Annotated in this window: 56 protein-coding genes and 2 tRNA genes (1 of these 58 running past the window's edge); 40 read left to right on the top strand and 18 right to left on the bottom strand. The window is 44.3% G+C overall.

What is annotated here, in order from left to right:
• From tsf to Q0241_RS08930, 16 genes are all read left to right on the top strand, one after another.
• A protein-coding gene (gene tsf / locus Q0241_RS09005; protein WP_085904735.1) for a translation elongation factor Ts crosses the window boundary here: on the top strand, positions 1–127 show its 3' portion. The gene continues 800 nt to the left of window position 1, outside the view; 127 of the gene's 927 nt are visible here — the last part of the coding sequence; its start codon lies beyond the left edge, outside the window; its stop codon occupies positions 125–127.
• A gap of 177 nt (positions 128–304) precedes the next feature.
• On the top strand, positions 305–1,021 hold the full coding sequence (gene pyrH / locus Q0241_RS09000) for a UMP kinase (protein ID WP_299376291.1): 717 nt from the start codon (positions 305–307) through the stop codon (positions 1,019–1,021).
• A gap of 53 nt (positions 1,022–1,074) precedes the next feature.
• The gene (frr, locus tag Q0241_RS08995; protein WP_299376316.1) at positions 1,075–1,596 is read left to right on the top strand and encodes a ribosome recycling factor; all 522 of its coding nucleotides are present in this window, start codon (positions 1,075–1,077) and stop codon (positions 1,594–1,596) included.
• Positions 1,597–1,622: 26 nt separating this feature from the next.
• Positions 1,623–2,339 (top strand): isoprenyl transferase, encoded by a 717-nt coding sequence (locus Q0241_RS08990; RefSeq protein WP_299376288.1) that lies wholly within the window; start codon positions 1,623–1,625, stop codon positions 2,337–2,339.
• Entirely contained in the window at positions 2,302–3,126 is an 825-nt protein-coding gene (locus tag Q0241_RS08985) for a phosphatidate cytidylyltransferase (protein ID WP_299376286.1), read from the top strand. The genes Q0241_RS08990 and Q0241_RS08985 overlap by 38 nt, the downstream gene beginning before the upstream one ends.
• Before the next feature lie 59 nt (positions 3,127–3,185).
• Positions 3,186–4,328 carry a 1-deoxy-D-xylulose-5-phosphate reductoisomerase gene (locus tag Q0241_RS08980; RefSeq protein WP_299376283.1) on the top strand — a complete coding sequence of 381 codons (1,143 nt, stop codon included), beginning with the start codon at positions 3,186–3,188 and terminating at the stop codon, positions 4,326–4,328.
• Between the two features lie 113 nt (positions 4,329–4,441).
• Positions 4,442–5,530 (top strand): RIP metalloprotease RseP, encoded by a 1,089-nt coding sequence (gene rseP, locus Q0241_RS08975; RefSeq protein WP_299376280.1) that lies wholly within the window; start codon positions 4,442–4,444, stop codon positions 5,528–5,530.
• Positions 5,531–5,585: 55 nt separating this feature from the next.
• Positions 5,586–7,874 carry an outer membrane protein assembly factor BamA gene (gene bamA, locus Q0241_RS08970; RefSeq protein ID WP_299376277.1) on the top strand — a complete coding sequence of 763 codons (2,289 nt, stop codon included), beginning with the start codon at positions 5,586–5,588 and terminating at the stop codon, positions 7,872–7,874.
• Between the two features lie 12 nt (positions 7,875–7,886).
• Positions 7,887–8,432 (top strand): OmpH family outer membrane protein, encoded by a 546-nt coding sequence (locus Q0241_RS08965; protein ID WP_299376275.1) that lies wholly within the window; start codon positions 7,887–7,889, stop codon positions 8,430–8,432.
• 19 nt (positions 8,433–8,451) lie between these two features.
• Positions 8,452–9,480: a UDP-3-O-(3-hydroxymyristoyl)glucosamine N-acyltransferase gene (gene lpxD, locus Q0241_RS08960; RefSeq protein WP_299376272.1), complete on the top strand. Its 1,029-nt coding sequence runs from the start codon at positions 8,452–8,454 to the stop codon at positions 9,478–9,480.
• The gene (fabZ, locus tag Q0241_RS08955) at positions 9,481–9,951 is read left to right on the top strand and encodes a 3-hydroxyacyl-ACP dehydratase FabZ (RefSeq protein ID WP_085900269.1); all 471 of its coding nucleotides are present in this window, start codon (positions 9,481–9,483) and stop codon (positions 9,949–9,951) included.
• A complete protein-coding gene (gene lpxA, locus Q0241_RS08950) occupies positions 9,948–10,736 on the top strand; it encodes an acyl-ACP--UDP-N-acetylglucosamine O-acyltransferase (protein WP_299376313.1) in 789 nt (262 codons plus the stop codon). The genes fabZ and lpxA overlap by 4 nt, the downstream gene beginning before the upstream one ends.
• Positions 10,737–11,564 carry a UDP-2,3-diacylglucosamine diphosphatase LpxI gene (gene lpxI / locus Q0241_RS08945; RefSeq protein ID WP_299376267.1) on the top strand — a complete coding sequence of 276 codons (828 nt, stop codon included), beginning with the start codon at positions 10,737–10,739 and terminating at the stop codon, positions 11,562–11,564.
• Positions 11,557–12,735 carry a lipid-A-disaccharide synthase gene (gene lpxB, locus Q0241_RS08940; RefSeq protein WP_299376264.1) on the top strand — a complete coding sequence of 393 codons (1,179 nt, stop codon included), beginning with the start codon at positions 11,557–11,559 and terminating at the stop codon, positions 12,733–12,735. The genes lpxI and lpxB overlap by 8 nt, the downstream gene beginning before the upstream one ends.
• A 37-nt stretch (positions 12,736–12,772) precedes the next feature.
• Positions 12,773–13,177, top strand: a complete 405-nt coding sequence (gene gloA / locus Q0241_RS08935) for a lactoylglutathione lyase (protein WP_299376262.1) — start codon at positions 12,773–12,775, stop codon at positions 13,175–13,177.
• 60 nt (positions 13,178–13,237) lie between these two features.
• A complete protein-coding gene (locus Q0241_RS08930) occupies positions 13,238–14,236 on the top strand; it encodes a hypothetical protein (protein WP_299376260.1) in 999 nt (332 codons plus the stop codon).
• Positions 14,237–14,242: 6 nt separating this feature from the next.
• Here the strand turns inward: Q0241_RS08930 and Q0241_RS08925 are convergent, their stop codons facing one another.
• The 7 genes from Q0241_RS08925 to Q0241_RS08895 all read right to left on the bottom strand — a co-directional run bounded on the left by Q0241_RS08925 (position 14,243) and on the right by Q0241_RS08895 (position 21,370).
• Positions 14,243–14,788 carry a GNAT family N-acetyltransferase gene (locus Q0241_RS08925; protein WP_299376257.1) on the bottom strand — a complete coding sequence of 182 codons (546 nt, stop codon included), beginning with the start codon at positions 14,786–14,788 and terminating at the stop codon, positions 14,243–14,245.
• Positions 14,789–14,845: 57 nt separating this feature from the next.
• A complete protein-coding gene (locus tag Q0241_RS08920) occupies positions 14,846–16,348 on the bottom strand; it encodes an MATE family efflux transporter (protein WP_299376254.1) in 1,503 nt (500 codons plus the stop codon).
• A 116-nt stretch (positions 16,349–16,464) separates the two neighbouring features.
• Positions 16,465–17,313, bottom strand: a complete 849-nt coding sequence (gene sseA / locus Q0241_RS08915) for a 3-mercaptopyruvate sulfurtransferase (protein ID WP_299376252.1) — start codon at positions 17,311–17,313, stop codon at positions 16,465–16,467.
• A gap of 33 nt (positions 17,314–17,346) precedes the next feature.
• Positions 17,347–18,057 carry an alanyl-tRNA editing protein gene (locus Q0241_RS08910; RefSeq protein ID WP_299376250.1) on the bottom strand — a complete coding sequence of 237 codons (711 nt, stop codon included), beginning with the start codon at positions 18,055–18,057 and terminating at the stop codon, positions 17,347–17,349.
• A 174-nt stretch (positions 18,058–18,231) separates the two neighbouring features.
• Positions 18,232–19,233, bottom strand: a complete 1,002-nt coding sequence (locus Q0241_RS08905; protein ID WP_299376247.1) for a cysteine synthase A — start codon at positions 19,231–19,233, stop codon at positions 18,232–18,234.
• Positions 19,234–19,307: 74 nt separating this feature from the next.
• Positions 19,308–19,958 carry an NUDIX domain-containing protein gene (locus tag Q0241_RS08900; protein ID WP_299376245.1) on the bottom strand — a complete coding sequence of 217 codons (651 nt, stop codon included), beginning with the start codon at positions 19,956–19,958 and terminating at the stop codon, positions 19,308–19,310.
• 77 nt (positions 19,959–20,035) lie between these two features.
• The gene (locus tag Q0241_RS08895) at positions 20,036–21,370 is read right to left on the bottom strand and encodes a pentapeptide repeat-containing protein (protein WP_299376242.1); all 1,335 of its coding nucleotides are present in this window, start codon (positions 21,368–21,370) and stop codon (positions 20,036–20,038) included.
• A gap of 192 nt (positions 21,371–21,562) precedes the next feature.
• On the opposite strand from Q0241_RS08895, the gene Q0241_RS08890 reads away from it, so the two are divergent.
• Entirely contained in the window at positions 21,563–22,162 is a 600-nt protein-coding gene (locus Q0241_RS08890; RefSeq protein ID WP_299376239.1) for a hypothetical protein, read from the top strand.
• A 57-nt stretch (positions 22,163–22,219) separates the two neighbouring features.
• Here the strand turns inward: Q0241_RS08890 and Q0241_RS08885 are convergent, their stop codons facing one another.
• Positions 22,220–23,173 carry a tetratricopeptide repeat protein gene (locus tag Q0241_RS08885; protein ID WP_299376236.1) on the bottom strand — a complete coding sequence of 318 codons (954 nt, stop codon included), beginning with the start codon at positions 23,171–23,173 and terminating at the stop codon, positions 22,220–22,222.
• Between the two features lie 273 nt (positions 23,174–23,446).
• Here Q0241_RS08885 and Q0241_RS08880 point away from each other — a divergent pair, with 273 nt between their 5' ends.
• The gene (locus Q0241_RS08880) at positions 23,447–24,067 is read left to right on the top strand and encodes a hypothetical protein (protein ID WP_299376233.1); all 621 of its coding nucleotides are present in this window, start codon (positions 23,447–23,449) and stop codon (positions 24,065–24,067) included.
• A gap of 159 nt (positions 24,068–24,226) precedes the next feature.
• Here the strand turns inward: Q0241_RS08880 and Q0241_RS22555 are convergent, their stop codons facing one another.
• From Q0241_RS22555 to Q0241_RS08870, 3 genes are all read right to left on the bottom strand, one after another.
• On the bottom strand, positions 24,227–24,529 hold the full coding sequence (locus tag Q0241_RS22555) for a Rap1a/Tai family immunity protein (protein ID WP_366941161.1): 303 nt from the start codon (positions 24,527–24,529) through the stop codon (positions 24,227–24,229).
• Positions 24,530–24,748: 219 nt separating this feature from the next.
• A tRNA-Asn gene (locus tag Q0241_RS08875) sits at positions 24,749–24,824 on the bottom strand.
• A 486-nt stretch (positions 24,825–25,310) separates the two neighbouring features.
• Positions 25,311–25,384 (bottom strand) — tRNA-Cys (locus Q0241_RS08870).
• Positions 25,385–25,672: 288 nt separating this feature from the next.
• Between Q0241_RS08870 and Q0241_RS08865 the strand changes: the two genes are divergently transcribed.
• From Q0241_RS08865 to Q0241_RS08845, 5 genes are all read left to right on the top strand, one after another.
• Positions 25,673–26,344 carry a protein-L-isoaspartate O-methyltransferase gene (locus Q0241_RS08865; protein ID WP_299376230.1) on the top strand — a complete coding sequence of 224 codons (672 nt, stop codon included), beginning with the start codon at positions 25,673–25,675 and terminating at the stop codon, positions 26,342–26,344.
• Positions 26,345–26,589: 245 nt separating this feature from the next.
• A complete protein-coding gene (locus Q0241_RS08860) occupies positions 26,590–28,050 on the top strand; it encodes a TolC family outer membrane protein (RefSeq protein ID WP_299376227.1) in 1,461 nt (486 codons plus the stop codon).
• A gap of 105 nt (positions 28,051–28,155) precedes the next feature.
• Positions 28,156–28,929, top strand: coding sequence for a DUF2497 domain-containing protein (locus tag Q0241_RS08855; RefSeq protein ID WP_299376224.1), 774 nt, complete (start codon positions 28,156–28,158; stop codon positions 28,927–28,929).
• 86 nt (positions 28,930–29,015) lie between these two features.
• Positions 29,016–31,667 carry a valine--tRNA ligase gene (locus Q0241_RS08850; RefSeq protein ID WP_299376221.1) on the top strand — a complete coding sequence of 884 codons (2,652 nt, stop codon included), beginning with the start codon at positions 29,016–29,018 and terminating at the stop codon, positions 31,665–31,667.
• A 176-nt stretch (positions 31,668–31,843) separates the two neighbouring features.
• Positions 31,844–32,467 carry a TetR/AcrR family transcriptional regulator gene (locus Q0241_RS08845; RefSeq protein ID WP_299376219.1) on the top strand — a complete coding sequence of 208 codons (624 nt, stop codon included), beginning with the start codon at positions 31,844–31,846 and terminating at the stop codon, positions 32,465–32,467.
• 91 nt (positions 32,468–32,558) lie between these two features.
• Here Q0241_RS08845 and ilvD read toward each other — a convergent pair whose 3' ends face one another.
• From ilvD to Q0241_RS08820, 5 genes are all read right to left on the bottom strand, one after another.
• Entirely contained in the window at positions 32,559–34,409 is a 1,851-nt protein-coding gene (gene ilvD / locus Q0241_RS08840; RefSeq protein ID WP_299376216.1) for a dihydroxy-acid dehydratase, read from the bottom strand.
• A 174-nt stretch (positions 34,410–34,583) separates the two neighbouring features.
• Positions 34,584–35,192 carry a rhomboid family intramembrane serine protease gene (locus Q0241_RS08835; protein ID WP_299376213.1) on the bottom strand — a complete coding sequence of 203 codons (609 nt, stop codon included), beginning with the start codon at positions 35,190–35,192 and terminating at the stop codon, positions 34,584–34,586.
• A 151-nt stretch (positions 35,193–35,343) separates the two neighbouring features.
• Positions 35,344–36,129: an exodeoxyribonuclease III gene (gene xth / locus Q0241_RS08830; RefSeq protein ID WP_299376210.1), complete on the bottom strand. Its 786-nt coding sequence runs from the start codon at positions 36,127–36,129 to the stop codon at positions 35,344–35,346.
• A 76-nt stretch (positions 36,130–36,205) separates the two neighbouring features.
• Positions 36,206–36,553: an iron-sulfur cluster insertion protein ErpA gene (gene erpA / locus Q0241_RS08825; protein ID WP_299376208.1), complete on the bottom strand. Its 348-nt coding sequence runs from the start codon at positions 36,551–36,553 to the stop codon at positions 36,206–36,208.
• Between the two features lie 146 nt (positions 36,554–36,699).
• Positions 36,700–39,564, bottom strand: coding sequence for an MFS transporter (locus Q0241_RS08820; protein ID WP_299376206.1), 2,865 nt, complete (start codon positions 39,562–39,564; stop codon positions 36,700–36,702).
• A gap of 215 nt (positions 39,565–39,779) precedes the next feature.
• Between Q0241_RS08820 and Q0241_RS08815 the strand changes: the two genes are divergently transcribed.
• From Q0241_RS08815 to Q0241_RS08745, 15 genes are all read left to right on the top strand, one after another.
• Complete coding sequence (locus tag Q0241_RS08815; protein ID WP_299376204.1) at positions 39,780–40,967, top strand: deoxyguanosinetriphosphate triphosphohydrolase; 1,188 nt, start codon at positions 39,780–39,782, stop codon at positions 40,965–40,967.
• Complete coding sequence (gene argS, locus Q0241_RS08810) at positions 40,964–42,718, top strand: arginine--tRNA ligase (RefSeq protein ID WP_299376200.1); 1,755 nt, start codon at positions 40,964–40,966, stop codon at positions 42,716–42,718. The genes Q0241_RS08815 and argS overlap by 4 nt, the downstream gene beginning before the upstream one ends.
• On the top strand, positions 42,718–43,788 hold the full coding sequence (locus tag Q0241_RS08805; RefSeq protein WP_299376197.1) for an SPOR domain-containing protein: 1,071 nt from the start codon (positions 42,718–42,720) through the stop codon (positions 43,786–43,788). The genes argS and Q0241_RS08805 overlap by 1 nt, the downstream gene beginning before the upstream one ends.
• A gap of 17 nt (positions 43,789–43,805) precedes the next feature.
• A complete protein-coding gene (gene nagZ / locus Q0241_RS08800) occupies positions 43,806–44,822 on the top strand; it encodes a beta-N-acetylhexosaminidase (protein ID WP_299376194.1) in 1,017 nt (338 codons plus the stop codon).
• A 74-nt stretch (positions 44,823–44,896) separates the two neighbouring features.
• Positions 44,897–45,589: a site-2 protease family protein gene (locus Q0241_RS08795; protein ID WP_299376191.1), complete on the top strand. Its 693-nt coding sequence runs from the start codon at positions 44,897–44,899 to the stop codon at positions 45,587–45,589.
• A 16-nt stretch (positions 45,590–45,605) separates the two neighbouring features.
• Entirely contained in the window at positions 45,606–46,412 is an 807-nt protein-coding gene (locus Q0241_RS08790) for a ScpA family protein (protein WP_299376188.1), read from the top strand.
• Positions 46,413–46,454: 42 nt separating this feature from the next.
• Complete coding sequence (gene scpB, locus Q0241_RS08785; protein ID WP_299376185.1) at positions 46,455–47,162, top strand: SMC-Scp complex subunit ScpB; 708 nt, start codon at positions 46,455–46,457, stop codon at positions 47,160–47,162.
• Between the two features lie 133 nt (positions 47,163–47,295).
• Positions 47,296–48,357: an ABC transporter ATP-binding protein gene (locus tag Q0241_RS08780; RefSeq protein ID WP_299376182.1), complete on the top strand. Its 1,062-nt coding sequence runs from the start codon at positions 47,296–47,298 to the stop codon at positions 48,355–48,357.
• 115 nt (positions 48,358–48,472) lie between these two features.
• Entirely contained in the window at positions 48,473–48,682 is a 210-nt protein-coding gene (locus Q0241_RS08775; protein WP_046505231.1) for a twin-arginine translocase TatA/TatE family subunit, read from the top strand.
• A gap of 78 nt (positions 48,683–48,760) precedes the next feature.
• The gene (tatB, locus tag Q0241_RS08770; protein ID WP_299376178.1) at positions 48,761–49,222 is read left to right on the top strand and encodes a Sec-independent protein translocase protein TatB; all 462 of its coding nucleotides are present in this window, start codon (positions 48,761–48,763) and stop codon (positions 49,220–49,222) included.
• Positions 49,223–49,225: 3 nt separating this feature from the next.
• A complete protein-coding gene (gene tatC, locus Q0241_RS08765; protein ID WP_299376175.1) occupies positions 49,226–50,035 on the top strand; it encodes a twin-arginine translocase subunit TatC in 810 nt (269 codons plus the stop codon).
• A gap of 147 nt (positions 50,036–50,182) precedes the next feature.
• Positions 50,183–51,460, top strand: a complete 1,278-nt coding sequence (serS, locus tag Q0241_RS08760; RefSeq protein ID WP_299376172.1) for a serine--tRNA ligase — start codon at positions 50,183–50,185, stop codon at positions 51,458–51,460.
• On the top strand, positions 51,453–52,241 hold the full coding sequence (surE, locus tag Q0241_RS08755) for a 5'/3'-nucleotidase SurE (RefSeq protein ID WP_299376169.1): 789 nt from the start codon (positions 51,453–51,455) through the stop codon (positions 52,239–52,241). The genes serS and surE overlap by 8 nt, the downstream gene beginning before the upstream one ends.
• Positions 52,238–52,879: a protein-L-isoaspartate(D-aspartate) O-methyltransferase gene (locus Q0241_RS08750; RefSeq protein ID WP_299376166.1), complete on the top strand. Its 642-nt coding sequence runs from the start codon at positions 52,238–52,240 to the stop codon at positions 52,877–52,879. Before surE ends, Q0241_RS08750 begins: the two co-directional genes overlap by 4 nt.
• Positions 52,880–52,925: 46 nt before the next feature.
• Positions 52,926–54,131: a peptidoglycan DD-metalloendopeptidase family protein gene (locus Q0241_RS08745; RefSeq protein WP_299376163.1), complete on the top strand. Its 1,206-nt coding sequence runs from the start codon at positions 52,926–52,928 to the stop codon at positions 54,129–54,131.
• Positions 54,132–54,216: 85 nt separating this feature from the next.
• Here the strand turns inward: Q0241_RS08745 and Q0241_RS08740 are convergent, their stop codons facing one another.
• The gene (locus Q0241_RS08740; RefSeq protein WP_299376160.1) at positions 54,217–55,089 is read right to left on the bottom strand and encodes an ATP-binding protein; all 873 of its coding nucleotides are present in this window, start codon (positions 55,087–55,089) and stop codon (positions 54,217–54,219) included.
• A 211-nt stretch (positions 55,090–55,300) separates the two neighbouring features.
• Here Q0241_RS08740 and yajC point away from each other — a divergent pair, with 211 nt between their 5' ends.
• A complete protein-coding gene (gene yajC, locus Q0241_RS08735) occupies positions 55,301–55,684 on the top strand; it encodes a preprotein translocase subunit YajC (RefSeq protein WP_299376157.1) in 384 nt (127 codons plus the stop codon).
• A 127-nt stretch (positions 55,685–55,811) separates the two neighbouring features.
• A complete protein-coding gene (secD, locus tag Q0241_RS08730; RefSeq protein WP_299376154.1) occupies positions 55,812–57,287 on the top strand; it encodes a protein translocase subunit SecD in 1,476 nt (491 codons plus the stop codon).
• A gap of 1 nt (position 57,288) precedes the next feature.
• Here the strand turns inward: secD and Q0241_RS08725 are convergent.
• A partial coding sequence (locus tag Q0241_RS08725; RefSeq protein WP_299376152.1) for a transglutaminase-like cysteine peptidase occupies positions 57,289–57,671 on the bottom strand: 383 nt, incomplete at its 5' end.

Genomic DNA, 57,671 nt, shown 5'->3' with positions numbered 1-57,671 from the left:
GCTTTTTGCTAAAGAACTTGGTGCTCCTGTAAAACTAACTGGTTTCGTTCGTTTCCAGCTTGGTGAAGGCATTGAGAAAAAAGAAGAAGACTTTGCTGCTGAAGTTGCTGCGACACTCGGTAACTAAGTAAATCACGAATTTGGCCGCGATCTGTTCTTCCTGTAGGGAGAGAGGTCGGGGCCATTTTTGTATTCAAAATCACTCGCTTCGACTAGGATTGTCTTTTTTCGAGCACATTTTTACGCTAGAAGAGTGTTCGGATAATAGGATGATTTGGTATCGCAGTGGACAAAGGAGATCTCTGTGACAGACGCACCCAAATATAAACGTGTTCTTTTAAAGCTTTCTGGTGAAGCGCTTATGGGGAATGGCCAGTTCGGGCTGGATCCTGAGACAGTAAACCAGATTGCGCTAGATATTAAAGAAGTCGTCGGGATGGGCGTAGAGGTCTGTGTTGTCGTTGGTGGTGGTAATATCTTCCGCGGGCTTTCCGGTGCAGCTGCTGGTATGGAGCGTTCAACTGCTGATTATATGGGCATGCTTGCAACCGTGATGAATTCGCTGGCAATGCAGAATGCTTTGGAACAAGTTGGGGTTGAAACCCGTGTTCAAACTGCGATCCCTATGGATACTGTTGCCGAGCCTTATATTCGTAGACGCGCAGAACGCCATCTGGACAAAGGGCGGGTCGTTATTTTTGGTGCTGGTACGGGTAATCCTTATTTCACAACCGATACGGCTGCTGCTTTGCGCGCCTCGGAAATGGGATGTGAAGTATTGCTGAAAGGTACAAAAGTTGATGGCGTCTATTCTGCTGATCCTGTAAAAGATCCAACTGCAGAACGCTTTGAAAGTCTTTCTTATAAGCGTGTCTTTACGGATGATTTAGGTGTTATGGATCATTCTGCTATTGCACTGACGCGGGAAAATAATATACCGATTATTGTGTTTTCTATTTATGAAACAGGTTCTTTCGCCAAAGCTGTTGGTGGCGAAGGTTGTTTTACTATTATTAAATAAGAAGGGGATAGGCTGTGTCGCAAGATGCCCTCATTAAAGATTTATCACGTCGTATGGATGGTGCGCTTGAATCACTGAATAAGGAATTTACCGGGTTACGGACAGGACGTGCATCTATTGCGCTACTTGATCCTATCATGGTTGATGCCTATGGCGCTTCTATGCCTCTTACTCAGGTTGGGACTGTGACCGTGCCCGAATCTCGGATGCTTGCTGTTCAGGTGTGGGACAAATCAATGGTTGGTGCTGTTGAAAAGGCGATTAGAGAATCTGGACTTGGTTTGAATCCATCCCCAGATGGCCAATTGGTTCGTGTTCCAATCCCACCACTTTCTGAAGAGCGCCGTAAAGAGCTGACTAAAATTGCCGGGAAGTATTCCGAGCAGGGGAAGGTCGCTGTACGGAATGTTCGCCGTGATGGTATGGAAGCCCTGAAGAAGATGGAAAAAGACGGTGAAATCTCTCAGGATGAAATGCATAGCTGGGGTGATGAAATCCAGAAAATAACAGATGCTCATATCAAGAAGATTGATGACGCAACTGCGCAAAAAGAAGAGGAAATCATGCAGGTTTAAGACTGCATGATTGTTCTGATTTAGCGATGACCACAGGAATACCAAAGCATATTGCCGTCATAATGGATGGGAATGGTCGGTGGGCAAATGCGAGACATTTGCCCCGGGCATTTGGGCATCGTAAAGGTGCCGAAGCTTTGCGCGAGTTGCTTAAGTCTGCAATAAAAATTGGTATTCCTTACATGACCTTTTACAGCTTCTCGTCAGAGAACTGGAATCGTCCTGAAAGTGAAATCAATGATATTATGGGGTTGTTGCGCAGATACCTGCAAAGTGAGCTGGCAACATTCCATAAAGCTGGTATTCGCCTAAAAGTCATTGGAGACCGTTCTAAACTTGCAGCAGATATTGTTCGTCTGATTGAAGATGCAGAACAACAAACGCGTGATAATGCAAAGATGACGGTTGTTATGGCTTTGAGCTATGGCGGTCGACAAGAGATTGTTGAAGCAACTAAAAATATTGCTCTAAAAGTTAAACGTGGTGATCTGAAAAGTGACGAAATAACAGAGTCTTGTTTTGAGCAAGAGCTTTATACTTCGGATATTCCGGATCCAGATCTTCTTATACGTACCAGTGGGGAAATGCGTATAAGTAACTTCCTGCTTTGGCAACTTGCCTATAGCGAGATGGTTTTTATTGAAAAATATTGGCCCGACTTTTCTGAACAAGATTTGATTTCGGCTATTGAGGAGTACCAAAAACGTGAGCGACGTTATGGATCCGCAGCCGAAACAGCCTAAAAAGAGCGACCTTTTAATTCGGTCGCTTTCTTCAATTGTTCTTGGCCCGCCAGTTCTTGCCGCTGTTTATTTCGGCTCTCCTTATAGCGATGGATTGATTGTTCTCTGCGCACTCATTCTTTCTTGGGAATGGGCAATGTTGACTGGACGTCGTCACATCAGAGTTCCTGGGTGGCTGCTTGTCGCCAGTGTAACAACGTTGCTGGTGTTGGGTGCATTGGGATTTGAAGAGCTTTTCATTCCAGTGTTGTTACTATGCACTGTTTTAATTTTTGCCTATACAAAGTTTATTGAACGGGATGTTCCTCAGGCTTTTTGGTTAACTTTAGGGTTGGGATACGTTTCTGTTACAACCTATTCCTTATTGTGGCTTCGCAATGGCTCTGATAATGGATTTGAAATTGTTCTTTGGATATTGCTAGTTGTTTGGTCAACAGATATCGGGGCTTATTTTTCAGGAAAATCGATCGGCGGCCCAAAGATAGCGCCAAGTATTAGTCCGAAAAAAACATGGGCGGGTTTAATTGGTGGGATGATTGCTGCCGCCGCTATCAGTTTTGGTTTTGCTATATCGACAGAGCTTTTTAGCCCGATCCTTCTGGGTTTTTTTGGGGCTTGTTTGGCTGTTGTTTCTCAAATGGGTGATTTTTTTGAGTCGCACATTAAGCGTAAATTCGATGCAAAAGATTCCAGTAATCTTATTCCCGGTCATGGCGGTCTGTTTGATCGAGTGGACGGACTTTTGGCTTGTTCTTTATTGGTTTTTCTTATTCATCTTGTGTATTAATACAGCCGTATTTATGGGCGTACATCAAACTCAAATCGTTGTAAGGTAAAGGTGCTGTAGTGAAAAAATCTATAACTGTCATGGGCTCTACGGGGTCAGTTGGCACAAGCACCGTTGATTTGTTAAAGCGATCCCCGGAATTGTTTGATGTTGAGGCTTTAACCGCAAATAAGAATGTTGATCTGCTGGCACAGCAGGCTATTGAACTTAATGCCAAAATGGCTGTTGTCGCAGATAAGAAGGCATACAATGATCTGAAAAATGCCTTATCAGGAAAAGACATAGAAGTTGCTGCGGGTGAAGAAGCTTTATTGGAAGCAGCTGCTCGTCCTGCGGATCAGGTGATGGCCGCGATTGTTGGCTTTGCCGGACTGGCGCCGACTTTAACTGCTATTAAGCGCGGTGCAACCATTCTTCTGGCAAACAAAGAAGCGCTTGTTTGTGCTGGGGATCTAATGGTTGAGGAGGTCCGTAAAAATAACGCAACCCTCCTCCCTGTGGATTCAGAGCATAACGCGATCTTTCAAGTATTCGACTTTGATAATAAATTTGGTATCGATCATATTACTTTGACCGCATCCGGCGGGCCATTTCGATGTTTTACAAAACAGGAAATGGAGACGGTTACGCCTCAACAAGCACTTGCTCATCCCAATTGGGATATGGGGGCGAAGATTTCGATTGATTCAGCGACAATGATGAACAAAGGACTAGAGCTAATCGAGGCGGCCTATTTGTTTGGCCTACCTGAGGATCGGATAAAGGTTTTGATCCATCCGCAATCAATTATTCATTCAACCGTGAGCTATATTGATGGGTCCGTACTTGCTCAGTTGGGGGACCCTGATATGAGAACCCCCATAGCTTGTGCACTTGCTTGGCCTGAAAGAATGAAAACCCCTGTTAAGCAACTTGATTTAGCGGAAATTTCCAAACTGACTTTTGAAACACCGGATCACGATAAATTTCCTGCCCTCGAAATTGCCAGAGAAGCCCTTCGGAATCATAAAACGATTGTGTTTAATGCTGCGAACGAGATTGCGGTCGAAGCTTTTTTGCAGAAAAGGATGTCCTTTTTGGGAATATCTGAACTTGTCGAAAAAGCAGTTTGTACTTTTGACGAGATAGACATTAATTCGCTTGAAACGGTAAAAATGGTGGACGCGGAAGTTCGGAATTGGAGTAGGGCGCAGATAAATTGATATTTTAACTTATTTGTTCTGCAAAAAAGCTTTTGAATAGGAGAGCAAAGGGCTAATATGCCGTCCTTCTTGAGTAATATGATTATAATAACAATGGTTATAAGATTTATCTAATGGGATTTATTACACCACTTCTCGCATTTTTAGTGCTTCTAACCATTCTGGTTTTCTTTCATGAACTCGGACATTACTGGGTTGCGCGAAAGAATGGTGTAAAGGTTGATGTTTTTTCCGTTGGCTTTGGTCCTGAGTTATTTGGGTTTTACGATAAGAATCAAACGCGATGGAAATTCAGCATTATTCCGCTGGGCGGTTATGTGAAGATGTTTGGAGATGCTGATGTTAGCAGCTCAACATCTGCTGGAAATTCAGATTTATCCCCGGAAGAACTTGCAACAACTTTCAAAGCGAAGTCATTAGGCCAGCGCGCTGCTATTGTCGCTGCTGGACCGATTGCTAATTTTATTCTGGCTATTGTTCTTTTAACTGGACTGTACAGTTTTGTCGGACAGCCTTATTCAGCAGCTGTTGTCGCTCAGGTTATGGAGAACAGTGCGGCAGAGGCTGCCGGTTTTCAAACGAATGACAAGATTATAGAAGCTGCTGGTACAGAAATAGATCGTTTTGAGCAACTTCAACGTCTTGTGCAATTAGGGTCCGGAGATCCGATTGATGTTGTTGTCGAGAGAGATAGTGAACTTGTTTATCTGACTGTTCAGCCAAAGGTTGATCTCTATACAGATCATAATGGCCGTGAAGCCAAACGATGGTTAATTGGTATCCAGAGCGATCAATCATCGGTAAAAACGCATGGCTTTATATCTGCAGTTAGCGCAGCTGTCGTTGAGACTTATGACGTCTCTATCGGCACCTTCAAAGCTATTGGGCAAATGTTTAGTGGGCACCGTTCTGTGGAAGAACTTGGTGGTCCTATTCAAATAGCCAAGATGTCTGGTATGGCTGCCGAAGCTGGGTTAGAGTATTATATTGGTTTGATGGCAATGCTGTCTATCAATCTGGGGCTTTTAAATCTATTGCCTGTCCCTATGCTTGATGGTGGGCATTTGCTTTTTTATATGATTGAGGCAGTTTCTGGTAAGCCGTTAAATGAACGAGCTCAAGAATATTGTTTCAGAATTGGACTGGCTCTGGTATTGAGCTTAATGTTATTTGTGACCTGGAACGATTTATGGATTATATAAATCGTTCTGAATCTGCTTGTGAAATCAAGTTCATGCGGGTTACCCGGGGGTAAATGTGTTTCGTAAGACGCTTTTTTCGCTATTAATTGGGGGGCTATTTCTAGTTTTAGAAGCTGGAAATAGTCAGAAAGTTTTTGCTCAGGCTCTTATGTCTGGCGGTACCATTGACAATATTGTTGTCGAGGGAACACAACGAATTGAGCCTGAATCTGTTCGCTCCTATATGGAAGTGAACCCAGGTGATACCTTTGACCCCGTTCTTTTAAACCGATCCTTGAAAAGTATCTTTGCAACAGGTCTTTTTGCAGATGTTTCCTTGAAACGTCAGGGCGGTGATCTGATTGTTGTTGTTGTCGAAAATCCGATTATTAACAGAATTGCCTTTGAGGGTAATCAACGTCTTGATGATGAGATCCTTTCTGCAGAAACAACCTTGAGAGAAAGAGTTGTTTTTACCCGTACAAAAGCACAAGCCGATGCGCAAAAAATATTAGAACTCTATCGCCGCTCAGGACGCTTTGCTGCTACGGTTGAGCCAAAAGTCATACAATTACCGCAGAACAGAGTTGATTTGGTATTTGAGGTTGCCGAAGGTGACCGAAGTTATGTTACGACGGTTAATTTTATCGGAAACAGAGAGTTTTCTGATGGCAAATTGCAAGGCATTGTCTCTACATCTGAAACTGTTTTTTGGAACTTCCTGACGGATAGCGATACTTACGACCCCGATCGTTTGACCTTTGACAGAGAGTTGTTGAGACGGTTTTACCTTAAAGAAGGCTATGCCGACTTTGAGGTTCAGTCAGTCATTGCTGAGCTAACATCGAACAGAGAGTCTTTTGTCGTCACCTTCACGATTAACGAAGGTGACCGTTATAAGTTCGGAGTTATTGATGTTGAGAGTGCCTTAAAGGATTTTGATCCGGCAACTGTTGAAGATCAAATTCTTCCGGAAGAAAATGAATGGTATAATGCGGATCTGATCGATAAGACCGTTGATAACCTCACCGATGCAGTCGGGGATTTGGGGTATGCTTTTGTCGATGTGAGACCTTTGCCAGAAAAAGATACTGAAAATAAAGTCATTGATCTTGTCTTTAGTATTTCTGAAGGCTCCAAAGTATATGTCGAACGTATCGATATCGAAGGAAACAGCCGTACGCTGGATAAGGTAATTCGTAGAGAGTTCCGCCTTGTAGAAGGGGACGCTTTTAATAGCTCGAAACTTAGAAGGTCCAGATCTCGGATACAACGGCTTGGCTTCTTCCAATCTGTGGAAGTAAATAATGAGCCTGGAAGTACGCCAGATCGAACAGTTATTAAAGTTGATGTCGAGGAACAATCGACCGGTGAATTGACTTTTGGTGCTGGTTTCTCATCTTCCTCTGGCCCGCTTGGATCGATTGGTATTCGGGAACGAAACCTCTTAGGAAAAGGACAGGATTTAAGGTTTAATATTGCTTTGGCTGGCTCGGGCTCAGAGGCCGACATCAGTTTCACAGAACCTTATTTCTTGGATAAAGAAATTGCAGCAGGCTTTGATATCTTCAGAATTACACGAGAAGAAGATAGTCTTGCATTTGATGAGAAGAAGACTGGTGCCGCACTTAGAATAGGTTATGATTTATCTGAAGAATTGCGCCAAGTCTTGCGGTACCGTTTTGAGCATATTGAGATTGAGAATATTGATTCTGATGCTGCTCAACTTGTTAAAGAACAAGAAGGTACTTCGATTAAATCAGCGATATCTTCAACTTTGACCTATGACAAACTAGACTCTCGGATTTCGCCGACAGATGGTTATCTTCTTACCTTTGAAAATGAGCTTGCTGGCCTTGGTGGTGATGTACAGCACTTGAAGGTCACATTAGGTGGAACCAACTATTATTCATTCTCGGAAGATTTGATTTTAAAATCTCGTGCAGAGGTTGGTAATATTATCGGCTTAGACGAAGATACGCGTATCGTTGATAGGTTCTTCCTTGGTGGTGATAAACTTCGTGGCTTTAAATCTGGTGGCGTTGGGCCTCGAGATAAAGGCAGTGATGATGCCCTTGGTGGGAAACATTTCTATAACGGAAGTGTTGAGTTAACTTTCCCGCTTGGCTTACCTGAAGAGTTTGGTGTCAAGGGGCGTGTTTTCTCTGACTTTGGCGCAACATGGAACATTGATGGGAATGATTCAGGTGTTGATGACTCTTCAAACCCGAGGGTTAGCTTTGGTACTGGCCTGACGTGGTCTTCACCTTTTGGACCTTTGGCAATGGATCTTGGTTTTGCCGCATTAAAAGAAGATTATGATGAGACTGAAATATTTAGCTTTAGCTTTGGGACTAGTTTTTAAGTAATGATTTATATGAAAAAAATTGCCACTCTTTTTGTTGTTGTCGCTGTCTTTGGTGGAATATTTGCGGTGAAATCTGGTGCGAATGCCCAAGATTTAGCTCTTAAAATTGCGGTTGTTGATACTAAAAAAGTATTTCAATCTTCAAAGGCTATGCAGCAAGTTAATCAAACTGTTGTGGGACGCAAGAATCAGTTCCAACAAGAGTTTCGTCAAAAAGAACAAGGTTTATTGAGCAAACATCAGGAGTTGGTTAGGCAAAAATCTATTCTTGCGCCTGAAGTATTTGCACAACAGAAAGCCGATTTGGATAAGCAAGCTGCAATGATTCGTAGTGAAGCTAAAGAACGGAACAAGAGCCTTACTCAATTAAGAAACTCTGGATTGAATGAAATCAAAAAACACCTTGATGTCGTTATTAATCAGATCGTCGATGCGAGAAAATTAGATTTGATTTTGGCAAAGACGTCTTTGGTTTATTCCCAGAGTAGCCTTGATGTAACAGATGAAGTTATACAAAAGCTGAATGCTTCGTTACCTGCGTTGACATTAAAATAGTATTTGAGCACCTGATATCATGGCTGATTCTCGTTTTTTTCATAATGCGGGTCCTTTTTCTCTACAAGAACTCTGTGACTATGTCGGGGGAGAGCTTTCTGAAGGTTCAGACCCGAGTTTTCTTGTTACAGACGTCGGTGCTTTAGAAGACGCGGGTAAAACAGAAATTAGTTTTTTGGATAACAAGAAATACGTTTCTGCCTTGGCTGATACGTCGGCAGGTGTTTGCATTCTGGAAAAAAAGTTTGCGGGAAAAGCTCCGACGGGAACATCGCTGATACTGACTGATAAGCCGTATAAATCGTATGCTCTGATTGCCCAGAAATTTTATTCCGATAATAAAAATGTATCTGGTGCTATTCATTCGACAGCCGTCATCGCAAAGACAGCTTCTGTAGGCGATAACTGTGTTATTTCTGCTGGTGTGGCTATTGGAGAAAATGTCGAGATTAAAAGTGGGTGTTATCTCGCACCTAACGTCGTTATCCACGACGGTTGCAAAATTGGCGAAAATACGAGTGTTGGCGCAAATGCGACTGTTGAATATGCTTTTATCGGGAACAATTGTCAGATTCATTCTGGGGTCCGTATAGGCAACCGTGGATTTGGGTTTGCAATGGAACCTGATGGGTATGTTGATGTTCCTCAATTAGGACGGGTTATTGTCGGTAATAATGTAGAGATTGGTGCGAACTCTACGATTGATAGAGGCGCCGGTCCTGATACTATTATTGGGGACGGTACCAAGATCGATAACCTTGTACAAATTGGTCACAACGTTCAAATGGGTAAGCAGTGTGTCGTTGTTGCTCAGTCGGGCATTGCTGGTAGTAGTGTTCTTGGTGATTATGTGGTGATGGGGGCGCAATCGGGTGTTAGCGGCCATATTACGATGGGAACAGGTGTTCAAATTGCTGGACGTGCTGCTGTTATCAAAGATGTAGAAGCTGGACAGGCCGTTGCCGGTACTCCTGCTATGCCGATTAAAGATTTTTTCCGTTTGGTTGCAATGTGGAAAAAACAGTTGAATACGAAGAAAGGTAGTTAAATGAGTGAAGAAGCTGTAACAACGGGAGAGGGACGCTCTGTAGGCATCCTTGAAATCAAGGAAATGATTCCCCATCGTTACCCTTTCCTACTCATTGATCGTGTTGATAATATTATCAAAGACGAAGGTGCTGTAGGCCTAAAGAATGTAACTATTAATGAGCCTTTCTTCGAGGGACATTTCCCTAGACAACCGATTATGCCTGGGGTCTTGATAGTTGAAGCCATGGCGCAAACGGCGGCAGTACTTGTTGTTGAAACCCTAGATGGCGAAGCGGCGGGTAAATTGGTCTATTTCATGACGGTTGACGAAGCCCGTTTCCGTAAGCCAGTTACACCTGGGGACCAACTTAAAATTCATGTTACGAAAACACGTAGCCGTGGCGCGGTTTGGAAATTTGAGGGTAAAGCTATGGTTGATGGAAAGCTTGTCGCAGAAGCCAAATTTGCCGCAATGATTATGGACGACTGATTGTGACTATTCATTCCACCGCTATCGTTGAAGATGGTGCGACAGTTCATGAAACAGCTGAAATCGGACCCTATTGTATTGTTGGTTCAAACGTAAAACTGGATGCAAATGTTGTTTTACATAGCCATGTTGTTATTGCGGGAAATACGTCTATTGGCGAGGGAACCGTTATTTTCCCCTTTGCTTCGATTGGGCATCAACCACAAGATTTAAAGTTTGATGGTGAAAAGTCAGAGCTTGTTATAGGCAAGAATAATCGTATTCGTGAACACGTAACAATTAACCCCGGAACAACGGGTGGCGGACTAGTTACGAGAGTAGGTGATAACTGCCTTCTGATGATGTCTGCTCACATAGCTCATGATTGTATTCTTGGTAATAATGTTATTCTTGTGAATAACGCGACATTGGGCGGTCATGTTGAAGTTGATGATTATGCCATAATCGGCGGACTTTCAGCTGTACATCAGTTCGTTCGGATTGGACGTAATGCTATGATTGGCGGGATGTCTGGTGTTGAAAATGATGTCATTCCCTTTGGTATGGTTATGGGGGAACGCGCAAGATTGAGCGGGCTTAATCTTGTTGGCATGAAACGCCATGGTGTGCCACGTGATGATATTTCCAGCTTACAATCCGTTTTCAAAATGCTTTTCTCTGATGAAGGAACGCTTTCTGAACGCCTTGAAAACGCAAAGAAAACCTATTCTGATAATCCTACTGCGAAAGAAGTTCTGGACTTTATTGGCACAGACTCTTCGCGTGCTATTTGCCAACCGAAATAAATGTCCGGCAAGCTTGGAATTTTAGCCGGGGGAGGAGAACTTCCCCGGCGTTTGATTAAATTATGCCAAGAGACCGGACGAGATTTCTTTGTCGTTGCCTTTAAAGGGCAAACAGATAACGAAACAATCACGGGCATAAATCACTTTTGGTCGAGATTGGGCGCTGCGGGTGAAATCCTCTCTACATTAAGAAAAGAACAAGTAACAGATCTAGTCATGATTGGGCCTGTCAAAAGACCCTCAATGGCAGAGCTTCGTCCTGACTGGCGTGCCTTGCAATTCTTTGCAAAGATAGGCGCAAAGAGCCTTGGGGATGATGGGTTGCTAAAATCGGTTGTTTCTGCCCTCGAAGCTGAAGGTTTTAACCTTATTGGGGTCGATGATATTTTGCATGATCTTTTAGCAACTAAAGAGACTTATGGGAAACATACCCCTGATGATCAAGCTTATGCAGATATCAAGCGCGGGGTTGAAGTTGGTCGCTTGATGGGCTTAGCTGATGTTGGGCAGTCGGTTGTCGTACAACAAGGACTTGTCCTTGGGGTGGAAGCGATTGAGGGAACTGATGCACTTATTGATCGTTGTGCCGACCTGAAACGTGATGCTGCGGGTGGTGTTTTGGTTAAGCTAAAAAAACCACAGCAGGAACGACGAGCTGATTTACCAACGATTGGCGTGGAAACGGTAAAAAGAGCCGTTAAAGCTGGACTAAGGGGGATAGCGATTGAAGCAGGTGGTGCTTTGGTTGTTGACCGGGATGCTGTCGTTCAACTTGCCAATGAGGCAGGGCTCTTTCTTATAGGAATTGAACCTGCTGATTATGACTGAACCCAAAAACAACGTTCCTTTACTTTATATCATCGCCGGTGAACCTTCGGGTGATCAACTGGGCGCACGCCTTATGGCTGCATTAAAGGAAGAAACGCAAGGTAATATACAATTTATTGGTATTGGCGGCGAGCGGATGTCCGCTGAAGGCTTGGAAAGTCTTTTTCCGATTTCAGAGATATCTGTTATGGGGTTGGCCGAAGTGTTGCCCCATATACCGAATATCTTAAGACGTATAAAGCAAACCAAAGAACATGTTCTCGAAACAAAGCCGTCAGCCCTTATCACAATTGATGCGCCGGGCTTTAGCTTAAAAGTAAGCAAGGGCCTCAAAGAGACATCGATACCTCTTATCCATTATGTCGCGCCGTCGGTATGGGCATGGAAGCCTAAACGAGCTGAGAAGATTTCGAAATATCTAGATCATTTGCTGACTCTCCTTCCTTTTGAGCCTCCGTATTTTGAGAAGCATGGCTTGGCGACAACGTTTGTCGGTCATCCTGTTCTTGAAGGTGAGCTGATGACTGTGTTGGATAGAGTTGGAATCTGTAAAGAGCTTTCACTTGATGCTACGGCCCCAATCCTAACTGTATTACCCGGTAGCCGCCGGGGTGAAGTTGCAAGGCTTGGGCCTGTCTTTAAAGAGGCTGTTGCGGAATTGGTGAAAACCCTACCGAATTTACAGTGTGTTATTCCCACAGTGAAAAATGTTCGTTCTGCTATTGATGATTTAGCCGATAATTGGCCAACACCTGTTCGTGTTATCGAAGGCGTAACGGGCAAACATAAAGCATTTAAATGTTCAGATGTTGCTTTGGCTGCTTCGGGGACGGTTGCTTTGGAGCTGGCAGTCGACCATGTTCCAACAGTCGTTGCTTACAAAGTGTCTCCGGTTACGGCTTTTCTGGCAAAATTTCTTGTGAAGATAAAATACGCAAGTCTTGCCAATATTCTGTTGGACCGGGAAGTTCAACCAGAATTAATACAGGAAAAGTGCAATGCTCCTGATCTGGTAAAGCAGATATCTTCTCTCTTTCACAATAAAGAAAAAAGAGAAGAACAGATCAATGGCTATCGAGAGGCGATTGTGAAGTTAAAAGCCGGGGACGATATGCCGAGTACAAAAGCTGCAAAGACAATTTTATCCGTTATTGCGGAAGCTAAGCATTAATTTTTTACCAAAATACTTGTATCTCTAAGGAAAAAATATGTCAGAAAATACCTCCTTTCGGTTTTTACATACGATGATCAGAGTTTTGGATCTTGAAAAATCTATTGATTTTTACTCTCGTCATCTTGGTATGAAGCTTCTGCGAAAAAACGATTACCCTTCTGGAAAGTTTACCTTAGCCTTTCTGGGGTATGGTGATGAAGACAATAATACTGTTATTGAACTCACCCATAATTGGGATCAAACTGATGCCTACGATCTTGGGAACGGATTTGGTCATTTAGCGCTCGGTGTGCCTGACATATACAAAACCTGTGAGTTACTTGAAAAAGAAGGTGTCAATATTCCTCGAAAGCCTGGCCCGATGGCACACGGCTCTACTGTAATTGCTTTTATTGAAGACCCAGACGGCTATAAAATCGAACTTATCGAGAAAAAATAAGTTTGTGATATATTGGGTGTTATTTATTGAACTATTTATGAGTTGCTGAACGCTGATTTCATGAAACAAAATATTACCCAATATATCTGGTATCCTTTACTTGTCGCTATTGGGTACATTGGCCTTTTTAGTTATTCAAATGCAGGTGAAGTTCGCGACAGGGTTGAGGACCGGGGATATCTTCGGTGTGGCGTTGTCAAAACGACTTTTCTTTCCAAATCACCAATAGATGATATGGGGAGAGAGCTGTGTCGCGGTCTTGCATTAGCTCTGTTTCCAGATCCAAGTGCTGTAAAATTAATTACGTTGAACGAGAGCAATGCTGGCCGAAACCTGGCTGAAGGAAAAGTTGATGTTATTGCATTGGCAGATAATCGGCTCTTATCGCATCAGGAGCATCATCAAAATATAGCAACGCTTTTCCTCAATAATCTTGATGTTGCTATTCTATTCAAAGGTTATCGTGTTGATGATCTTAACGGCAAGAAAATTTGCTCACTTGAATGGGTTGATAAAACGAGCCTAGCGATATTTAGCCAAAAACATCAGGTCAGCTTTGGGGTTGTGAGTTACAAGTCGGAAGGCGAACTATTTAAAGCTGTGAAAAGTCATGGATGCAGAGCCGTGGCACTGCCCAGGGTCGAGCAATCTATTTTTTTACAAAAGATATCCGGGATCTTTCCTGATCCGTTAGTTTTGAGTTCTTCATCTTCAAATAATAGCTTAGGGATGATTGTTTCATCTCGGGATGTGGACTGGAAGGAAATCGTGCAATTTTATGCACATACATTGTTGGACAGCGAGCGTTGGGATATTAATTCTCAAAACGTTGATTATATAGCTTCAACGACACTCAATCCCGAAGTTCAAAAATTGCTTGGTGTCAAAGGCTCTTTTGGGACAGAACTTGGGCTTGATTCAAATTGGTCTTATCGGGTTCTACAAAGATACGGTAACTACCAGGAAATCTATGAACGTCATTTTGTCAATGGTACTATAACACTCGAAAGAGGGCCAAATAAATTGGTGGCCAATGGCGGAGTTTTGGCAGTTAACTGAACACCTTTATTGTGTTGTGTCGTTAAATTTGGGGTCATCAATTATTTTGATGTTTCTATCGTAAATATTAAATCCATGCTTTTGATATACGCTGAGTGCTCTGGGGTGATCAAGGCTACAGGTATTTACAGTTAAGCGCTTGGGTTCGTATGACCATGCAATATCAATCACTGACGATAATAGATAGGGACCAAGTTTTTGGCCAATAAAGTCGGGTATTAATCCCATGTAGGCGAGGTCAATCTCTTTGGGGGTGCGTCTATCAAGTTCCGCATATCCTGCGGGAACACCGTCATAATAAAGAACGTAGATCTCTACATTTTCATCCTGAATTATTTGCAATAATTCATCGTTAGACAGCGTACGCCTTTCCCACCATAACCAAGGTTCCCCTATCGTGTTGTACAGATAGCGATAAAAGGACACAGTTGGTTTATAAGCACGGATAAGGGATGTTTTTTTCCCTTGTGGTGAATGCAAATTTAGATTGTGAGGTCTTTCTAACATTTCGAGAAAAGAGATTGTTACTTCAATTTGAGGAGCGGTGGTCATGCTCTTAATCTTTCTCTTTATCAATTCTCTTGGTTGTTTTGGCGAAATTGCTAAAAGTTAGTCACCGTTATTTTTATCACGCTGGTCCGCATTCCATCTTTCTTCCATGAATCTCTGCCAACCGAACTGAGGTAATATAGCAGGTAACCATGCCCCGAAATAGCGTGTTCTGTCATCTTGTTTGTTTGGGTTTTTAATTGGAGAACTCACTATTTTATAGGCCACGATAATCGTGATAAAGCCGAAAATTACAGATCCGATAGCCTGTCCCGCGATAATACCTTTTGCTCCGGCCCATTCTCCGCCAAGCCAAATAAAAGGAACTGTACCTACTGTTGCTTTCGCCCAGTTGGCAAATGTTGACCACGTTGCCCTGTTCATGTTGTTAAAGGCTGCATTTGCTATGAACTGGGCGCCGCTAAAGATAAAACTCCACGAGGTAAAAACACAGAAGAAGACAACAAGTTCTGCGCTGAGGCCAGAGGCATTAAAGATTGTTGCGATTGTATCTGCAAAAAGTGTCATTATGAGTGATGTTACACAAACGACGACAAATATAACCAGAAGCGAGCTGTTAAGTGCTGATTTAACACGTTGGGTTTGAACAGCACCAATATTTTGACCCACAATTGGACCAATAGCGGCTGACAAGGCAAAAACGGCGCCAAAAGCAAAGGGCGTTATACGTCCGATGATCGCCAAACCGGCAACCGCATCGGCACCAAATTCTGCAACAGATGTTGTGACATAAGAATTGGCAAAAGGGGTCGCCAAGCTAGTTAGAGCTGCTGGAACTGCTATCTTCGAAATTGAAGAGATATCGCGATTTAATCCGCCCTGAAACTTGAACACAGATAAACCCAGCTGGCGTGCAAGTACCCATGCGGCTACGATTGCCATGGTCAAGCGGGCAACCAAGGTTGCATAGGCCGCACCTTCGATATGAAAATCCAGCGTAAAAATGAAGAGTGGATCAAGTATAATATTAACTAGACCAGCCAGCACCGTTGAGATCATGGATGCCTTAGCTGCCCCCACAGCACGTAGCACTGCTCCCATAGACATACCAATGGAAATGATTGGCAAAGATATCACTGTGATCTTCATATACTTTACTGCGAATTCCAGTGTTTTCCCTTCGGCTCCAACGAGGGATAAAAGCTGTTCGGTATAGAGATAAACCGGAACTGCAATTAAGGACATCATAACGAAAGAGGTGAGCAGGCCGTTAAAGATAACTCTTTTTGCCTGGTCACCCTGACCAGCCCCGATAACTCTGGCGACGACAGCAGCTAATCCAATCGACAGTCCAATACTTATTGAGAAAATGAAGAATGTAATCGCACCGGAAAACCCAATTGCAGCCGCCAGAGATTCTTCCCCCAGCAGACTGATAAAATACATATCAACCAGTTCAACAAAAAAGATCGACATCAAACCGACAGAGGTGGTTGCTGTCATATTGATCACATGCCGAAGAATGCTTCCTGTTACAAAGCGGGCATTAATCGTTTCTTGCTTTTCAGAACCGGATCGTTTTTTTTCGGTGATTGGTTTCATCTTATAGTTTTATTTTAATACTGATTTTATGGTCCAGCTCTTGGCGTACTGAAATTTAATGGTTCGGAAGCTTTAAAAACAACAATAAGCGATAGGTCTTTCAATAATTAGATGAGTTATCCGGTTACAATAGGTGTATTACCTTCCTGTCCCCATTCGGACCAAGATCCATCGTATAACGATGCTTTTTTATGTCCCGTCAACTCCAAGCCAAGGCTCAATACCGCCGCAGTAACGCCGGAGCCACAAGATGTAACGACAGGCTTGTTGTAATCAATTCCCGCTTCCTCAAATGCGCTTTTAATTTCTTGAGTTTCTTTTAAGGTGCCGTCTTCTTTAAAGAGATTTGTGAAAGGAAGATTGTACGAATCAGGAATATGGCCCGAGCGAATACCCGCGCGCGGTTCAGGCACTTCCCCTTTAAACCGTCCACTTGCTCTTGCATCTAGAACCTGTTCTTTTCCGGTTTCAATATTGCGAAGAAGTTGTTCTTTGTCGCGAATAAGAAAGCTGTTGAAACGGGGGGTAAAGTGTCGTTCACCGGGGTGAACGGTGTCATCATCTACAGGGCGATGTTCTAATCGCCATTTCGGAAGACCTCCGTCCAATACTGCGACATCCTTGTGCCCAAATAGTCGAAACATCCACCAGACACGCGCAGCTGAAAATAGACCACGCTGATCGTACACAACAATTCTATTACCGTCCCCAAGACCTAATTTTCTCACTTTGGATGCGAACTTGATATCGCTTGGGATCATATGGGGGAGGGGATTTTCGTTGTCGGAAATTTCGTCGATATCAAAGAAAACCGCGTTATGAATATGCGCTTCTTCGTATAGAGCGCGTGCATCTTTGTTTTCATTAGGCAGATAATAAGTGCCATCAACAACCCTGACGTCTGGGGCATCTAGATGGTCTGCGAGCCACTGTGTTGATACGACAGAATTAAATTTTTCAGACAAGGTAGTGTCCCCCAAGGCAGTATTTTTTCTGTATTATGATGCAAATGTCAGGCTGATACGGCGGTTCTGTTTGCCTTTGTTTTCAACCTTGCCAATTTTGATTGGGCCAATTTCACCCGTTGATTTTACATGTGTTCCGCCACAGGGTTGCAGGTCAACATCTTCACCAATTTTCACCAAGCGTATTTTGCCTGATCCACGCGGTGGTTTGACGGACATCGTCCGAACCATAGACGGATTGTTATCCAGTTCTTCATCTGAAATCCAGTCCTGCGTTATCGGGTGGTTCTCTGAAATAAGTTGATTGATTTTCTCTTCAAGTGCGGCTTTGTCAATTGCCGTGTCGGGCAAGTTAAAATCCAAGCGACCTTTAACGTCACTGATCTGGCCGCCAGTCACGTCACCGATGACAGAGGCACACAGCAGGTGCAGACAGGAATGGATTTTCATGTGAGCATAACGGCGCTCCCAATCCAAACAGGCAGTTACCTTATCACCAGCTTGTGGAGCATTGGCACCTTCTTCAAGGTGCAATATAACATCTTCGTGATTTGTACCTTTTTTGGCTTCGATAATTTTACTTTTTGTGCCGTCAGAAAGCTCTAACCAACCGCTGTCTCCGGGTTGTCCACCGCCTGTTGGATAAAATAACGTTTGATCCAGGCGGACTTGACCCTTTTCAGAATAGGTTACAGTTGCGTCGCAGGATTTTTGATAAGCATCTTTATAAAACAGTAAGTCCATTGGGTACCTCGAAGGAATTCGGCAGGTTGTCTTTTTTATTTCGCACAAAGTTATCATGCGCTTAAGCCAAGGTGTAGTTTTTAGCGAGTAAATTATTAAAAATATTGTCCTGATACATTAAAGGCCGCTCAATGAGCGGCCTTTAATGGTGGAAATTTGTTGATCTTGAGAGTTTTAGGCAACCCATTTGGGGACGGGGAGGCCGCGTTCTTTCAGGAATTCTGGGTTATATAGCTTGCTGGTGTAACGCGTTCCAGCATCACAAAGCATGGTGACGATGGTGTGGCCCGGGCCCATTTTCTTGGCGAGTTCGATTGCGCCAGCAATGTTTACACCGCTGGAGCCACCAAGGCAGAGTGCTTCTTCCTCAAAGAGGTTGAATACCAAAGGAATCGCTGTTTCATCACTAATACGGAATGCCTCGTCAATCACAGCACCTTTCAGGTTGGCAGTGATACGTCCTTGACCGATGCCTTCGGTAATGGAAGATCCTTCTGATTTCAGCTCGCCATGTTTGTAATAGCTATAGAGCGCCGCACCATGAGGGTCAGCCAAGGCGATTTGAATGTTTTTGTTGTGCTCTTTCAGTCCCATTGAAACCCCGGCTAGTGTTCCACCGGTACCAACTGCACTGACATAGCCATCGACTTTGCCGTCGGTTTGTTTCCAGATTTCTTGGGCAGTGGTTTCAATATGCCCCTGACGGTTGGCAACATTATCAAACTGATTCGCCCAGATAACACCGTTTGGTTCCTGTCCAGCAAGTTCCTGTGCCAGTCTTTGCGAGTAATGAACGTAGTTGTTCGGGTCTTTGTAGGGCGCCGCAGGTACTTCGTAGAGTTCCGCACCGCAGAGGCGCAACATATCTTTTTTCTCTTGTGACTGCGTTTCCGGAATAACAATGGCGCAACGGTACCCACGCGCACGTGCGACAAGAGCTAGGCCAATACCGGTATTCCCGGCTGTGCCTTCGACAATAACGCCGCCGGGCTTTAGGATGCCTTTTTCTTCGGCATCTTTAACAATTGCCCATGCTGCTCTGTCCTTGATTGATCCGCCAGGGTTCAGGAACTCGGCTTTTCCAAGGATTTCACAACCTGTTTCCTCTGACGCCCGTTTTAGGCGAATAAGAGGCGTGTTGCCAATGCTGTCAATAAATCCGTCGCGAATATCCATTTTTGTCGTCCGTAGGTATAAGTTGAATTCGTATTTTCTGTTGCTTACTTCAGCGGGTAGGTATTTTTTAGAGGTTAGCCATTATTCGTTTCATTAGACCATACAGATGTAAGCGCTGTCTGATTTAATTCCAACCATTGAAGTGCTATTGCTGTAATCGCATTGGTAATTTTTCCTTCAGACATAAGCCTAAAACCTTGTTCGGCTTTCATTGTATGTGTGCGTATGTCTTCACCTTCATGGTCTAGCCCATAAGAATCTTGTTTCTTGTGATCCAGAATTTCACCACAAAATAAAGTAATCGTTTCCGAGCTTCCCCCGGGTGTCATTAGAAAGGTTCCGATTTTTTTCAAGCGTCCTAATGTGCAACCGGCTTCTTCCATGGCTTCACGGTGACTTAATTCTTCCGGGTTTTCATTCTCTTCGATAATTCCAGCTACAACCTCTAAAAGCCACGGGGCCTGAGAAGCTGCAAAGGCACCGGGACGAAACTGCTCGATCAGAATAATTTCGCCTGATTTATGATCAAAGGGAAGCACCGCAGCTGCGTGACCGCGTTCAAAAATTTCCCGCTGAACTTCCTGAGAGAGGCCCCCTTTGAATAGAGAGTGACGAAAGCGGTAGGTGTCAACTTGGAAATAACCTTTAAATGAGGTCGCTTTCTCAATAACTTCCACTTGGCCAGATTCGTTCAATTCGCCGATTTTATACGCTGTTTTATCCATGATGAGAAATTAGGGGCCTTGATTGTAAATTACAATAGAAAATGTGGTTTAGATTATAGTACAAAAAGCAAGTGTGTTTATTCCAGTATTAAGCCTTTGCACCCACGTAAGTCGGCATTTTCAAGGTTCGCACTTCGCAAATCTGCCCCAGTAAAGTCAACATCGACACATTTAGCATTTGAAAGATCAGCGTTGGCGAGATTGGCAAAGCGAACCCGGGCACCAGTTAAATTTGCATAACGCAGGTTCGCGCTCTCAAGGTCTGTTTGATCAAGACAGCAGTTTTTAAGGTTTGCAGATACAGAGTTGCCTTGCGTACCTAAGATCATCATGGGGGAGAGGCGGCAGTGTCGAAGGCTTGCTCCGGTCAGATTTGCTTTTTCCAATTTCACGCCACGAAGATCTGCATCACTAAAGTCAGAGTTCAAGGCCATAACACCAGACATATTGGCCATATTAAGACGACTGGCGAGGAACGTACAGTTGGACAGGTTGGTTAAGGAAAGCTCTGCGGCCTGAAGATTGATACCTGCCAGATCATTGGCTTGCAGATCATACTCCGTTAAAATTGCTTGTTTTCCTTTTCGACCAAGAGAATTGATCCACACGAGATGATCTTCGAGGATATCCCGTATTGATCGATCAAGATCGTCGATGCTTCTGGGCAGACTGGCCTGATGAGTATTGGCGTAGGTCATGTCGCTGTTACTGAAATGGGCAGCGGTTAGGTCAGCACCTTCCATATTGGTGTTATTCAATAGGGCGCCGCTTAAGTTTGCGCCATGGAATACGCAGCCGCTAAAATCTGCATCGGTTAAATCTGCACCTGTAAAGATGGACCCACTGACGTCAGAATTCGCCATTACCGCCCCGGACAGATCTGCATTCTTGAAATTTACATTGGTCAAGTTTGTCCTGCGGCCTATGACTCGGCCAAGCTTGGCATCACTAAGATCAGCATCTTTCAGGTTAATACCATCAAAATTAGACGCTTCGTCATGTTTTACCGGAACATAGGTACCATCTGGTTTTCTGATAAGTATAAAGCCATTTCGAATATCTGCTCCGGATAGTGTCGCGTTTTCTAGGTCGGCATTCTCAAGGCAAACACCGCGTAGGTCACTTTTTCGTAGTGAGCATTCTCTCATAACCGCGTCGGATAAGTCGGCGCCAAAAAGGTTGACCCGTTCCATTTTGGTTTTGGTGAAATCTGTATTGACCAAATCGGCACCGACCATTTCAGCTGTGTCTAGCTGAAGATTGGAAAAGTTAAGTTTTCTCGCATCTTTAAAAGAAAGGAATAATCGCGCTCCGCCGACGCGTCCGTCCAGATAGTTACGATGAGAAACAGCCGCTTCGTCTACCCAAATCTGGTTTACACGATCAAGTTTGTGATCATTATCTTCTTTCATTCAAGCTTCCATATTGCGGACCTGACGCTAAAGATCAGGAAATCTGGGAGTACCCTTAATCAAGAAGTACCATAGAACCAAGACGAAAACTTATTGTTTTTTTGTGTTCTGCGACTGCTTGGGTATAAACTGTTTCTCGTTTACAATATCTTAGCTTTGGTTCTGATAAAATTAACAACTATGTTATATGTGATGAAGATTCGTACCCATTTTATAAGGTTATTGTCCCTCGCGCTTTTGTTTTTTGCGTATGCCGGGAACGTAAATGCATCCGAAAAGTCAGGTTATAAAAATTGGGATAAATCTTCGCAGTTAGAAAACTGGGATCAATGTGGTGCGGATTATACACCGCCGGATTGGTGTTCAGACCTACCAGAAGAAATCGATATAGATAAATCCTACACTACATATCGTGATACGCTAGAGGATAATAAAAAAGCCGAAGCAGAAAGAATGCTAAAGGCGGCGAAAGTGCTGGAAAATAGAGTAGGTGCCGCAAGAAATGTTCAAGGTGGGAAGCTATACAAGCAGGACCTGATCACGATCAGTAAACAGGCCAATTCAGGCGATAAAGAAGCCATGGAGTTATTGGCTTGGATGTATGTTCAGGGCATGATGCCTAAAACCAAAAAAGAACTAGATCCGAACGAAGCTGCGTATATTTGGTACGGACGGGCATATTTGGCGGGGGCTAAAGAAGCTAAAGAAAATATGGATAAAATCTGGCCATCACTTAGCGTCACCCAACAAAGGCGTATCGCCAAACTTTTCGATCAAAATAATAGCCGCTGATTAATTTTTCTGACGGGTTAATTCAATTTATCGTACAAACTTCTAATCGCGAGCAGACTATTTAACGAGACCAAGTTCTTTGAGTTCTCTCCGGTACTTTTTTTCCTGCCTGTTGATGCTGTAAGCCATTTGAAAGTCAAAAGAGGCGTTATTGTTATCGCCGAGACTTTTGTATAGGCGCCCCCGGTTATAAAAAATTTCAGGATTATTCGGGGCGTAATGTAGGGCAAGATCAAAAGCGCGAATGGCCTTATCGTAGGCGCCTTGTGAAAAGAGAATAATTGCTTTTGCTTGGTAAGCATCAAACGATTTTGGCTCTAACTCTATAACGTATTCGGCATCTGCCAAAGCTTGCTCAAGAAATCCTGTGCTGAGATAGGCCTTCGCGCGTTTAATGTAGGCATCTAACGACGGCGGTTCTTCTGATAAAATCGTAATAAAATGATCTATTGTTGCATAATCTATATAGGTGCCGAGATAGACGTTACTCTCGTTGATTAAAATTTTCCCCAACTCTGGTTTTATTAATACGGCTTGAGAGACATCCTGAAGAGCGGCTTCAATTTCGTTTTGTTCCCGGTAGAGAGTGCCTCTTTTTAACAAAAGCTCAGCGTCCTCGGGGATTTCAATCAGAGCTTTGTTTAACCAAGATAGAGCTTCGTCATTTTTGTTTTGAACGAGGTAGAGAGAGGTTAGGTTAAAGTAAGCATCCCCATAGGTTGGTAAGCGTTCTATAGACTGAATAAAATCTTGTTCTGCTTCGATAGGTAGGTTTAGGTCCTGAAAAAGAGTGCCGCGGTTGTTTAGGACATAAGCTTGATGTTTTTTTGACAGATCACCTTCATTCAAAGCCTGCGTGTAATATTCTATAGCGAGTTCCAGATTGCCATTATCCTGTGCTTCCTGTGCTGTTCTGGCGAAAAGAATACCATCAGCAAAAGATATCGTTGGGGCGATGTAAAACGCCATGGATAAAGCCAATGCTGAGCTTCTGAATAGTTTGAGTGCCATATGTCTGTCGCGGATCATTAGCCTGAAATTATAGTTAATAAATTTTTATCTTTATATAACTCTCGGGATAAATTGCAAAATTGAATTTATCGTAATCAGTGTAAAAATGTTATTTAGCCGTACTCTACATAATGAATTTGTCATCGTAAAAGACGTTTTGCTATAATATTTTTCTCTTTTGGGTTGTTTGGTTTGCTTGTTATCTGTAAAGGAAAGGGTATATTTTGAGGACATTTCAAGCTTCGAATTCAGCTTAAAACTGGGGGAATATTTATGAGACGACTGATCGTATTATGTTTGGTACTGTTTACCATGGGGTGTAAGGGGGCGACGACATCTTCTTTAGTTGGCTCCGGGCCAATTATGTTGAGCTCTAGTGCACAAAAATCGTATGAAAAATATTTAAACTCTAATCCGCGTGCGTTTGCGGTGACAAAAGACGTAAGCACCAGTTGGGGATGGTATTATTGTCGTGAAATTCAATGTCGCGGTTCGAGGTTACAATCTATGCCGAAAGCCATCAAGGTTTGTGAAGAGCATTCAAATGGAAAGCCTTGTAAGATTTATGATATTGGCGGCAAAATTGTTTGGGAAAAAAAGACCAAGCCAGAAGAAGAAATCAAGGTAGATCTTTACGATCCTAAGAAATTTGAAATTACTTCCGGGCAAAAAACTGCATTTGGCAGATATTTAGATTTGGTTAGTATCAAAAATGATGATGTTAATCTTGCCTTTGCGATTAGCAAAGATGGAACAACAGCGCGGGCCAGATCACAGGAAGTGGCTCCTTATAATAAATTGAAGTTAACTGCGCTTGAAATATGTAAAGCCAAATCCTCTAATAACGAATGTGTGTTGTATGCAATAAATGATAAAATTACAGCCGTGAAGTAAAGGCTATTTCTTTTTGTGATAAAAGGCCCTTCAGGGTCTTAATACAACGAGAGGCAGAAAGATCTATTATTGTCTTTCTGCCTCTTTTTTGCCTGGGTAAGATTTTGATTTTATTTAAGATAAAAAAACTAGGGATACTTTTCTCTCACCCCGTTATACCTATGTGCAAGGCCAACGTTTTAGGAGCCAAACCATAATTAGGTCAATTGATGGCTTGTGCCGGGTTTGGGGGTTTTCTTGAAGTTCTTGGACTATAATGTCTTTTACTTCTTTGTTTGTGATGTTGTCGGGCGGACACATTAACTCTCTGTATTCAAGAGTATCGTAAACTGCCCGTATGTGTGTATCACAGCCTTTTTGTTCAGTTTTACAGGCTTGATAAAGTTGATTTCCTGTCTTGATTTCAGTCGAAAAAGCAGTGCCGCTGATAAAAACAAAGATAAGGGCTATACAATATTTCATTTTATAATTCTCTATAGGTTCTAAACTTTTTTGTGGGTATATTTGTGTAGCCAAAATCCAGCAAACTTGGTTGGTCGACAATTATAATATTGCTTGCATGCAAAGACTTATACCAGCAAAGGTTTGTAAACGTGTTTTAGTTTTTCGTTTGATATTTTTTAGATCAAAGTAACAAAAAACCCTAAGTCGTTGATATTCAACAACTTAGGGTTTTTGTAATGGCTCCGCGAGCAGGACTCGAACCTGCGACAGGGTGATTAACAGTCACCTGCTCTACCAACTGAGCTATCGCGGATCAATGTTTGTGCCGCCTCGTTGGCGACGGGTTGGGTTATAACAGTGGTGTTACATGCTGGCAATAACTTTTATGCATTTTTTTTAATTTTTTTTGTTCCTTTTAAATCAAAGGCTTGAGGCGCTTATGACTTCGCTAGATTTATCTGAGGTGAAAAATAGATTCTTATCCTTGGTTTCTGGCTTTTAACAAAAGGATAAAGACCAAGAGTGAGGATAATTCGCACGATATCTGATAGAAAATCGGATATAGTTTTCTGATTTAAAAGCATCTACCTAGTAATAAGACTCTGATCAAATACTGATGCGATTAATCTGACACTGTTGATTCTCTGGTGGTAATTCAGCACTGGCGACCCTAATACAGGAGATACGGCGTAGGGTTTTATTATTCAGCATGCATAAAATCAACAGAACACACTGCTAATCGAGGTTATGTATCGGGATGATTTTTAAATATTAGGGGGTATCATAAAGATGAATATTTTGGAGGCCCGGGCCGGAATCGAACCGACGTACAAGGATTTGCAGTCCTCTGCATCACCACTCTGCCACCGGGCCATCCTGACGAATACTTATTCGTTGGCAGTGCCGCAGTGTATAGTAGTGGTTATCGTGAAGGTCAAGAGATCAATCTCGATTCCAGTTTCATTTATGTGCTGGAGGACTGTTGGCAATGTAATTTAGGCGTGAAAAGTAGGGGTAAGGGATCTTATTGTTGGGTTGAGGCCCTGTAAGAACCTTTGTTAACTAGATAAAAATAATAAAAACGGATACTTTATCTGGAAAGGTTGGGGGCACTTGGTTATTATCCCACAAAATTTTTACAGATAATCGGCGTTTCTAACGATGAATAACTTTGAACAAGCTCGCATGAACATGATTAATTGCCAGTTGCGCACCAATAAGGTGACGCATGACGGTGTGTTGTCTGCGTTTGAAAATGTGGCACGAGAAGAATACGTACCGGAAGCTTCAAAAGCTATTGCCTATGTAGATGAAGACTTGGCGCTGGACCATGGCCGCTATTTGATGGAACCAATGGTTCTTGCACGTATGCTTCAATCTATTGACCCCAAGGAAAATGATACGGCGCTGGTTGTTGGTGCAGGGACTGGCTACACCGCATCTGTGTTATCCAAAGTTGTCAGTGTTGTTGTGGCAATCGAAGATACGGATGAGCTGGTTGATTCGATGAATGAGCGCTTCGCATCGCACGGAACAGAAAATGCCGTTGCTGTTAAGGCTGAATTGACTGAAGGTTATCCGAAACAAGCCCCCTACGACTTAATTGTTTTTGGTGGAGCCGTTTCTGAAGTTCCAGATTCTCTACTAGAACAATTGGCTGAAAATGGGCGTTTGATTGCAGTTGTTCAGGACGTAAATGCCCGAAATAAACAGACGCTGGGGCATGCAACCTTGATTGAAAAGCATGCAGGGAATTGTTCCGGTCGCGTGATTTTTGATGCGAATACACCTTTGTTACCAGGCTTTGAAGCCAAAGAAGCATTTTCATTTTAATAGATTTTGATGCTCTACCAAATATGTATCCAATTTTAAATGTTGGGTCATATATTCTGACGACAGGTCGCACTAAGGTTATACGTTAAAGCTTGTAGGAAGGCTGGCGCAGTTTGCGCCAGTTTTTATATGTACAAAAAGTTGTAAATAGCCTGTGACCTGTTTAATAACTTTTTGTATGCTCTTAAAAGACACAGATATAAACCACATATACGGTTTCATTTCATTATATAGGTATCCGCGCAATGCGGGGCCGTTATCAGATTAAGTTTGGCATTGGATTAATTTTGGACAACGTGATGATTAAATCTATCGGAAACACGAAAAAAGCGCTTTTAAGTCGATGTGCCATTGTTAGTGTCGCAGTTTACACTGGGCTTTCCGGCGGCTTTGGGGGCGGCGGTGTTATGGCTCAAACCCTGAATGAGTCTTTGATTAAGGCCTATGAGACCAATCCATCACTGTCTAGTGCGCAAACTGGCTTGAAATCTGTTAACGAAGGTGTTCCTCAAGCGCTATCTGCTTGGCGGCCTGATGTCAGAATTACGTCTTCTGCTGGGGTCCGCAGAACTGATACTGACACCCCAACCGGAGATTCTACTGATAATACACAGCCATTGAATGCTACATTACAGGTAACGCAATCTCTCTATCAGGGAGGACGTACTCAGGCGGCAACAGAGCAAGCAGAAAATCTAGTACTTGCCGAGCGTGCGTCTGTTACCTCTGTGGAACAGGATGTTCTGTTACGGGCAGTAACCGCCTATGCGGATGTCTGGCGTGATCAAGCTATTCTAGATCTTAACATTAACAATGAAAGAGTTCTGGCAAGACAGTTTGAAGCAACACGTGATCGTTTTGATGTTGGTGAGTTAACAAGGACGGATGTTGCACAAGCAGAATCCAGATATTCGACTTCTACTGCTCAGCGTATTGCTTCGGAAGGAACGTTAAATTCTTCAAAGGCCGTGTTTGAAGAGGTGGTTGGCGAGTATCCTGATGAAGCACTGGCGCGTCCTAATCCTTTCGCTGTTTTACCCGCAAGTGAAGATGAACTTTTAGGTGTAGCGCGAGAAAATAATCCGGCACTTCTTGCTGCTAAATACAATGAAATGGCGTCCAAAAACCAAGTCAGGGAAATAACTGGCGAACTATACCCGGACTTGTCATTGGTCGGACGGGTCAGTCGTTCTGACGAAACATCTGGTGAGGATATTGATAGCACATCTGGTGAAATTTTGGCGCAGTTGGTTGTGCCGATTTATCAACAGGGGTTGGTTAGCAGTCGGGTGCGTCAGGCTAAGCAAACTGCAAATCAGCGTAGAATCCAAATTGTTGAGCAGATGCGTGCGGTTGAGCAACAAGGCGTATCATCTTGGGAAAATCTGATTAGTTCTCAGGCACAGATCAAATCCTTTACGTCTTCTGTTGATGCCGCTGAAATTGCCTTGGACGGTGTGCGCCAGGAAGAAGAAGTTGGTGAAAGAACGGTGTTGGATGTACTTGATGCTGAACAGGAACTTCTGGATGCACAGGTTAACCTTGTCAGAGCACAACGAGATGAAGTTGTTGCTACTTATCAGGTTTTGAGCTCTATGGGGCAAATGACTGCACAGTATATTGGTTTGCCTGTTAATGTCTTTGATCCGGCAGAAGACTATAATAACGTGAGAGATAAGTGGTTTGGGTTGGGTATTGAAAAATAGGCGTGCAAAAGCCCTTCTTTTTCAATAATATCTAACGTATATTACCGAAATTGTATTGGTAACAGGTAGTGTTCGCAGTTAAGGAAGCGGTGGGACAGCATTTCAATGAGTGATCAAGAAGCCCAGGGTGAACCATCAATGGAAGAAATTCTGGCATCAATTCGCCGAATTATTTCCGAAGACGATCCAGAAGGTGATGGAGCCAAAGGTGAGGGGGATGAAGCTCAGGCACAAGAGCCTGCGGCAGCAGAACCTGAAGCAGAAGAGGATGATGTTCTCGAGCTAACCGATGAGGTTTCTGAGGACGATGAGTCTGTCCCTGAAGAATCTGATATGGAAGAGGGCCCTTTAGAAGCGGCTTCTGATGAAGATTCGATTGAAGAAGACTTTAGAGCATCAATGGGTGAGCCCGAAGAGGATGAGCCTGAAGATGACGAGATTGAAGTTGAAGCCGCAGCCGCAGTTGACGAACCTGAAATGGAATCTGATCTAGAGTCTGTTGAAGATGATGATCTCGGAGATATTTCTTTTGATGAAGTTGAAGACGAGATCGAGGTTGCTGCAGTATCTGAAACGCCCGTAGATGAACCTGTAAGTTTTGATGTGGGTAACGATATCGATCTTGATGCGCCTGATGCTGATAGTATCCTTCAGGAAGAAACTCAGGATTCAACGTCCTCGGCGCTATCTGAAATAGCGCGTGCTGCTGTTGTGCAGCGTTCCTTAGCCATTGGTACAGGAAAAACCCTAGAAGATATCGTTCGCGAAGCACTCGTCCCCGAGCTTAAAGCATGGCTTGATGTCCGCTTAGGCCCTATGGTTGAGCGGATTGTCCGCGAGGAAATTAAAAAGATGGTGCGCCGGGCCGAAGATTTATAAGGCTCGGACTTTCTTTTTTCTTCCGAAACTGCTAGCAAATGCTAGCATTATTTCACATAGAATATTTAGTTAAGAGGAACCCAGTAATGCTGGACAAAACCTATTGCCCTGAAAAAGTTGAGGCAAAGCATTACGAGCGTTGGGAAAAATCCGGAGCTTTCTCCGCAGATCCTAATTCCCCGTCTGACCCTTATACCATTATGATGCCCCCACCGAACGTCACGGGGAATCTCCACATGGGCCATGCTTTGACTTTTACCCTGCAAGACGTCCTTGTTCGGTATAAGCGCATGAAAGGTCATGATGTTCTCTGGCAACCAGGAACTGACCACGCAGGTATCGCAACCCAGATGGTTGTTGAACGCCAGTTGGCTGAAAAGGGAATTTCCAGACACGATCTTGGTCGCGAAAAATTCCTGAATTCTGTTTGGGAGTGGAAAGAAGAGTCCGGCGGAGCAATTGTTAAGCAGCTTCGTCATCTCGGTGCTTCTGCTGATTGGCCGCGTGAACGCTTTACAATGGACGAAGGGCTTTCAGAAGCTGTTCGCAAGGTTTTTGTTCAGCTTCATAAAGAAGGTTTGATCTATAAAGACAAACGTCTTGTAAACTGGGATCCAAAGCTTCTGACTGCGATTTCTGATCTTGAAGTTGTTCAAAAAGAAAGTAACGGTAAGCTTTGGCATTTCCGTTATCCGATTGATGGCGAAGACGGTAAATACATTGTTGTTGCCACTACTCGCCCTGAAACAATGCTGGGTGATACCGGTGTTGCTGTGCATCCTGATGATGATCGTTACAAAGACCTGATCGGCAAGAATGTGAAGTTGCCGATTGTTGGTCGCTTGATCCCGATTGTTGCGGATGAATATGCTGACCCTGAAACGGGTTCTGGTGCGGTAAAAATTACCCCTGCGCACGATTTCAACGACTTTGAAGTTGGTCGCCGCTGTAATCTGGAAATGATCAATGTTTTTGATAAATTCGCGCACATCAATGAAAATGCGCCGGATGATTATCAAGGACTGGATCGTTTTGTTGCGCGTAAGAAAATTGTTGCCAAATTTGAAGAGCTTGGACTTCTCGACAAGATTGATGACCACTTGAACTCTGTTCCTTATGGCGACAGATCAAACGTTCCAATTGAACCATGGCTTACTGATCAATGGTATGTTGATGCCGCGACACTTGCCAAACCGGCTTTGGAAGCTGTTGAAACTGGCAAGACTGAAATCGTCCCTAAACAATGGGAAAACACCTACTATGATTGGATGCGTAATATCCAACCATGGTGTGTGTCCCGTCAATTGTGGTGGGGCCACCAAATTCCGGCGTGGTACGGTCCTGACGGTGAAATTTTTGTCGAAGAAACTGAAGAAGAAGCCAAAGCAGCTGCTTTGGCTAAATTTGGCAAAGAAGTTGAACTGACCCGGGATCCAGATGTTCTGGATACTTGGTTCTCATCTGCTCTTTGGCCTTTCTCTACTATTGGATGGCCAGAAACAACGAAAGAGCTTGAGCGCTATTATCCCGGTGATGTGTTGGTGACTGGTTTTGACATTATCTTCTTCTGGGTTGCCAGAATGATGATGATGGGCATGCACTTTATGAAAGAGGTGCCGTTTAAGACCGTTTATATCCACGCACTTGTGCGCGACGAAAACGGACAAAAGATGTCCAAGTCCAAGGGTAATGTTATTGACCCTCTGGAAGTTATTTCTGAATACAGTTGTGATGCATTAAGGTTTACTCTTGCGGCGATGGCGGCACCTGGTCGTGATATCAAACTGGCATCATCCCGTGTTGAAGGCTATCGCAACTTTGGAACCAAGCTCTGGAATGCATCGATCTATAGCCAGATGAATGGTGCTGTTTACGATCCGGGTTTTGATCCGCTGAGCTGTAACGAGCCGATTAATAAGTGGATCGTCGGGCGTGTTGCTGCTGCGACTGGGGCCGTTGACAAAGCACTGGATGATTACCGTTTTAACGATGCCGCCAACGCGCTTTATCGTTTCTTCTGGAATGAATACTGTGACTGGTATGTGGAATTCACAAAGCCTGTATTGGCTGCGGGGAATGAGGCAACGACTAAAGAAACCAAAGCGACTATTGCATGGGTTTTGGCGCAAACACTTCATTTGTTACATCCAATTATGCCGTATATTACCGAGGAACTTTGGGAAAACCTGGGCAATAAAGGGGCGACACCGCTTATTTCTTCGTCTTGGCCAAAGTTTGACGAACGCCATACGGATGCTGATGTTGATAAAGAGATGGATTGGGTTATCAAGCTTATCTCTGATATCCGGGCTACACGTGCGGAACTCAACACCCCGCCAAAACTAAAGGCACCGCTTTTGCTCAAAGACGGTTCTGATGCAGTCAAGGCTAAGATTGGTCAGTATAAAGATGTTGTGAAGTGGCTTGCTGGTCTTTCCTCTGTTGATTTTACAGACGAAGATCTACCGCAAGGAGCTATTCAGATTGTGCTTGATGATGCGACTTTCGCGCTACCACTTGAAGGTATCATTGACGTTGAGCAAGAGACAGCTCGCCTGAATAAAGAAATGGAAAAAACGCTCGAAGAGATTGCGAAAATTGACAAGCAACTCTCGAACGAAAATTTCGTTTCCCGAGCACCTGAACAAGTTGTTGAGGAAAAGAAAGCCCGTCGGGAAGAGTTTATGTCCGTGAAAATAAAACTGGATGAAGCGCTGGCGCGGATTGCCGATCTCTAAAAGAAATATTTGTCATTTTGATGAACTTATAAGAAAGCCGCTCATTTGGGCGGCTTTTTTGTGTTTGAATGGCAGTGCAAAAATGCTGTTTTAGGGCATTATACGTTTATCTACGTATATAAAATTATCTCTGGTCTTAGTATTCTCATAAAAAATGATAACCAAAGATTTACGAGATGACTCCAAGCCTTACATTAGTCCGGCGGCGGTTGCCAGCCCAGCAAAGATCTAAGCAGCGTGTTGAGAGAATATTGCTTGCTGCATCAACATTGTTGACAACGAGCAGTGTGGACAAGTTGACCACGCGCCGTATTTCTGAACTTGCCGACGTTAATATCGCAACGCTCTATCAGTTCTTTCCAAACAAAGAAGCCATTATCTTTGCCCTTTATCAAAGATGGTTGAGTGAAATGGATGACGTCTTTGATCGCATGGAAATGAAACAATCCAGGCAGATGGGATGGCGTAAGCTTTTTAGTAAAATATTTGATGCTCTCAATCAGGTTCAAACAGATTTAATTGTTCGGGATCGATTGCTGAAAGCCATGGGGATGAATGAAGATCTAAGGCAATTGGATCTTGATCATAGTATTCTTCTGTCGAAACGATTAGCCAAGCTGATGGCTAATCAAGGAGCATATCTTTCGGAATATGAGCTTCAGGAGCATGGAACGTTAATTTTCCACTTTGAAAGAGCTCTGGTGACACCTTTGGCAAATGCAAAAGGAAATGATCAAGAGGTTCTTTATAAAAAGGGCAGGGACTTTTTACTGGAAATGATTTCTCTTGCGTTTCGGTAACTAAGAAAACATTCCTTCCAGATAAATAAAAGGCCGCAGAGTTTTGATTAACTCTGCGGCCTTTTTTTACTTAAGGATAGATGTTTATCTATCAGTCGTATTGATCAACATCGCGATAAGCACCTTTGTCGGCCGATGTTGTGAAATGAGCGTAGGCTTTAAGGGCTGAACTTACTTTGCGGTCGCGTGGTTTCACAGGCTTCCAGCCATCTTTGCCTTTGGCATCCATAGCTTTTCGGCGCATGTCGAGTTCTTCATCACTGACGAGTACGTTAATTGTCCGGTTCGGAATATCAATTTCTATCGCATCACCTGCCTCAACAAGACCGATTGCGCCACCTTGTGCTGCCTCAGGAGATGCGTGACCAATTGATAGACCAGATGTGCCGCCAGAGAAACGCCCGTCAGTTAAAAGGGCACAGGCTTTTCCAAGTCCCATGGATTTCAGGTAACTGGTCGGGTAGAGCATTTCCTGCATACCTGGGCCACCTTTGGGGCCTTCGTAGCGGATAACAACAACATCACCGGCGACTACTTCACCGCTGAGTACGCCTGCTACGGCTGCATCCTGGGATTCGAAAATGCGTGCGCTTCCTGTGAATTTCAGGATAGAATCATCGACGCCAGCTGTTTTAACGACGCAACCGTCCAGGGCAATGTTTCCAAACAAAACAGCAAGACCACCTTCTTGGCTAAATGCATACTCACCACTGTGGATACAGCCATTGGCACGGTCATCATCTAGAGATGAGTAATAGCGATCTTGACTGAAGGCTTCCGTGGTTCGTACGCCACCGGGTGCCGCAGAATAGAACTTTTTCACCTCGGGATCATCAGTGGTCATGATGTCCCATTTATCAATCGCATCACCGAGTGTTTTTTCGTGAACTGTCGGGCGATCGCGATGAATTAGTCCGCAGCGATCAAGTTCAGCCAAAAGCCCCATAATACCACCAGCACGGTGGACGTCTTCCATATGGTACTTGGTTGTGGATGGCGCGACTTTGGCCAACTGAGGTACTTTTCTTGAAAGGGCATCAATGTCTGACATGGAGAAGTCAACACCACCCTCTTTTGCCATCGCAAGGATGTGAAGGATTGTATTTGTTGAACCACCCATGGCAATGTCGAGGACCATAGCGTTCTGATATGTTTCAAAGTTCGCTATACCACGTGGTGTCACGCTCTCATCACCTTCTTGGTAGTAACGTTTTGCGAGCTCGACAATACGACGGCCGGCTTCTCTGAATAGTTCACCACGTTTCTTATGGGTTGCAAGTAAGGAGCCGTTACCAGGAAGAGAAAGACCCATGGCCTCACTCAAGCAGTTCATAGAGTTTGCCGTAAACATTCCAGAACAAGAACCACAGGTTGGACAAGCGGATCTTTCAATCGCAGCAACATCTTCGTCACTGACGTTTGGATCCGCGGCATCAACCATGGCATCAACGAGATCTAGTTTACGTTCTTTTCCATCCAGAACGATTTTTCCGGCTTCCATTGGGCCACCGGAAATAAAGATTGCAGGAATGTTCAGGCGCATTGCAGCCATGAGCATACCCGGGGTGATTTTATCACAGTTGGAAATACAAACGACAGCGTCAGCACAGTGCGCGTTACACATGTATTCAACGGCATCAGCAATGACTTCGCGTGAGGGCAGGCTATAAAGCATGCCGTCGTGTCCCATAGCGATGCCATCATCTACAGCAATGGTATTGAACTCTTTCGCAACACCGCCTGATTTTTCGATTTCATCGGCAACCAGTCCGCCTAGATCTTTCAGGTGAACATGGCCGGGGACAAACTGTGTGAATGAGTTGGCTATGGCAATGATCGGTTTTCCGAAATCATCATCTTTCATACCAGTCGCGCGCCATAGGCCGCGGGCACCTGCCATGTTTCTGCCATGGGTGGAGGTTCTTGAACGATACTCAGGCACAGTAATAATCCTAACGTTACGTCGTGTCTTAAATTAAGTTTCTTGTAAGATAATTAGGTAATCCATGGGCTCACGTCCATGGTTATTTCACAAAAGAATAAAAAAGTTACCAAATCTAAGGAAAATTAGGAGATCCGAGGGCTTGTTTTTAGAGGGATTGTACTGGCCCTTGACTTATCCACGGTGAAATTTGGATTTATTGCGTATTTTTATACCGCGCGGAAGTTCATCTGGACAAAGCAGTGGCAAGGTTTTGTGTCGGAAAAAAGGAAATATGGCCATGCCGCCAAAAAATCCAATTATATGTGCCCACCAGGCTACACCGGATTGGTCAGGTAAAAAGGCTGAGAAAATTTGAAAGCCAATCCAAAAAATAAGTAACAGGTAAGCGCGAACGAAGATCGGGATCATAAAAATCGGAATGAGAACCTTAGCTTTCGGGTATTGCAGCAAGTAAGCCCCGAGAATACCAGATACAGCTCCACTTGCGCCGACAATAGGAGTTTGAGACGTCCCTGTAATAACGGTTTGTCCAATGCCAGCAATGATGCCGCAACAGATAAAAAAGGCAAAAAAGCGCCAGTGTCCCATTGCGTCTTCTATGTTGTCACCAAATACCCAAAGATAAACCATGTTACCCGCAAGATGCATAAAGCTGCCATGCAGAAAATTATAGGTAACCAGAGTGAATATGGGGGAGACCCAATCAATAGACTGTGGGCGTTGGGCGTTTCCAAGTAATACGTCGGGGATAAGGCCCAAGGCATATATCATTCGCGCCATAAAAGGTTCTGGTGATATGGCTTGAATAAGATAGACAAGACAGCAACAAAAAATGGCGGCTATGGTAACCCACGGTTTTTCGATAAGGAGTCTTGGTAGGTTATCAAATAGGGGGAAGAACATATTGCTTGCCTAAGTCATTAGCCCAGGGTCAGGCAGATAGTTCGCACATCACAGGTGTATGGTCCGATGGTGATTCTTTTCCACGGGGATCTTTATCTATGCAGCAGCTCGTTAGAATGTCTGCGGCTTGTGGTGACAGCATCATCAGATCTATACGGATGCCGTTGTTATGATCAAAAGCACTGCGCTGATAATCCCAATAGCTATAAACATGTGCTTCTTTATTGAGTGCGCGCCAGGCTTCGGTGTAGCCAAGGTTTTCCATCACACGAAAACGATCCCTTGAACTTGGATGGGTGTGCGCGCTGCCCTCAAAGCGTTTTGGGGAAAAGACGTCATCGTCTGTTGGGATCAGGTTGTAATCCCCGGCAAGAACAATGGGTTGTTCCGTTTTTAATAGTTTTTGGGCGTGGGCGTTAAGACGGTCCATCCACTTTAATTTATAGGGAAATTTGATTTCATCCGTCAGATTACTGTTGTTATTACCGTTGGGCAGATAGATAGAGGCAACCCTTATGCCAAAGGTGGTTCCTTCGACGTATCTGGCGTGATCATCTTCAAGGTCTCCAGGTAATTCCCTGATGACATCAGTAATAGGTTCTTTGGATATCAGCGCAACGCCGTTATAGCTTTTTTGACCAACAACTTCTACGTGGTACCCAAGTTCTTCAAATTCCAGATAGGGGAACTTCTCTGCGACAGTTTTTAATTCTTGTAGCAGAAGGACATCAGGAGAAGCCGTTTTAATCCAATCGAGAACATTTGGAAGTCGTTTGTTAATGGAATTGACATTCCAAGTCGCGATCTTGACCATTGGATAAGGCTCTCACTAGAGATTTAAAAGTTAGAAGGGTGCACACGACTGCGCGTTATTTTTATATGGCACCACTTTATATGGCAAAAGAAGTCCCGCAACCGCACGAGGCTGTGGCATTCGGGTTTGTTATGCGAAAAGACGCGCCCATCAGGTCTTCGACAAAATCTATCTCGGAACCGTTTAGAAGGTCCAAAGACATGTCGTCGATCACAGCTTTCGTGCCGTCCTTTTGAAAGGTTTTGTCGTCTTCGTTAACAGAACTGTCAAAAGAGAAACCATACTGGAAACCTGAACAACCGCCGCCAGAGACTGTTATTCGCAACATTAAGTCCGGCTTACCTTCTTGTTCTGCCAGAAAAGCCACCCGCTTTGCGGCACTGCTTGATAAGGAGATATAAGGAGTTTGATCATCTGTCGTCATATTCTACTCATAACCTGTAAGCCTACAATTAATGTTTATGATCCAGAAAACTAGAAATTCTGTACCTATAAAAGCACTATACCGAAGGCTAGTTGTTAATCTGACTATATAGATAGGTTATCGTTACACCTAAATCTATTCATTTTTCAAGATTCATATTCCGAAGATAGTTTTCTTTTGTTTAAAAAATCAATGAAATTAGTGCCGATGTAATAAACAACGAAAATCACTAAGCCTCCTAAAATGATAACCCCTATTGATGAGATGGCAGTTGGTAATCCCCAATATCCTGCTATTGCAGCAATTATCAATAGGCCAAGAATACTGCCACATCTTTCAAATAAACGTAGAGCGCCAAGGACAGAATTTGACCCCAAATGCTTTAGCTCTCCTTCTGCCAATTTCATCGTAAGCTCAACTTGTGGGCCTCGAAGCAGGCCGTGGCCAAAACCGGTGCTTGCAGCTGCGATTAACATAGTCCATTGCGAAGGCATAAATGCTGTGAGTATGAGACCTGCAGCCGTGATCAGGGAGCCTGTCACTGCAATAGAGCTTTCGCTTATTTTACTGTTGGTTAGCCATCCTAATAAAGTACCCGAAAGCATTATCATAAAGAAGTAAACCATTAAAAGTCGGGCTATATCTGCGGTTGAGGCATCAAGCGCGTCAAGCTGTAATGAAAAGAGATAGGATATAAAAACCTGGTCCATAAGGCTTTGTGGAACAGCAAGCCCCATACACACTGCAAAAAAACGAGGATTTTTAAGGGATGCTGCTATGGACTTGAACCGCAGAGGAGCTTCTTCTTTTGTTTTCGTATTTAACCCCGGGGGAATCATCCGGGTAAGCAATATGGCGGATATAACAACAAGAAAAGCACTGAACATAAAAGCGATGGATGTTCCAAATCGATCTGCAAGAACGCCCCCCAAAGCTGTACCTGCAAAAATTCCGGCAAAAAGGGCAGCTGAGAACTGACCAAGTGATTTGGTTCGTTCACCACGGGGTTCGTAGTCAATTACATAATCCTGACAAGCAAGTACGGCAAAGGCATATCCTATGCCCCCCAAAGATCGCCAGAAAATGATTTCCAATACATTGGTGGCAAAAAACATCCCAAAGTTTGACAGGAAAATAAAAATTAGAGCCCCGAGGATCATTTTTTTGTGACCCCATTTACCTGTTAGTGACCGGGCAAAAGGGGCCGCAAAAAGATAAGCAATCAGATATCCAGCGATTGGCAAGGAAATGACAATAGCCGGATCAATCCATGTTAAGGGATTTTCTGCGGCTCTCGTGAACAAGGGGAAGAAAGATAAAGCGAGTTCATCTGCGGCAGCGAATAAAAAGAGAGCAAGCCGAATATCGTTTTTATAGGGATAAGTTAGTGTCAAAGGTCCTTTGGTTGGTAGTTTAAATTTATCAGCCATAGAGGTCATTTCTTCTTGAAAGAAACCCTTAGCTTTTGTGGTTTTTAGATATGCTGCCAAAGCTCGATATCTTTTATGAATACTATGCGTCCTGTTTGATAGTCGGGTAATTAAATATTCTGTAAAGTTTCCGCGTCGGGGAATAATAACACTGGAATAGTCGCCGTTGGCTTGCATTTCTGATAGCTGTTTAAGTCTGTTTAGGGGCGAGCTCAGTGACATCGTCATTACGAGTACAATGACCTCGTAAGCAAAAAGTAAGACAACAAGAACGATGACAGTTAGGTCCAATGCAACTTCACGAAATTGCTTGGCGATATAATTTACATCTGGTCGAATGATAATGTATCCAACGTTCTCTTCATCTGAGACGATAGGGTAGATGGGGAGCTTACGTGCGTCTTGTGTCGTTGAATAAAATGGATTTTGCCAATCACCAGCAGTGAAAATAAACTTTCCTGTCGCAACACCCAAAAAGGATATCTCGGGGAAGTGGGTGAGGGTGTTGTTTAAATCTTCTTCAAGGTTACTTATGCTTTCTATGGGAATTCCAGCGGTGACATTTTGTTGAATGTTGTTTGTTGCTATTTGCGAAATAAGGTCGGTTCGCTTTACCATTTCTGGTTTGAGAGAGGCATTGACAGAAGTGTATGTGACAAAGCCTAAAGACAGTGTGGCAGCAATAATCAAGCCGATAATCCAAGTATATACCTTTCGTTGGTAAGCAATACCCAAACGTATATCCAAAAGAGGGCTCATCACAATCTTCTGAGGTAATACTCCGGGCGCAGGAGCGTTTTTGTTTTGGCACTCTGATTCCCATTTTTTTAATTGAGAATCTATTTGGTCATAATTTTTATCCGCGGCGTTCAGATGCTCTAGAAGCTCCATAAATTGCGGATTAACTTGTTCTTTCTTTGCGCCTTCTGGGATCTGATAGACTGTCGGGGCAACAGATCGGGCTTTGTACCATTGTTTAAGCAAATTACCCGATTTTACAGCTTCTGAAAGTCGGAGCCTGAGGACAATAAATCCAATCACTGAAAATAGTAGAAGTAAAATTAGAGCTGTAATTATCACGATGAAGGTAAAATTTGCGACGGTGATATTATAGCTAGTTTTAGGGTAAATTGCTGCGACAGTTCCAATTAACTGGCCACTCGTATTGGTTATTTTTTTGTAACTAAAAAATTGTTTATCGGTTTCTTTATTCCATGTCTCATTTTTACTCGTTCTCTTCAGGTTTATTTCGTCCTGTGAGAGATTTAATGGTTGTGTTCTGTCCGTTGAGTGAACGATTTTACCACTTGTGTTCAAAATGTGGATTGCGTTGATGTCAGGGTCAAGCGCTTTTGCTTGCGTCAATATCTGTCGCGCATTTGGGAGATTTGAAACAGAAGGGGCATTTTCAATATTTTTAGACAGAGCATCGTCTACTGATTCGACAACAACGGCTATTCGTTGTTGGACAAGGTTGGATAATACAGAGTTATGCTGCAGAATGGATAGTACTGTAAGAACAGATAATATTGTAATTAAGAGTGCTACAAAAGCACCCCAGCACCGCCATAAAAGATACAAAGCACTGCCCCCCCCAGGATTTTTTTTATGTTATCGCGGAACTGTATCAGGACGGATCATCCAGTAATAGAAATATTATAAAAGAGATGTTTTTTATAGTTGTAAATCGAGTGTTTAAAGCTTTGGGTATCTGTTTGAAATGAGCAAGCTTGGTCAATGAATATTCATGAACTCATTTTACTTTACTAAGTCTCTCTTAGGGTTAGTCTTTGGCTATGACGCAAAACGATTCGAAAAAATTATATGCATCGTCTCCGGAAAGCAGTCGAGGGCGCTTGCTGAAAGAACCTGAGAGCAAGACGAGAACCTGTTTTCAGAGAGACCGGGATCGTATTATCCACTCTGTTGCGTTTCGTCGGCTGCAATATAAAACGCAAGTTTTTGTCTATCACGAGGGTGATCATTTTCGAACGCGTCTGACCCATTCCCTTGAAGTTGCTCAGATCGCTCGGTCATTAAGTCGAACGCTTGGTGTAAATGAAGATCTTGCCGAGGGAATTGCTCTTGCTCACGATCTTGGGCACACGCCTTTTGGACATGCTGGTGAAGATGCCATGCATGATGTGATGGAACCCTTTGGCGGTTTCGACCACAACGAACAGACTTTCCGGATTGTGACTCAGCTGGAACGGCGTTATGCAGATTTCAACGGGCTGAACCTGACTTGGGAAACCCTTGAGGGGTTGGCAAAGCACAACGGCCCTATTGAGGGGCCGAACAGCCGGGAAGAGTATGTACCAGAATCCATGTCAAAGTATTGCAAGAACGCGCGGGATCTGGAGCTGTCTTCCTTTGCAAGCCTTGAGGCGCAGGTTGCGGCTATTGCCGATGACATTGCCTATAATAATCACGATATAGATGATGGTATCAGGGCGGGGCTTTTTACTGTTGATGACCTTTTGCCCATTCCTGTGGTTGGTGATATATTCCGCCAGGTATTGAAGAAATATCCTAACCTTGAAACTGAAAGCCTTGTCCACGAAGCTGTACGCCGTCTGGTTGACTATATGATCAATGATGTTTTGTCTGAGACGCAAACAAGGATAAGGAAAGCAAACCCGAAGACCGCTTTTGATATTCGCTGTCAAAATAGGGCAATGGTTGCTTTTTCGGATCAGTTTCGTGAGGTGGAAAAACAACTAAGAGCATTTTTATTTGAACACATGTATCGCCATGAAAAAGTCAAAGAAATGCGTAAACGTGTAAAGCAGGTTGTGAGAAACCTCTTTTCGCATTATTCAGAGCACCCAGAAGAGCTTCCTGACTATTGGCGTCTTGAAGCTGGTACTAAACTAACAAAGCGTAGCGCAAGATTGATCGCAGACTATATCGCTGGTATGACCGACCGATACGCTTTTGAACAACATAGACAGATTTTTAATCTGGATTTTGAGATAAAATGAACGTTTTTAAAGACTTAAGAAGTAAAGTTGTCGCGCAATTAGAAGATATGGCTGCTGCAGGAGAAATTCCAACTGGTCTGGATTTCAGCCGCGTTGCTGCGGAACCTCCTCGTGACTCTTCCCATGGTGATGCTGCGACCAATGCTGCCATGGTGCTTTCCAAAGTTGCGGGGATGAAGCCACGTGACCTTGCGAGCCTTTTAGCGACACGTCTTGAAAATCTGGATGTTATCAAGTCGGTAGAGATTGCGGGGCCGGGCTTTATTAATTTACGTCTGGATGAAAAGTTCTGGTTCGAACAGGTTGGGACGATCCTCAAAGCAGGAACATCATATGGTGATTCTGATATGGGGCAGGGTGAAAAGGTTAATGTTGAATACGTTTCAGCAAACCCGACAGGTCCTCTAACCGTTGGCCATGCGCGTGGTGCAGTTGTCGGTGATGCGCTTGCTGCACTTCTTGCCAAGGTTGGTTATGACGTTTGCAAAGAATACTACATCAATGATGCGGGTAATCAGGTCAATGTTCTGGCAAACTCTGCCTATTTGAGATACCGCGAAGCTCTGGGCGAAGATATCGGTGAAATACCTGAAGGTTTTTATCCCGGTGAATATTTGAAAGATGTCGGTAAGGCACTGGCAGATAGAGACGGCGATAAGTGGCTGGGCAAAGAAGAAGCAGACTGGATTTCTGATGTTCGGAAGTTTGCCATTGATCAGCTTCTTAATCTTATTCGTGACGATCTTGCAGCGCTGGGTGTCGTGATGGATGTGTATTCATCCGAACGCGCTTTGGTTGAAGCTGGTGGCGTCGATGAAGTCATGAAGTTTCTGGAAGCCAACGACTTGGTTTATACGGGCGTGCTGGAACCGCCAAAGGGTAAAAAGCCTGATGATTGGGAAGCACGTCCACAGACACTTTTCAAATCAACTGACTTCGGTGATGATGTTGATCGGCCAATCAAAAAATCCGACGGTAGTTGGACTTATTTTGCCGGGGATATGGCTTATCACCTAGATAAATATCGCCGTGGCTTTAACACCATGATTAACGTCTGGGGGGCGGATCACGGTGGTTATATTAAACGGATGCAAGCTGCGGTTACGGCGATGACCGAGAAAAAGGGCAGCCTTGATGTCAAGGTGTGTCAGTTGGTCAACCTTATGCGTGGCGGTGAAATGGTCCGCATGTCAAAGCGTTCAGGGAACTTTATCACTCTAAGATCTGTTATTGACGAAGTTGGCAAAGATGTTGTGCGCTTTATCATGCTGACGCGGAAAAATGATGCCTCGCTTGATTTCGACCTAGAGAAGGTTGTGGAACAAAGCCGCGATAACCCTGTATTTTATGTTCAGTACGCTCATGCTCGGTCCTGCTCGGTCCTAAAGCACTCGAAGAACGAGTTTCCTGATATGGATCTTTCTATAGAAGCTCTGGAGCAAGTTGATCTGTCACAGCTAAACAGCGAGGGTGAGTTAAGCCTGATCCGTCGGCTTTGTGAATGGCCGCGTCTTTTGGAAAGTGCGGGCGAAGCACATGAACCCCATAGGATTGCTTTTTATCTCTATGATTTGGCGGGGGAACTTCATGGCCTTTGGACCAAAGGGAAAGACAATGCGCGGTTACGTTTCATCGTGACGGATGATCAGGATTTGACACAGGCGCGGATGGCGCTGGTCAAGGCAACATCCCTTGTTATTGCTTCGGGGCTGGACGTCTTTGGTATTGAACCTGCTAAGGAGATGCGCTGATGTCATCAAACTCTTCCGATGATGATCTAAAGGATTTTGAGAAAGTGCGTCAAAACGAGAGCATGCGCGTATCAACAGATCAAGATGCTCAGGATATACATGACGATTTTTCAAATGAAGAGTATTGGGAAGACGATCTAGATTTTGATGATGATCCCGGTGCTGGTTTGTTTAAAAAGCTTGTACCAATTGGCCTTGGCCTGATTGCTGTTGCTGTTGTTGGCGGTGGCATTTTGATTATGCTTGGTGATAACAAGCCAAGTAACAATATACCGGACGCTATTCCTCTTATAGAGGCAGAAACGACACCGGAAAAAACCAAACCGGAATCGCCGGGGGGGATGGTTATCCCGCATCAGGATAAACTGGTTCTTAATAATGATTCCGATGCAAGCGGAAATGCACAAGTTGAAAAGCTTTTACCTCCGCCAGAAATACCGCAGCCGCCCAAGGCGTCAGAGCCAGAGGTTGGTAACTCTACGGCGACCCAGTCCTCGATCAGTCAGGCTGAAGCACAGGCAGTAGATGCAACTGAAAAAGCAGCGCAATCCGTTGCCCAAAAAACAGAAACACCCAAAGTTGAAGAGCAACCTCTTGCCAATACAGGTGAGGGAAGTGTGATTCCAAAAGTGCCTGAACCAAAAGCGCCTGAAGTTGAGTCCGTTTTAGCTCCTAAATTCGAGGAAGACGTGGCCAAAAACGTGGAAGCTCCGAAAGCACCAGACCCTGTGGTACCAGAGCCATCTTCAGTCACGACTGTCAAAAAGACTGAGCCAAAAGTAACAACTCCGGCGACTGTTTCACAAAAACCGGTATCTGGTCAGTACGTTCTGCAATTGGCTTCTTTGAAATCCAAAGATGGCGCAATGACTGAATGGAAGAACATGCAGCGCAAGTTGAGTGATCTTTTGGGTAGTAAGCAGCCGATTATTGAAAAAGCGTCTATTTCCGGCGTTGGCGTTCGCTATCGCCTGCAAACAGGACCTTTTGAAAATAAGAAAGCCGCGAGTGATTTTTGCTCAAAACTGAAAGCAGCCAAACGTGATTGTTTGGTCAAGAAAGTTAAATAAGGTTCGGGAGTGAGGTTGTGGGGTTGAATTCAGTTATCTTTGGGTGTAAAGGCCATAGCTTAACCGATTGGGAAAAAGGATTTTTTTCAGAAGTTAATCCCTATGGTTATATTCTCTTCGCCCGAAACTGTGACACCCCTGATCAGATAAAGAACCTTACTTCTGAGCTGAAATCGCTTTCTGGAAATGATGATCTGCCTGTTCTGATTGATCAGGAAGGTGGACGTGTTGCTCGATTGCGTCCACCCCATTGGCGCAAGACACCGCCAGCGGCAATCTTTGGACAGATTTTTGATCAAGATCAGGACAAGGCACTTAGAGCGACATATCTCAATGCTTGCTTGATTGCTTACGAGCTCAGAGAACTTGGTGTAACGGCTGACTGTGCGCCTGTATTGGATCTGACAATACCGGGGGCGCATGAAATCGTCGGGGATCGGTCCTATGGGGCGACGCCAGAAAAAGTCGCAACCATCGGGGCAAAGGTTGTCGAAGGCTTCCTGCACAGTGGTATTATGCCTGTGGTTAAGCACTTGCCAGGACACGGCCGTGCGACAGTTGATAGCCACAAAGAGCTACCAAGGGTGAATACATCACGGGATGAGCTTTCAGATCAAGATATAAAAGCTTTCAAACTGTTAAACTCTGCCCCGTGGGGCATGACGGCACACGTAATCTACGAAACGATTGATCCCGAACATATTGCGACTGTCTCGCCAACTGTAATTAAGCAGGTTATTCGCGATGAGATCGGGTTTGATGGCATTTTGCTTTCTGACGATCTATCCATGAAAGCCATGGCGGGAACTTATGAAGAGCGAGCAAAGGCTGCACTGTCAGCTGGTTGTGATTTGGCTTTGCATTGTAATGGGGATCAGCAGGAAATGCTGTCCGTCGCCAAGGGCTTGATGGAAATTGACACTACGAAGACCGCCCGTTTGGATAAAGCTTGGAAACTGCGCCAAGATAACCATATTGAGTGGAATTCAGTTCTCGATGAGCTTACAGAAATAATCTCTCCTTACTGGTCATAATCACTTTATTGGCTATAAGTCATTGGTTCTGAATTTCAGAGCTTTTCATTTCTAAAACACAGGTTTTTCATTTCATGGATATTAACGAGTTTCTTTTAGGTGCATCAGTTTGGGTTTTACCTGTGCTGTTAGCAGTTACTCTCCATGAAGCGGCTCATGCCTATGCCGCCCGCCTGCTCGGAGATGATACTGCATCAAAACTCGGGCGCGTCAGCTTGAACCCTGCGAAACATATCGATCCGTTTGGCACGATATTGCTTCCAAGTATGCTGATCTTTATTGGTTCTCCGTTCGTTTTGGGGTGGGCTAAGCCTGTACCAGTTGTTTTTGGTCGGTTAAACAACCCCAAAAGAGATATGATCTTTGTTGCTTTGGCTGGGCCTGCATCAAATATTCTTATTGCACTGATTGCTGCATTCGGTTTTGCCGTATTTGGGCTGGTGCCTGATATCGCTTCTGATTGGGTCGGGCAAAATCTGGAAAATGCGATCAAGATTAATTTGATGCTGGCAGTGTTTAATATGCTGCCTATACCGCCGTTAGATGGCGGTCGCGTGTTGACAGGCCTTCTGCCAACCTCATTAGCCATTCCTTTTTCACGTTTGGAAAAGTACGGCATGATTATTCTTATCGGCTTGATTTTTGTTCTTCCGATGATTGGCCGTCAAATTGGCATGGATCTGAATTTAATCAGTTATGTGATAATTAAATCCATTCATGCTATGCTTCCTTTCTTTCAAGCGATTGCAAATCTAAACATCATTTAGCTGTTTAAGGAAATCAGTGTCCGAAACACTTCCCTTTGAAGAAGACGACAGATCAGAACAATCGGAGGGGTTAAAAGCCCTGCATCCGCTTGTTCTTGAGCTGGATGGCTTTGAGGGACCGATTGATATTTTGCTGCAGTTGGCACGGGATCAGAAGGTTGATCTGACCCAGATATCAATTCTTGAGCTGGCGAATCAATACATAGATTTTATTCAACAGGCGCATGAATTAAGGCTGGAGCTTGCGGCGGACTATTTGGTCATGGCGGCGTGGCTTGCTTATTTGAAGTCAAGGTTACTCTTGCCAGAGCCAGAGGGCGAAGAAGAACCCAGCGGGGCAGAGCTTGCCGCGGCACTCAAATTCCAATTACAGCGTTTGCAAGCGATGCAGGATGCAGGCAAGACGTTGATGTCTCGTCCACAGCTGGGAATTGATTTTTTTGCCAGGGGATTGCCGGAAAATACCGGAGTTATTCATAAAACAAGCTATGATGTCTCGCTCTTTGATTTGTTAAAGTCCTATGCAAACAGCCAGATACGAACCGAAGAAAAGAGCCTGCTTATAGAACATATGGAGCTTCATTCTGTGGATGACGCGATCAAGCGGCTATCAGCTTTTCTTGGAACTATTCCTGACTGGCAGGATCTCAGCCGATTTCTCCCGGTTAAGGTAGAGCGCGGTATTTTGGCGAGATCGGCAGTGGTTTCTTTGTTTGCAGCCAGTTTGGAAATGTGTCGGGAAGGGCAAATTGATCTCAGGCAAGATGAAATTTATGGCCCGATATTTATCAAAGACGGCACGACGCGGATAGCTGAAAAGTGACGGGGATGAGGATTGTTTGTATGAGGTGTAGGGGAGGAACAGATGGAAACACGCTTTGATGATCTTCGACTTTTGGAAGCGTTGCTCTTTGCATCTACGGAGCCGCTATCCATTGAACAGCTTTCTAGACATTTCCAGAAAGACAGAGATTTGAAACCTCTTCTGGAGGAGTTGAAATCCTATTATGAGAATCGCGGTGTTAATCTTATAAAAGTTGAAGACAGATGGGCTTTTCGCACGGCACCTGATATGGCGCCTTTGTTGAGAGTTGAACAAAGCCAGTCAAAACAGTTGACGCGGGCGGGTGTCGAAACGTTGGCAATCATTGCATATCACCAACCAGTTACTAGGGCAGAAATAGAAGAAATCCGCGGCGTTAGTTTATCCAAGGGCACGCTGGATACGCTTTTGGAAATTGGATGGGTCAAACCAAAGGGGCGGCGGCGAACCCCGGGACGTCCGGTAACTTGGGCGACCAGTCAAACTTTTTTGGATAACTTTGCCTTGGAAAGCCTGGATGATCTTCCGGGCTTTGATGAATTGAAAGTCGCTGGATTACTTGATGCAAGACCTGCGATTACGGCCCTTGGTGATCATGGCGATCTATTATCGGTATCCGGAGATGGTGTTGACTTGGAAACCATAGATGCAGAAGGGGGCGGGGCAGAAGAAGAAGATGACCGCTTGAGCAGTGAGTTTGGCGAAGATTTGACCGATGAAGAAAGCGAACAATCTTCACTTCCTGTTTAAAAATTACCTTTAAAAGAAAGAAATCAATCAACTTACTGCGACATTTTGGATTATGATGTCAGTTGATATTGATTTTTAACTGCAGTTCTGCGAGGTTGCTGCAAAGATTGTATTAAATTTAGACGGTTACTAAATGTCGGCCCTCTGTTTAGAGAATGTTAGCCATAATTTTGGCATCCTTCCAGCTGTGAACAATGTTAATCTGTCGATTAATGCTGGGGAGTTCGTATGCCTGTTGGGACCGTCTGGGTGTGGCAAGACGACAATTTTGCGATTGGCAGCCGGATTGGAAACCTTACAGTCCGGTAAAATCACAATGGATAAAACCATTGTTGCGGATGATAAAGTCGATTTGCCGCCAGAAAAAAGAAGCGTCGGTCTTGTTTTTCAGGATTATGCTCTTTTCCCGCATTTGGATGTATCCAAGAACATTGAATTTGGTTTAAAGCATCTTTCTGGTCGAGAACGTAAAGAACGTGTTCTTGAGACGTTGGCGCAAGTTGGTATGGCTGATTACCTTCATGCATACCCACACACCTTGTCTGGTGGGCAGCAACAGCGTGTCGCCTTGGCCAGAGCAATTGCCCCGCGCCCCAAGCTTGTTTTATTGGATGAACCTTTTTCTGGTCTTGATGTCAGGCTTAGAAATCAGGTACGCGAAGAAACACTGAGGGTACTCAAAGAAAATAACATTGCCACCTTGATGGTGACCCACGATCCAGAAGAAGCCATGTATATGGGGGATCGGGTTGCCATTATGAACAAGGGGCAGATTATTCAGTTTGCACCGCCGAATGAACTTTACAGTAATCCGGCGAATGCCTTTGTTGCGCACTTCTTTGGGGAAGTGAACGAATTTAAAGGGATTTGTCATGACGGACACGTTGCCACACCTTTTGGTGCGATCGAAGTTCCTGATCTTCGTCATGGAACTGCTGTGGATGTGCTGGTGCGTCACGAAGGGATTGTTTTGGGCAAAAAAGTGAATGGTACAGGTGTTGAAGCCAGTGTCCTAAAATCGCGAATGCTTGGAAAATCAAACTTAGTAGATTTTAAAATTTCCAATGGGTTAGCTGATGACCTTTATGTAAAAGCTCGTCTGGATAATCACACGATTCCGGTAACAGGTAATGACTGTGTTCTCGAATTGGATAAGCGCCTGACCTTTGTCTTTTCAGCAAAGACGCCTGACTGAAAAACTCAACACATGTAAAACACTCGGTGCTCTGACGTATGAATCGTTGCTTGCGCCTTTTCTTTTTGCCATAGTCCCTTACAGATTAAAGGTAATTGTCTCTAAGGAGAGAGTAATGGGTGCGTTCAGCATTTGGCATTGGCTGATTGTTTTAGTTGTTGTTTTGGTTCTCTTTGGTGGGGGCGGAAAGCTCAGCAAACTTATGGGCGATGCAGGTTCAGGCATTAAAGCCTTTAAAAAGGGCCTAAAAGAAGAGAATAAAGATACGGCTGCTTCTGATCAGGAAGAAAGCAAAACAATCTCTGAAGACAAAGATAAAGCATAAGTCAGCCTTATTCAGGATTGATTTGTATTTGTGTTTGGGTGTGTTCAGGGATCCGTAATTCCTAAGGAGCAGTAGCCAATGTTCGACATCGGTTGGTCGGAAATGATGGTCGTTGCAGTTCTTACCCTTTTGATAATGGGGCCTAAAGAGCTGCCGAATACCCTTCGTACCGTCTCTAAATGGGTGCGTAAGGCCAAGGGACTTGCCCGGGAATTCCAATCCGGTGTTGATGACGTCATTCGTGAGTCTGATCTTCAGGATGCACGAAAAGCGCTGGAGGGGGCCAATAGCGAATCAATCCGTAAAACGGTTGAAGATGTTATTGATCCCACACAGGCGCTGACCAAGACGTCACAAGAAGTCAAAGATGGTGTCGAAGCGATAACAAAAGAAGACAAAGAAGATCATAATCCCTTTGCTTCTGTTCAAAAGCCGCTTGCGGATACATCTTCGACAAAAACAGAACCTGAGAAAGCTCCAGAGACAGTTCAATCTGAAGCAGTTCAGGTAGATAATACAACTTCTTCAAAAAGCAGCTAAGTAGTGAGTGATACAACCGAAGAACAGAAGATGCCATTACTGGAGCATCTGATTGAACTCAGAAAGCGATTATTATGGAGTGTCGTCACTCTGTTGGTCGCTTTTTTGGCCTGTTTTGCTTTTGCTGAACAGCTTTTTGAATATCTTGCTGCCCCTTTGGCAGAAGTGATGCGCGAAAATTCGGTCAGTGATCGTCAGCAACGATTGATCTTTACTGATTTGACAGAGGTCTTTTTTACCTATGTGAAAGTCGCGTTCTTTTTTGGGGCTTTCATCAGCTGTCCAATCTTTCTGTCTCAGATCTGGTTGTTTGTTGCGCCGGGTTTATACAAAAACGAGAAATCTGCCTTTGCACCGTTTTTGATCGCGTCGCCGATTTTGTTTTTTGTCGGTGGGGCTTTGGTTTATTTTGTGATCTTCCCGCTTGCCGCAGAGTTCTTTCTTGCGTTTCAGGTTGAAGGTACTGACAGCTCAATTGCTATTGAGCTGGAAGCCAAAGTTAATGAATACTTCTCGCTGATGATGAAGTTGATATTTGCTTTTGGTCTCTGTTTTCAGCTACCCGTCTTGATGACATTGTTGGCAAAAGTCGGCATTGCATCGTCGAAAGGGATGGCGGAAAAGCGTAAATATGCGATTGTTGGTGTCTTTATTGTTGCTGCAATATTTACCCCGCCAGATCCATTGAGCCAGTTGGCCTTGGCTATTCCGATTGTACTTCTTTACGAAGTGTCGATCCTGATGGCCAAAATGGTAGAACGCAAACGTGCCGAGGAAGAAGAAGCTGAGTCGACTGACGTAACCCCTGACTAAGGTCGTCCATTCGCTACACAGTTGATACCGAACCCTTTAAGGCCTTTGCATCGAGATTTTGCTTATCTCAGCGTTGAGTATACTCTGTTGATAAGTATATCGTTTTAATTGAATTTTGTCTCTCTCAGTACAAGGACAGAGATACCTATGTATGACCTAAAGTTGATCCGTGAAACCCCTGAAGTTTTTGACGAAGGGCTTAAGCGCCGTAATATGGAACCAATGTCTGCCCAGATTCTGGATCTGGACAAACAGCATCGTGCGCTTCAGGCTGAGCTACAAGAAATGCAAGCGCGCCGTAACGAAGCATCAAAACAGATTGGTATTGCCAAGCGCAATGGCGAAGATGCATCGGATCTAATGGCAGAGGTCGCGGGTATCAAAGAAGGTATGTCTGAAAAAGAGACTGCCGAATCTGATCTTGGTAACCAGATTAAGACAATCCTTGCCGGTATTCCCAACCGACCAAACGATGATGTTCCTGTTGGTGAAGACGAGGACGATAATGTTCTTGTGCGCACTGTTGGTGACAAACCTGAGCTGGGCTTTGACGCAAAGCAGCATTTTGAGCTGGGCGAAGAGCTGGGCGAAATGGACTTTGAGCTGGCGGCGAAGCTTTCTGGATCCCGATTTGTTGTTCTTAAAGGAAGTGTGGCTCGTCTTTACCGTGCTTTGTCACAGTTCATGATTGATATGCATATCGATGAACACGGCTATACCGAAGTGATACCACCAGTTCTTGTGCGTGATCACGTGATGTATGGTACGGGTCAGCTCCCAAAATTTGCAGAAGATTCTTTCAAGACTGAAGAAGGTTTCTGGCTTATTCCAACAGCTGAAGTGCCATTGACGAATACGGTTGCTGGCGAGATCCTCAAGGAAGATGAGTTGCCAAAGCGAATGACTGCTTTGACCCCTTGTTTCCGTTCCGAGGCTGGCTCTGCCGGGCGTGATACTCGTGGTATGCTGCGCCAACATCAGTTTGATAAGGTGGAAATGGTTTCTGTTGTTCACCCGGATAAATCCGATGATGAGCTCGAGCGTATGACAAGTTGCGCGGAAGATGTGTTGAAGAAACTGGGGCTGCATTATCGCGTTGTGGTTCTTTGCACAGGTGACATGGGCTTTGGTGCGCGTAAGACTTATGATATCGAAGTTTGGTTGCCCGGTCAGGATGCATACCGTGAAATTTCTAGCTGTTCTACCTGTGGTGATTTCCAGGCGCGTCGTATGAACGGGCGTTTCAGATCTACTGAAACGAAGAAACCTGCTTTTGTACACACTTTGAATGGCTCTGGTGTTGCAGTTGGGCGCTGTCTCATTGCCGTTATGGAAAACTATCAGCAAGCTGATGGCTCCGTTACTGTACCCGAGGTGCTTAGACCATACATGGGGGGCAAAGAAAGTATCCTCCTGAATGACTAAGACGATACAGAGCCTTACAAATGCGCGGATACTGTTATCAAACGATGACGGTATCCACGCCAAAGGATTATCTGTTTTAGAAGAAATATCCCGCCAATTATCCGATGACGTCTGGGTTGTCGCGCCAGAATCTGAACAGTCGGCCAGCAGTCATTCTCTTACTTTGAGACGCCCTTTGCGGGAACGCAAGCTTGATGACAAGCGTTACTCTATTGATGGCACGCCAACAGATTGTGTTCTGATGGCCATGAAGTATCTAATGGCTGATAAGGTACCCGATATCGTGTTGTCTGGGGTGAACGTCGGGGCAAATCTGGGTGAAGATGTTATCTATTCCGGCACGGTGGCTGCGGCAATGGAGGGGGCCATTCTTGGCGCGCGGTCCATTGCCCTTAGTCTAAGGCCGGATGATAAGGACGAAAGTCTTTTTCATTGGGATACCGTTACAAGGTTTGCGCCTGAAGTTATTACCAAGCTCGCAACGTGGGATGAACCTGGAAATCTGCTATTCAATGTGAACTTCCCGGGAATTCCCGCTGATAAAGTCAAAGGCATCAAGGTCTGTGCCCAAGGGCATCGGGATGAGGGAACAACCGTTGTCGAAGGAAATGACCCCAGTGGCCGGCCTTATTTGTGGGTTGGTCAGTTTGTCAGTCACCACACGTCTATTCCGAATGCGGATCTGACAGCGATTGCTGAGGGGTATATTACAGTTACGCCTTTGAAATACGATCTGACAGATAAAGGTCTGTTGTCAAAGATGGAAACTCTGTTCCCATGAGTCTTGAAGCACGCAAAATCAGACTTATTATGGAATTGAGACGCGGCGGTATTTCTGATACCGGCGTCCTTTCCGCGATTGAGCGTATTCCAAGAGAAGCTTTTGTCCCCGGGCCTTTTCAGGATCAGTCCTATGAAAATATGGCACTTCCAATTGGCAGAGGGCAAACGCTGAGCCAACCACAAGTCGTCGCCATGATGACACAGGCTCTTTCCGTAACGAAAAGAATGAAGATTCTCGAGGTTGGTACAGGATCTGGATATCAAGCTTCCATTTTGTCACGTTTATGTCGGCGTGTTTATACGATCGAACGCTATCGTGAGCTATTGGGGGAGGCAGAAGAACGTTTTACAAACCTGCGTCTTCATAATGTGACCACAAAGTTGGGTGATGGTTACAAGGGTTGGAAAGAACAAGCCCCGTTTGAACGCATAATTATCACAGCCGCGCCAAAGGAAATTCCCGAAGCTCTGCTTGAGCAACTGGCAATAGGTGGTATTCTGGTTTTACCGTTGGGGTCACAAGGTAATAATCAGGAATTGATCAGGATTACGCGGACAGAAAACGGGTTTGATCATGAGAACCTTGGTGAGGTACGGTTTGTGCCTCTTGTTCACGGGATGCCAAAAGGCAATTAATTGGCTTTGGTGGTTTTAGTACAGGAATACGCTCGTAACTAATTTGATGTTTAATCGGACCAGCTTACCAACTTTGAAACTAGGATTTTTACTGTTAAGCGCAGGGCTGTACGGGTGCACGATCAATCCGTCGTCCTTTCCGACAACGACACAAAAATCAACACCAACTCAGACGGTTTATAGTTATCCACCGTCAATTTTGCCCAAGAGAAAACCAACACCGCCGTCGCGTCCTTCAACAGCGGGGCAGACGACTGGTCGTGTTGCAGGTGTTTCAATTCCGGCGTTGCTACCTGAAAATATTCCTCTGCCCAAAAGAAACCCGAGAAGGCAGGTAAGGCAAAGCAGTTCAACGACTGTGATCCAAAAACAAGCGAGAGCGACTTCGCAACCTGTAAATAATCAGACAGAAATTTCTAGCACTCAATACACTGTAAATCGTGGTGATACGGTCTATTCTATATCTCGTAAACGCCGGGTTTCTATTCGTGAACTTATTATTCTGAACCGTTTGTCCCCGCCTTATAAGCTATTGGTTGGACAGGCTATCAAGCTACCGGTTTCGAAAGAGCATGTTGTGATTGCCGGGGATACGCTTTACAGCATATCACGTCGGTATGGTGTTGAAACCACAGCATTGGTGAAGATTAACAAAATCAATCCACCTTATGCTCTGTATGTTGGGCAGCGTTTGAACCTTCCTGCATTACGGCAAGATAATGTGGTACGTTCAGCAAGTGTTTCACCTTCGACCAATACACCAAATATTACGTCGGCAGTTCCGAAGACCTCGACTAAAACACCTGTTCGAAGCGCTATTCCTGCCAGTCCTAAAAACTTCACCGGCCCGGTTCCCAAGCCGTTACCCCGATCATTCAGCAATTTCTTACGACCAGTTAAGGGAAAGGTGATTTCTTCCTTTGGTGCTAAAGAAGGCGGAATACATAATGATGGTATTAATATTGCTGCACGTAGAGGAACGTCTGTAAAAGCAGCTGAAAATGGCGTCGTTGTTTATGCGGGGAGTGAGTTGAAAGGCTTTGGCCAAATGCTACTGATCAAGCATTCTGATGGATGGGTAACAGCCTATGCCCATACTGATCAATTACTCGTTGGACGCGGCCAACGCGTGAAGAGAGGGCAGGATATTGCCAGAGTTGGCAGTACAGGAAATGTTTCCAAACCTCAGCTTCACTTTGAAATTCGCAAAGGCTCTGAAGCTGTTAATCCCAACAAGTTGCTAACGAACTAAACCTGTTTCTGTGCCTTATTTCATGCTTGGGTTAGAGGCGTGTTGTATCATGTATATGGGGATTATTCCTATGGGTATATCATGCCTATGGAATTTTGATGGACATACGTCCGGCAAGGTCCTGTATAAACTGCCAGGCAACACGACCAGAACGGGATCCCCGGGTAACAGACCATTCACGCGCTTCGGCATGTAAAGCATCACGATCTATTTTTATGCCGTACTTTTCCACGTAGCCTTCGATCATGGCAAAGAAGGTGTCCTGATCACAATTATGGAAACCAAGCCACAAGCCAAAACGATCGGACAGGCTGACGTTTTCTTCTGTTGCCTCTGAGGTGTGGATGGCTGATGACCGTTCGTTTTCAATCATATCTCGGGCCATGAGATGTCGACGATTTGATGTTGCATAGAAAAGCACATTTTTCGGACGCCCTTCAATACCGCCTTCCAGAACAGCCTTAAGTGATTTGTATGTATCGTCCTGAGTGTCAAAGCTCAGATCATCACAGAAAAGAATACAAGGGCGTTCTGATGTTTTTAAAATCTTTAAAAGCCGAGGGAGGGACGGGATATCTTCACGGTGTATTTCGACAAGGGTTACTTTGTTGAAATTATTTTCTTCCGCGAGTGAATTCACCTTGTCATGAACGGCTTTGACAATCGAACTTTTCCCGGTACCTCTTGCACCCCATAACAACGCATTATTTGCTGGATACCCCTCTACAAAACGCAGGGTATTGTTCAAAAGAGATTCTCTTTGCCGATCAATTCCTTTGAGAAGATCAAAATCAACCCGATTCACATCTTCAACAGCTTCCAGAACATCAGGTTCGGTCTGCCATACATAGGCATCTGCCTGGGAAAGATCAGGCGCACTTTCTTGTTGTGGAGATAGTTTTTCCAGTGCCGAAGCAATACGTTCAAGTAAAGGGTATAAGTCTTTAGAATCAGTCATTTATACTACTCCGGCGCTAAGCCTGTCGGTCGATCATTTTTCGAACCCTAGCGGGCGGGCCTAAGTCAGTCAAATGCTCTGTCATTCCGGGATGTTTTCTTTGTTTTTCTGTTCGTTTGCATTTCCGGGCCAGACAGTTATAGTCCGCGGGTAATTTTTTTTGGGGGTTGCTTAGCAACCGATTCCAAGTTCTTTAGTTTTGGAGGGATTAATGTTGATTTCCACAGCCTATGCCCAGGCAGCTGGTGGTGCTGGTTCGTCGAGTGAATTGTTTGCGACACTATTCCCACTCGTTTTGATTTTTGCGGTTTTTTATTTTCTGATTATTCGCCCGCAAAGCAAGAAGATGAAACAGCAAAAAGCGATGATTGATGCTATTCGTCGTGGCGATAAAGTCGTCACAGCTGGTGGTGTTATTGGAACCGTTGCAAAAGTAAAAGACGGTGGCGAAGTTCAGGTGGATATTGCTGAAAACGTTCGTATCACTGTTATCCAGAGCACGATCGCAAGTGTTGTCAGCAAGACAGAGCCTGCTGATAAGTCTGCTAACGACGATAAAGACAAAGACAAAAAAGACAAGAAATCTAAAGATTAAACCTTTTCTGGATTTTCCGTTTTAAGGAAAGTTTATAGAAAAGCATCTTTAGAGGTGGTTTTTACCTGCTCTGGCCCTATATCCAGAGCAGGTTTATTTCATATATCAACAGATAATACGGCCCGTTATGGTTCAGTTTTCCAAGTGGCAAATTTTTGCAGTTATTGGCGTTCTTGTTCTCGGTATCTTTTATGCCATGCCGAACTTGTTCAAAGAACAAACTCTTGAAACCTTCCCTGATTGGGTCGCGAGTGATCAGATTAATCTGGGGCTCGATTTACAAGGTGGTTCCTATCTTTTACTCGAAGTTGATCTGGATGCTGTGGAAGAAGAACAGCTTACCAATCTGGTCGAGGGGATCAGGTTAAACCTTCGTACTGAACGCATTGGATACCAAAACCTCGGTGTCGAAGGCAAAGCCGCCACCTTCACGCTTCGCGATGCGAGTGAGGAAATGGTTGGGCGTGTCCGAAAGATGATCTTCGAAAACAACCCGGGGCTTTTGATTTCGACCGATGGTGCCAAGGTTATTTCTGAATACAGCGATCAGGTTTTGCGCGAACGCAGGATCGCAGTGATCAACCAATCGATCGAAGTCCTTCGCAAGCGTTTGGATGAAACAGGTACAAAAGAGATTAGTCTGCAAAGACAAGGTGAAAGCCGTATTCTTATTCAGGTTCCAGGCGTTAAAGACCCTGATGAAATTAAACGTCTGATTGGTAAAACAGCAAAGCTGACATTCCATCTGGTTGACCAAAATGCAGATCCTTATTCTGGTAAAGCACCTGTTGGTTCACAGATTATGCTGTCGCAAGAAACACAGGCAAGTGGACAACCGCAACGTTACGTTATTAAAAAACGAGTTATGGTAAGTGGTGAAAACCTGATCGATGCACAGTCAACATTCCAAGATGCCCAGCCTGTCATCTCGTTTACTTTTGATACAACTGGTGCGCAAAGGTTTGCCCGGGTAACACAAGAAAATGTTAATCGTCCTTTCGCGATCGTTTTGGATGGTAAGGTTATTTCAGCCCCTGTTATCAGATCGCCAATTCTAACGGGGAATGGCATTATTTCTGGTAACTTCACCCCGCAATCTGCTGAAGAGCTTGCTGTACTTCTCAGGGCTGGTGCATTGCCTGCGCCGCTTGATATTCTCGAAGAGCGCACCGTTGGTGCCGGACTTGGTGAAGATTCCGTCAATGCAGGTAAAATCGCGAGTATCATTGGTTTGGTGCTTGTACAGTTCCGACCTCTGTTCGTTTTGGCTCTTGGAGCATTCATTTGGCTTGCACCACTTGTGTTTGCCGACCCGGCATTCGATACCCGCTGGCTTGCATGGATTGGCTTTTCTCAGTCACCACCTGTTAGCAATGACCTCGTGCCTGTCTTCCCGTGGCTTGGCATCACGTTTGTGGGTATTGCACTGACGCGGATGGGGCTGGCCTACAATTTGGATGTCCGCTTCGCTGCCAAGAACTCGCAAGGTGCAACCGGCAAGTTTCTGAGTTTCTGCGGTCAACACAGCCTCGTCATTTATCTGCTACACCAACCATTGCTGCTCGGTATGATTATCCCCTTGTCCAATTGGCTGACGGGTTAGATTACAGTTTTTCCCAAACATTAGGATTGTCTGCTGATTGCCGCTTCACATACGTCAATTCGGCATCCTGCCATCGAAGAACTTTCGCTACTTGGTTGTCGAGAATATAATCACCCCGGTCGGTAACAACTGTGAGCACTGCATGCCCACCACCTTTTGCGTCGTAGACCACGGTCACCAGTAGAGAACTGAGCGGAACGCCCTTGGCATGGAGCGTTTTGCGCTTCAGTAAAGCATAATCTTCGCAATCACCCTTGGATACCGGATACGTCCAGAACTCTTTCATCCCGAAGTTATCCATGTCGGTTACCGGCTCAATCTTGCTGTTTATCTCCCAGTTGACACTGGTCAGTTGCTGCCAGGCCCGACGGGTCAATTTGAGCT

Origin of the sequence: uncultured Kiloniella sp. (assembly GCF_937128705.1) — a bacterium.
Classification (GTDB): Bacteria; Pseudomonadota; Alphaproteobacteria; order Kiloniellales; family Kiloniellaceae; genus Kiloniella.
Note: the sequence above shows the minus strand (reverse complement) of the source record. Positions and strands in the feature narration are given on the sequence as shown.

Bases quoted from the DNA above. Each gene is read 5' to 3' on its own strand.
- Q0241_RS08795 (WP_299376191.1), top strand. From the start codon at position 44,897: ATGGATATTAACGAGTTTCTTTTAGGTGCATCAGTTTGGGTTTTACCT.
- Q0241_RS08835 (WP_299376213.1), bottom strand. From the start codon at position 35,192: ATGGCGCGAATGATATATGCCTTGGGCCTTATCCCCGACGTATTACTT.
- yajC (WP_299376157.1), top strand. From the start codon at position 55,301: ATGTTGATTTCCACAGCCTATGCCCAGGCAGCTGGTGGTGCTGGTTCG.
- Q0241_RS08805 (WP_299376197.1), top strand. From the start codon at position 42,718: ATGTCATCAAACTCTTCCGATGATGATCTAAAGGATTTTGAGAAAGTG.
- lpxD (WP_299376272.1), top strand. From the start codon at position 8,452: ATGGCTGATTCTCGTTTTTTTCATAATGCGGGTCCTTTTTCTCTACAA.
- Q0241_RS08865 (WP_299376230.1), top strand. From the start codon at position 25,673: ATGAATAACTTTGAACAAGCTCGCATGAACATGATTAATTGCCAGTTG.
- Q0241_RS08890 (WP_299376239.1), top strand. From the start codon at position 21,563: ATGAAGATTCGTACCCATTTTATAAGGTTATTGTCCCTCGCGCTTTTG.
- Q0241_RS08895 (WP_299376242.1), bottom strand. From the start codon at position 21,370: ATGAAAGAAGATAATGATCACAAACTTGATCGTGTAAACCAGATTTGG.
- rseP (WP_299376280.1), top strand. From the start codon at position 4,442: ATGGGATTTATTACACCACTTCTCGCATTTTTAGTGCTTCTAACCATT.
- fabZ (WP_085900269.1), top strand. From the start codon at position 9,481: ATGAGTGAAGAAGCTGTAACAACGGGAGAGGGACGCTCTGTAGGCATC.
- lpxB (WP_299376264.1), top strand. From the start codon at position 11,557: ATGACTGAACCCAAAAACAACGTTCCTTTACTTTATATCATCGCCGGT.
- Q0241_RS08745 (WP_299376163.1), top strand. From the start codon at position 52,926: ATGTTTAATCGGACCAGCTTACCAACTTTGAAACTAGGATTTTTACTG.
- Q0241_RS08860 (WP_299376227.1), top strand. From the start codon at position 26,590: ATGCGGGGCCGTTATCAGATTAAGTTTGGCATTGGATTAATTTTGGAC.
- Q0241_RS08965 (WP_299376275.1), top strand. From the start codon at position 7,887: ATGAAAAAAATTGCCACTCTTTTTGTTGTTGTCGCTGTCTTTGGTGGA.
- Q0241_RS08930 (WP_299376260.1), top strand. From the start codon at position 13,238: ATGAAACAAAATATTACCCAATATATCTGGTATCCTTTACTTGTCGCT.
- xth (WP_299376210.1), bottom strand. From the start codon at position 36,129: ATGGTCAAGATCGCGACTTGGAATGTCAATTCCATTAACAAACGACTT.
- Q0241_RS08925 (WP_299376257.1), bottom strand. From the start codon at position 14,788: ATGACCACCGCTCCTCAAATTGAAGTAACAATCTCTTTTCTCGAAATG.
- lpxI (WP_299376267.1), top strand. From the start codon at position 10,737: ATGTCCGGCAAGCTTGGAATTTTAGCCGGGGGAGGAGAACTTCCCCGG.
- Q0241_RS08845 (WP_299376219.1), top strand. From the start codon at position 31,844: ATGACTCCAAGCCTTACATTAGTCCGGCGGCGGTTGCCAGCCCAGCAA.
- Q0241_RS08900 (WP_299376245.1), bottom strand. From the start codon at position 19,958: ATGGATAAAACAGCGTATAAAATCGGCGAATTGAACGAATCTGGCCAA.
- Q0241_RS08850 (WP_299376221.1), top strand. From the start codon at position 29,016: ATGCTGGACAAAACCTATTGCCCTGAAAAAGTTGAGGCAAAGCATTAC.
- Q0241_RS08990 (WP_299376288.1), top strand. From the start codon at position 1,623: ATGACCACAGGAATACCAAAGCATATTGCCGTCATAATGGATGGGAAT.
- Q0241_RS08750 (WP_299376166.1), top strand. From the start codon at position 52,238: ATGAGTCTTGAAGCACGCAAAATCAGACTTATTATGGAATTGAGACGC.
- Q0241_RS08880 (WP_299376233.1), top strand. From the start codon at position 23,447: ATGAGACGACTGATCGTATTATGTTTGGTACTGTTTACCATGGGGTGT.
- Q0241_RS08920 (WP_299376254.1), bottom strand. From the start codon at position 16,348: ATGAAACCAATCACCGAAAAAAAACGATCCGGTTCTGAAAAGCAAGAA.
- argS (WP_299376200.1), top strand. From the start codon at position 40,964: ATGAACGTTTTTAAAGACTTAAGAAGTAAAGTTGTCGCGCAATTAGAA.
- serS (WP_299376172.1), top strand. From the start codon at position 50,183: ATGTATGACCTAAAGTTGATCCGTGAAACCCCTGAAGTTTTTGACGAA.
- Q0241_RS08855 (WP_299376224.1), top strand. From the start codon at position 28,156: ATGAGTGATCAAGAAGCCCAGGGTGAACCATCAATGGAAGAAATTCTG.
- erpA (WP_299376208.1), bottom strand. From the start codon at position 36,553: ATGACGACAGATGATCAAACTCCTTATATCTCCTTATCAAGCAGTGCC.
- Q0241_RS08905 (WP_299376247.1), bottom strand. From the start codon at position 19,233: ATGGATATTCGCGACGGATTTATTGACAGCATTGGCAACACGCCTCTT.
- Q0241_RS08780 (WP_299376182.1), top strand. From the start codon at position 47,296: ATGTCGGCCCTCTGTTTAGAGAATGTTAGCCATAATTTTGGCATCCTT.
- surE (WP_299376169.1), top strand. From the start codon at position 51,453: ATGACTAAGACGATACAGAGCCTTACAAATGCGCGGATACTGTTATCA.
- Q0241_RS08885 (WP_299376236.1), bottom strand. From the start codon at position 23,173: ATGGCACTCAAACTATTCAGAAGCTCAGCATTGGCTTTATCCATGGCG.
- frr (WP_299376316.1), top strand. From the start codon at position 1,075: ATGGATGGTGCGCTTGAATCACTGAATAAGGAATTTACCGGGTTACGG.
- tatB (WP_299376178.1), top strand. From the start codon at position 48,761: ATGTTCGACATCGGTTGGTCGGAAATGATGGTCGTTGCAGTTCTTACC.
- gloA (WP_299376262.1), top strand. From the start codon at position 12,773: ATGTCAGAAAATACCTCCTTTCGGTTTTTACATACGATGATCAGAGTT.
- Q0241_RS08775 (WP_046505231.1), top strand. From the start codon at position 48,473: ATGGGTGCGTTCAGCATTTGGCATTGGCTGATTGTTTTAGTTGTTGTT.
- Q0241_RS08815 (WP_299376204.1), top strand. From the start codon at position 39,780: ATGACGCAAAACGATTCGAAAAAATTATATGCATCGTCTCCGGAAAGC.
- Q0241_RS22555 (WP_366941161.1), bottom strand. From the start codon at position 24,529: ATGAAATATTGTATAGCCCTTATCTTTGTTTTTATCAGCGGCACTGCT.
- secD (WP_299376154.1), top strand. From the start codon at position 55,812: ATGGTTCAGTTTTCCAAGTGGCAAATTTTTGCAGTTATTGGCGTTCTT.
- Q0241_RS08740 (WP_299376160.1), bottom strand. From the start codon at position 55,089: ATGACTGATTCTAAAGACTTATACCCTTTACTTGAACGTATTGCTTCG.
- scpB (WP_299376185.1), top strand. From the start codon at position 46,455: ATGGAAACACGCTTTGATGATCTTCGACTTTTGGAAGCGTTGCTCTTT.
- Q0241_RS08910 (WP_299376250.1), bottom strand. From the start codon at position 18,057: ATGGACTTACTGTTTTATAAAGATGCTTATCAAAAATCCTGCGACGCA.